At 57.6% G+C, this 56,651-nt stretch carries 51 protein-coding genes (2 of these 51 cut by a window edge); 36 read left to right on the top strand and 15 right to left on the bottom strand.

The genetic code is table 11. The features are described 5' to 3' along the window. Both GFN93_RS01885 and hchA read left to right on the top strand, forming a co-directional pair. A protein-coding gene (locus GFN93_RS01885) for a hypothetical protein (protein ID WP_153498738.1) crosses the window boundary here: on the top strand, positions 1–1,401 show its 3' portion. It extends 3 nt beyond the left edge of the window; the window shows 1,401 of its 1,404 coding nt (coding positions 4–1,404); its start codon lies off the left edge, out of view; the stop codon is at positions 1,399–1,401. A gap of 126 nt (positions 1,402–1,527) precedes the next feature. Continuing rightward, the gene (gene hchA / locus GFN93_RS01880; RefSeq protein WP_153498737.1) at positions 1,528–2,409 is read left to right on the top strand and encodes a glyoxalase III HchA; all 882 of its coding nucleotides are present in this window, start codon (positions 1,528–1,530) and stop codon (positions 2,407–2,409) included. A gap of 58 nt (positions 2,410–2,467) precedes the next feature. Here the strand turns inward: hchA and GFN93_RS01875 are convergent, their stop codons facing one another. After that, positions 2,468–2,914, bottom strand: a complete 447-nt coding sequence (locus GFN93_RS01875) for an MAPEG family protein (protein WP_235901620.1) — start codon at positions 2,912–2,914, stop codon at positions 2,468–2,470. Positions 2,915–2,969: 55 nt separating this feature from the next. Here GFN93_RS01875 and GFN93_RS01870 point away from each other — a divergent pair, with 55 nt between their 5' ends. Together GFN93_RS01870 and GFN93_RS01865 are read left to right on the top strand one after the other, a co-directional pair. Continuing rightward, positions 2,970–3,392: a tetratricopeptide repeat protein gene (locus GFN93_RS01870; protein ID WP_153498736.1), complete on the top strand. Its 423-nt coding sequence runs from the start codon at positions 2,970–2,972 to the stop codon at positions 3,390–3,392. Positions 3,393–3,437: 45 nt separating this feature from the next. Further along, positions 3,438–4,031 (top strand): RNA polymerase sigma factor sigma-70 region 4 domain-containing protein, encoded by a 594-nt coding sequence (locus tag GFN93_RS01865; RefSeq protein ID WP_153498735.1) that lies wholly within the window; start codon positions 3,438–3,440, stop codon positions 4,029–4,031. Positions 4,032–4,183: 152 nt separating this feature from the next. On the opposite strand, the gene GFN93_RS01860 is transcribed toward GFN93_RS01865, so the two are convergent. Both GFN93_RS01860 and polA read right to left on the bottom strand, forming a co-directional pair. After that, positions 4,184–7,288, bottom strand: a complete 3,105-nt coding sequence (locus GFN93_RS01860) for an SIR2 family NAD-dependent protein deacylase (protein WP_153498734.1) — start codon at positions 7,286–7,288, stop codon at positions 4,184–4,186. 32 nt (positions 7,289–7,320) lie between these two features. Next, positions 7,321–10,074: a DNA polymerase I gene (gene polA, locus GFN93_RS01855; RefSeq protein WP_153498733.1), complete on the bottom strand. Its 2,754-nt coding sequence runs from the start codon at positions 10,072–10,074 to the stop codon at positions 7,321–7,323. Positions 10,075–10,577: 503 nt separating this feature from the next. Here polA and GFN93_RS01850 point away from each other — a divergent pair. From GFN93_RS01850 to GFN93_RS01825, 6 genes are all read left to right on the top strand, one after another. Next, entirely contained in the window at positions 10,578–13,376 is a 2,799-nt protein-coding gene (locus tag GFN93_RS01850) for a monovalent cation/H+ antiporter subunit A (RefSeq protein ID WP_153498732.1), read from the top strand. After that, the gene (locus tag GFN93_RS01845) at positions 13,376–13,720 is read left to right on the top strand and encodes a Na+/H+ antiporter subunit C (protein ID WP_153498731.1); all 345 of its coding nucleotides are present in this window, start codon (positions 13,376–13,378) and stop codon (positions 13,718–13,720) included. The genes GFN93_RS01850 and GFN93_RS01845 overlap by 1 nt, the downstream gene beginning before the upstream one ends. Then, complete coding sequence (locus tag GFN93_RS01840; RefSeq protein ID WP_153498730.1) at positions 13,717–15,198, top strand: monovalent cation/H+ antiporter subunit D; 1,482 nt, start codon at positions 13,717–13,719, stop codon at positions 15,196–15,198. Before GFN93_RS01845 ends, GFN93_RS01840 begins: the two co-directional genes overlap by 4 nt. Then, complete coding sequence (locus GFN93_RS01835) at positions 15,195–15,692, top strand: Na+/H+ antiporter subunit E (protein ID WP_153498729.1); 498 nt, start codon at positions 15,195–15,197, stop codon at positions 15,690–15,692. Before GFN93_RS01840 ends, GFN93_RS01835 begins: the two co-directional genes overlap by 4 nt. After that, on the top strand, positions 15,686–15,955 hold the full coding sequence (locus GFN93_RS01830; RefSeq protein WP_153498728.1) for a K+/H+ antiporter subunit F: 270 nt from the start codon (positions 15,686–15,688) through the stop codon (positions 15,953–15,955). Before GFN93_RS01835 ends, GFN93_RS01830 begins: the two co-directional genes overlap by 7 nt. Positions 15,956–16,030: 75 nt before the next feature. After that, positions 16,031–16,363, top strand: coding sequence for a Na+/H+ antiporter subunit G (locus tag GFN93_RS01825; protein WP_153498727.1), 333 nt, complete (start codon positions 16,031–16,033; stop codon positions 16,361–16,363). Between the two features lie 1,626 nt (positions 16,364–17,989). Here the strand turns inward: GFN93_RS01825 and yihA are convergent. Next, entirely contained in the window at positions 17,990–18,649 is a 660-nt protein-coding gene (gene yihA / locus GFN93_RS01820; protein WP_153498726.1) for a ribosome biogenesis GTP-binding protein YihA/YsxC, read from the bottom strand. Between the two features lie 173 nt (positions 18,650–18,822). Here yihA and GFN93_RS01815 point away from each other — a divergent pair, with 173 nt between their 5' ends. From GFN93_RS01815 to GFN93_RS01790, 6 genes are all read left to right on the top strand, one after another. Further along, on the top strand, positions 18,823–19,119 hold the full coding sequence (locus GFN93_RS01815; protein ID WP_153498725.1) for a c-type cytochrome: 297 nt from the start codon (positions 18,823–18,825) through the stop codon (positions 19,117–19,119). A 24-nt stretch (positions 19,120–19,143) separates the two neighbouring features. Further along, positions 19,144–19,794 (top strand): c-type cytochrome, encoded by a 651-nt coding sequence (locus tag GFN93_RS01810; protein WP_153498724.1) that lies wholly within the window; start codon positions 19,144–19,146, stop codon positions 19,792–19,794. Between the two features lie 144 nt (positions 19,795–19,938). After that, on the top strand, positions 19,939–20,574 hold the full coding sequence (locus tag GFN93_RS01805; protein WP_153498723.1) for a thiol:disulfide interchange protein DsbA/DsbL: 636 nt from the start codon (positions 19,939–19,941) through the stop codon (positions 20,572–20,574). A 3-nt stretch (positions 20,575–20,577) separates the two neighbouring features. After that, positions 20,578–21,480, top strand: coding sequence for an endonuclease/exonuclease/phosphatase family protein (locus GFN93_RS01800; protein ID WP_153498722.1), 903 nt, complete (start codon positions 20,578–20,580; stop codon positions 21,478–21,480). Between the two features lie 138 nt (positions 21,481–21,618). Further along, positions 21,619–21,963 (top strand): gamma-glutamylcyclotransferase family protein, encoded by a 345-nt coding sequence (locus GFN93_RS01795; protein WP_153498721.1) that lies wholly within the window; start codon positions 21,619–21,621, stop codon positions 21,961–21,963. 176 nt (positions 21,964–22,139) lie between these two features. Then, complete coding sequence (locus tag GFN93_RS01790; RefSeq protein WP_194285728.1) at positions 22,140–22,700, top strand: NUDIX hydrolase; 561 nt, start codon at positions 22,140–22,142, stop codon at positions 22,698–22,700. Here GFN93_RS01790 and GFN93_RS01785 read toward each other — a convergent pair. Then, the gene (locus GFN93_RS01785) at positions 22,639–23,826 is read right to left on the bottom strand and encodes a helix-turn-helix transcriptional regulator (protein ID WP_153498719.1); all 1,188 of its coding nucleotides are present in this window, start codon (positions 23,824–23,826) and stop codon (positions 22,639–22,641) included. The two genes, GFN93_RS01790 and GFN93_RS01785, sit on opposite strands and share 62 nt — an antisense overlap. Before the next feature lie 118 nt (positions 23,827–23,944). On the opposite strand from GFN93_RS01785, the gene GFN93_RS01780 reads away from it, so the two are divergent. From GFN93_RS01780 to GFN93_RS01770, 3 genes are all read left to right on the top strand, one after another. Then, complete coding sequence (locus GFN93_RS01780; protein WP_328594123.1) at positions 23,945–24,706, top strand: alpha/beta fold hydrolase; 762 nt, start codon at positions 23,945–23,947, stop codon at positions 24,704–24,706. A gap of 251 nt (positions 24,707–24,957) precedes the next feature. Beyond that, positions 24,958–27,150 (top strand): InlB B-repeat-containing protein, encoded by a 2,193-nt coding sequence (locus tag GFN93_RS01775; RefSeq protein ID WP_153498718.1) that lies wholly within the window; start codon positions 24,958–24,960, stop codon positions 27,148–27,150. 40 nt (positions 27,151–27,190) lie between these two features. Further along, positions 27,191–27,850: a hypothetical protein gene (locus tag GFN93_RS01770; protein ID WP_153498717.1), complete on the top strand. Its 660-nt coding sequence runs from the start codon at positions 27,191–27,193 to the stop codon at positions 27,848–27,850. Positions 27,851–27,882: 32 nt separating this feature from the next. On the opposite strand, the gene GFN93_RS01765 is transcribed toward GFN93_RS01770, so the two are convergent. Further along, the gene (locus GFN93_RS01765) at positions 27,883–29,235 is read right to left on the bottom strand and encodes a deoxyguanosinetriphosphate triphosphohydrolase (RefSeq protein ID WP_153501770.1); all 1,353 of its coding nucleotides are present in this window, start codon (positions 29,233–29,235) and stop codon (positions 27,883–27,885) included. A 127-nt stretch (positions 29,236–29,362) separates the two neighbouring features. Between GFN93_RS01765 and GFN93_RS01760 the strand changes: the two genes are divergently transcribed. Together GFN93_RS01760 and GFN93_RS01755 are read left to right on the top strand one after the other, a co-directional pair. Then, positions 29,363–30,040 (top strand): type 1 glutamine amidotransferase domain-containing protein, encoded by a 678-nt coding sequence (locus GFN93_RS01760; RefSeq protein ID WP_153498716.1) that lies wholly within the window; start codon positions 29,363–29,365, stop codon positions 30,038–30,040. Between the two features lie 36 nt (positions 30,041–30,076). Further along, the gene (locus GFN93_RS01755) at positions 30,077–30,559 is read left to right on the top strand and encodes a glutathione peroxidase (RefSeq protein ID WP_153498715.1); all 483 of its coding nucleotides are present in this window, start codon (positions 30,077–30,079) and stop codon (positions 30,557–30,559) included. A 327-nt stretch (positions 30,560–30,886) separates the two neighbouring features. Here GFN93_RS01755 and GFN93_RS01750 read toward each other — a convergent pair whose 3' ends face one another. The 4 genes from GFN93_RS01750 to trhA all read right to left on the bottom strand — a co-directional run bounded on the left by GFN93_RS01750 (position 30,887) and on the right by trhA (position 33,145). Next, positions 30,887–31,312, bottom strand: coding sequence for a YeeE/YedE family protein (locus tag GFN93_RS01750; protein WP_153498714.1), 426 nt, complete (start codon positions 31,310–31,312; stop codon positions 30,887–30,889). After that, complete coding sequence (locus GFN93_RS01745; protein ID WP_153498713.1) at positions 31,312–31,749, bottom strand: YeeE/YedE family protein; 438 nt, start codon at positions 31,747–31,749, stop codon at positions 31,312–31,314. The genes GFN93_RS01750 and GFN93_RS01745 overlap by 1 nt, the downstream gene beginning before the upstream one ends. After that, positions 31,746–32,084, bottom strand: coding sequence for an ArsR/SmtB family transcription factor (locus tag GFN93_RS01740; RefSeq protein WP_153498712.1), 339 nt, complete (start codon positions 32,082–32,084; stop codon positions 31,746–31,748). The genes GFN93_RS01745 and GFN93_RS01740 overlap by 4 nt, the downstream gene beginning before the upstream one ends. 389 nt (positions 32,085–32,473) lie before the next feature. After that, a complete protein-coding gene (gene trhA, locus GFN93_RS01735; protein ID WP_153498711.1) occupies positions 32,474–33,145 on the bottom strand; it encodes a PAQR family membrane homeostasis protein TrhA in 672 nt (223 codons plus the stop codon). A 642-nt stretch (positions 33,146–33,787) separates the two neighbouring features. On the opposite strand from trhA, the gene GFN93_RS01730 reads away from it, so the two are divergent. The 5 genes from GFN93_RS01730 (at position 33,788) to GFN93_RS01710 (ending at position 41,010) form a co-directional block, all read left to right on the top strand. Then, entirely contained in the window at positions 33,788–34,855 is a 1,068-nt protein-coding gene (locus GFN93_RS01730; RefSeq protein WP_153498710.1) for an efflux RND transporter periplasmic adaptor subunit, read from the top strand. Then, a complete protein-coding gene (locus GFN93_RS01725; RefSeq protein ID WP_153498709.1) occupies positions 34,852–37,920 on the top strand; it encodes an efflux RND transporter permease subunit in 3,069 nt (1,022 codons plus the stop codon). The genes GFN93_RS01730 and GFN93_RS01725 overlap by 4 nt, the downstream gene beginning before the upstream one ends. Before the next feature lie 251 nt (positions 37,921–38,171). Continuing rightward, positions 38,172–39,149, top strand: coding sequence for a calcium/sodium antiporter (locus GFN93_RS01720; RefSeq protein ID WP_153498708.1), 978 nt, complete (start codon positions 38,172–38,174; stop codon positions 39,147–39,149). 14 nt (positions 39,150–39,163) lie between these two features. Next, positions 39,164–40,276, top strand: a complete 1,113-nt coding sequence (locus GFN93_RS01715; protein WP_153498707.1) for an AI-2E family transporter — start codon at positions 39,164–39,166, stop codon at positions 40,274–40,276. Continuing rightward, the gene (locus GFN93_RS01710; RefSeq protein WP_153498706.1) at positions 40,273–41,010 is read left to right on the top strand and encodes a DUF4397 domain-containing protein; all 738 of its coding nucleotides are present in this window, start codon (positions 40,273–40,275) and stop codon (positions 41,008–41,010) included. Before GFN93_RS01715 ends, GFN93_RS01710 begins: the two co-directional genes overlap by 4 nt. 30 nt (positions 41,011–41,040) lie before the next feature. Here GFN93_RS01710 and GFN93_RS01705 read toward each other — a convergent pair whose 3' ends face one another. Further along, positions 41,041–41,955, bottom strand: coding sequence for a LysR family transcriptional regulator (locus tag GFN93_RS01705; RefSeq protein WP_153498705.1), 915 nt, complete (start codon positions 41,953–41,955; stop codon positions 41,041–41,043). 100 nt (positions 41,956–42,055) lie between these two features. On the opposite strand from GFN93_RS01705, the gene GFN93_RS01700 reads away from it, so the two are divergent. From GFN93_RS01700 to GFN93_RS01690, 3 genes are all read left to right on the top strand, one after another. Beyond that, on the top strand, positions 42,056–42,679 hold the full coding sequence (locus GFN93_RS01700; protein WP_153498704.1) for a class I SAM-dependent methyltransferase: 624 nt from the start codon (positions 42,056–42,058) through the stop codon (positions 42,677–42,679). 57 nt (positions 42,680–42,736) lie between these two features. After that, positions 42,737–43,492 carry a hypothetical protein gene (locus tag GFN93_RS01695; RefSeq protein WP_153498703.1) on the top strand — a complete coding sequence of 252 codons (756 nt, stop codon included), beginning with the start codon at positions 42,737–42,739 and terminating at the stop codon, positions 43,490–43,492. Positions 43,493–43,611: 119 nt separating this feature from the next. Then, positions 43,612–44,352, top strand: a complete 741-nt coding sequence (locus GFN93_RS01690; protein WP_153498702.1) for a DUF4397 domain-containing protein — start codon at positions 43,612–43,614, stop codon at positions 44,350–44,352. Here the strand turns inward: GFN93_RS01690 and GFN93_RS01685 are convergent. Further along, the gene (locus GFN93_RS01685; RefSeq protein ID WP_153498701.1) at positions 44,349–45,299 is read right to left on the bottom strand and encodes a pirin family protein; all 951 of its coding nucleotides are present in this window, start codon (positions 45,297–45,299) and stop codon (positions 44,349–44,351) included. The two genes, GFN93_RS01690 and GFN93_RS01685, sit on opposite strands and share 4 nt — an antisense overlap. Positions 45,300–45,468: 169 nt before the next feature. Next, positions 45,469–48,246 carry an ankyrin repeat domain-containing protein gene (locus tag GFN93_RS01680; RefSeq protein WP_153498700.1) on the bottom strand — a complete coding sequence of 926 codons (2,778 nt, stop codon included), beginning with the start codon at positions 48,244–48,246 and terminating at the stop codon, positions 45,469–45,471. 213 nt (positions 48,247–48,459) lie between these two features. Between GFN93_RS01680 and ppnP the strand changes: the two genes are divergently transcribed. The 5 genes from ppnP (at position 48,460) to GFN93_RS01655 (ending at position 53,001) form a co-directional block, all read left to right on the top strand. Next, on the top strand, positions 48,460–48,741 hold the full coding sequence (gene ppnP, locus GFN93_RS01675) for a pyrimidine/purine nucleoside phosphorylase (protein WP_153498699.1): 282 nt from the start codon (positions 48,460–48,462) through the stop codon (positions 48,739–48,741). 106 nt (positions 48,742–48,847) lie between these two features. Then, positions 48,848–49,675 (top strand): alpha/beta fold hydrolase, encoded by an 828-nt coding sequence (locus GFN93_RS01670; protein ID WP_235901889.1) that lies wholly within the window; start codon positions 48,848–48,850, stop codon positions 49,673–49,675. A gap of 148 nt (positions 49,676–49,823) precedes the next feature. Continuing rightward, entirely contained in the window at positions 49,824–50,912 is a 1,089-nt protein-coding gene (locus GFN93_RS01665) for a patatin-like phospholipase family protein (protein ID WP_328594120.1), read from the top strand. Between the two features lie 266 nt (positions 50,913–51,178). After that, complete coding sequence (locus tag GFN93_RS01660) at positions 51,179–52,468, top strand: MATE family efflux transporter (protein ID WP_153501769.1); 1,290 nt, start codon at positions 51,179–51,181, stop codon at positions 52,466–52,468. A gap of 287 nt (positions 52,469–52,755) precedes the next feature. Continuing rightward, entirely contained in the window at positions 52,756–53,001 is a 246-nt protein-coding gene (locus GFN93_RS01655; protein ID WP_153498696.1) for a hypothetical protein, read from the top strand. Between the two features lie 101 nt (positions 53,002–53,102). Here GFN93_RS01655 and GFN93_RS01650 read toward each other — a convergent pair whose 3' ends face one another. Next, a complete protein-coding gene (locus GFN93_RS01650) occupies positions 53,103–54,068 on the bottom strand; it encodes a sterol desaturase family protein (protein ID WP_153498695.1) in 966 nt (321 codons plus the stop codon). A 119-nt stretch (positions 54,069–54,187) separates the two neighbouring features. On the opposite strand from GFN93_RS01650, the gene GFN93_RS01645 reads away from it, so the two are divergent. Next, a complete protein-coding gene (locus GFN93_RS01645) occupies positions 54,188–55,213 on the top strand; it encodes a helix-turn-helix domain-containing protein (RefSeq protein ID WP_153498694.1) in 1,026 nt (341 codons plus the stop codon). A gap of 172 nt (positions 55,214–55,385) precedes the next feature. Further along, complete coding sequence (locus tag GFN93_RS01640) at positions 55,386–56,366, top strand: NAD(P)H-dependent flavin oxidoreductase (protein ID WP_153498693.1); 981 nt, start codon at positions 55,386–55,388, stop codon at positions 56,364–56,366. Between the two features lie 272 nt (positions 56,367–56,638). Here GFN93_RS01640 and GFN93_RS01635 read toward each other — a convergent pair whose 3' ends face one another. Further along, positions 56,639–56,651: the end of a hypothetical protein gene (locus tag GFN93_RS01635; protein ID WP_153498692.1), read on the bottom strand. 512 nt of this gene lie beyond the right edge of the window; only the last 13 of its 525 coding nucleotides appear in the window; the start codon falls outside the window, past its right edge; the stop codon is at positions 56,639–56,641.

The following is a 56,651-nucleotide window of genomic DNA, read 5'->3' as shown; positions in this document are numbered from 1 at the left end:
CTTAAATCATTGTTCGTTCAATCAGGCTGCCTGCTGGTAACAGCATCGGCTTTCCTGTTGAGCGGCTGCGGTGGCAGCAGTTCGTCGCCAGTGCCGTCGACAGCAGCAAAGTCTGCTGACGTGGCGCCAGCGTCCATCGAGTATTTCAATCGGGACACCGGTGAGCTCACAGGCAAGGTGGTGTACGACTACAGCACCGCAGACTTGCTGCGCTCCCGCTATTACGCCCCCGGTGAAGACGGCCTCTGGGGCACCGCTGACGATACCGATTCCCTGTTCCTTGAATGCGAGTATGTGGCCCATGAGGCAGGCGACAATGTTTTGCCGCGTCAGCGGTTTCTACCTGTTCATGCCATAGCCCGCTCACCCACCGGTGCCGCAGCGTTGGCCGCATCAGATCAGCCCGATGGCGAAGCCATGTATTGCCCTCCGCTGGAAGGTCATCGAGTCGCCCGTGAGGAATATTGCACTGGGCCGCATTGTCCCGACGGGAATGGAGGGTATCGGATGGTGCTCTCTCGGGAGAGAGAAGGGAGTGTCGTGACTGATTCGCAAACCCTTACCGCGTATCAGGATGGTGTTGAGGATGGCCTGTTAGGACAGTCCCAACAGGCCATGATCACCCTTGATGAAGAAGGCAGGCCTGAAGCCATAGAGATCGAAGTTCTGGAAACGGACTTTGCGTCAGGGGTGCTCGCTGATGCCTGTGAGACCGGCTCCAATGCCGCTCTTGAGGCGTTGCAGTATCGCAGCTGCAAACTGCTGGACGAAACCATGCGCTACACCTACAGCGACAATGCCATTGAGCGGGAAGTGGATTACTACCACGGCTATGTCTTCAACCACACCGAGCACGGCACGCGCACCCTGGATCGTGATCTCAACACCTATACCGTTGAGATCGACAAGAACTTTGTCTCCGGCGCACCGGACCCGCTGCGGGTGACCTACCAGCTCAACGAGCGCGATCAGGTAACCGGCTCCACCCGCCGGGAAGCCGGTGAAGATGGTGAGCTGGATACAGCCGATGATGTGCTTACCCAGGGCCCGGATTACCACTACCATTCCAATGGCAACCCCATGAGCACCTGGCAGGAGCCGGGGGATAAGGGTGTCCTCTACCAATACGATGCAAATGGGCGGTTGCGCTCGCAAACCGTCTACCCGGATACCTCTGGCGTGCCGTCCGTCAAAAATGATTTTGACTATGTTGATGGCAGGCTGAAGAAAGAGGAGGTGTTTCTTCCTCTTTCACCCGAAGACCAGACCCTGGTCCTGGCGCGACGTATTACCTATCGCGCGGCGGTGGATGGCTTTCCTGCCGGTTTCAATCCCGATGGGCCGCAGTACTTTTCCAATCTCACTCTCTCCGGGTTGCAGCGGCGGTTTGACCTGCCCTAGCTGCTAGCCATGTTCTCACAGCGGACCGGGAAGGGATTGACCACTTTCTGATAAGGTAGGGACACCGCCTCGTCGCGGCCCAGTGTTGCGGGGTGCGGGCAAGGAACCCGGTGATCAGGAGGATTTATGGCTAGCGGCATCAAGGCAATGTTTGGCATGGCCCCCAAAGACGATGGCGAGGGTGGCTTCACGCCTTCCCCTGTGGCGCTGAAGCTGGCCACCAAAAGCAAGACCGATTACGACCACACCGAGTATCCGGATGCCCTTCAGGGCGGCACGGCCAAGGTGCTGATGGTCTGCACCGAAGAGCGCTACATGACCATGGCGAACGGCGTGAAGTTTTCCACCGGCAATCACCCGGTAGAAATGATGGTGCCGCTACTGCACCTGGAAAAAGCCGGCTTCCAGATTGAGGTCTGCACGCCTACCGGCGCACCGGTAAAAATAGAAAGGTGGGCGGTGCCAGAGAAAGACGACGTGGTCACGGATGCCCTGCAACGCTACCAGCCGCAATTCGAACAGCCTCAATCCCTAAAGGCCCTGGTCGCCGCAGGCCTGGAAGATCACGCCGACTACCTGGCGGTGTTCATCCCCGGTGGTCACGGCGCCATGTTGGGCCTGCCGGAGAGTGAAGACCTGCAAACCCTGATCCGCTGGGTCAACGCCAACGACAAACACATGCTCACCATCTGCCACGGCCCTGCGGCCTTGCTGGCAGAAAACCGTGGCGGCGATCCCAGGGACTTCGCCTATCACGGTTACAAGATGGCGGTGTTCCCGGACAGCCTCGACAAGCTCACCCCCAAGTTTGGCTACCTGCCCGGCCCCATGCCCTGGTACTTCGGCGACCGGCTCCGTGAGCAGGGCGTGGAAATCATCAACAAGAAAGCCAATGGCAGCTGCTGCGAAGACCGTAAGCTGATCACCGGGGACAGCCCGGATGCGGCCAATGAATTTGGCAAGCTGGCAGCAAGGGCGTTGCTGGCGGAGGTGAATGGGGCGGGGTAAGCGTTAAGGCGGGAATCGACTCCGATTCCCGCCCGGTTTTATGCTCTTGCTTCGGGAATCAGATCAGCGCAAACGCCAAATACAGCATCAGTGCCACCTGCGTCAGGAATAAGCTGGCGCGGATGAAGACCAGCGGGAAGCTGGTGCCGATTAGATGCACCAGGCTTTGGCCGATGCGCGCGGCCACAATAATCCCGGCGACGGCATTCACGGTAACGATCTGGTCGGTGGCTGCACCGATCAGCACCAGGGCGGCGAACAGCGGCAGGTTTTCCAGGCAGTTCAGGTGGGCCGCCTTGGCGCGAACCAGAAACTCGGGATCATCAACGGGCTTGCCCCGCTCCCAGTGATTGGCGGCCTTCTTGCCGGTGAGTACCAGCGGCAGCCGGTAAGTGGCGTAGCTGAGCGCCAGAATCAGCGTCCAGACGATATAAATCAGTAGTGCAGTCATGCCGGTCATGGGGTGGCCCTTTTTCGCGTAAACTGTCAGCGTGGTCAGGGGCATGTCAAGATCACGTGAAGTGGGTGAGAGTCCCCTGTTTACTTTTGATGGATAGATAATGATTAACACCAAGATATACAAGGCCGTTTACAGCCTGGCTGAGAAGCTGATGGAGGCGGACAGAAAAGGTAACAAGGCGGAATTTGATTCGCTGTATGGCCAGCTCGAGACTATCTGCACGGATAACGAAAACACCGATAAAGACCATCCCGAGCAATGGGAAACGCTTGGCGACTTTACGGAAGATTTCGATGCTGCGCTGGCGCTGTACGAAAAGGCCATGGGAAAGGCGAAGGCGATCAATGCCAAAGATCATCTTGCCTCCATCGGATTGTCCATGGCCCGGCTGCAGGCAGAGCTGGGACAAACCCAGGCGGCGATCAGCAGTCTTGAAGCGGCTAAAGTAAACGCGAACAAGCTGGAAGATAAAGAGCTGAAAGCCGAAATTGATGCGTTGCTTGAGCAGTTATTGGAAGGGTAGAAGTAGGGTTAAGGGTAGAAAGGTGTAAAAAGGGCTGGCTGGGAAATGGGAGGCCTGACCCCGGTTCCTGGTTGCGGGCATGTCTTTCAGGGTCGATACAGCTCGGTACTGGTTGAGAAGCAGGCTTATCTGCTGGAGCTGGCCAGGTATATCGTCCTCAATCCGGTTCGGGCGCGCATGGTCCATACGGCGGAAGAATGGCCATGGAGTAGCTACCGGGGAGCCATCGGCCTTCAGGCCTTACCGGAAGGGGTGAGCACAGACTGGATCCTCGCCAGTTTCGGTGAGAGCAGAGGCGAAGCTATTCAGGCTTACAAGCAGTTTGTCCAGGAGGGTAAGGATCAGCCAAGTCCGTGGGAGGATCTGAAGAACCAGGTCTACCTTGGCAGTGATGCCTTTGTTGAGCAGATGGTTTCAAAACTGGACGAACAGGAAAGGCTATCTGAGGTGCCTGTGATACAGAGGCGCCGAGTGGCGCAGTCCCTGTCGGAGTTGGCTGAAATGGCCCCGGATCGAAATAGTGCAATCATAGCGGCCCATGGTAGCGGTGCGTACAGTATGAAAGAGATAGGGGATTACTTTGGGTTGCACTACTCTCGGGTAAGCAGAATAGTGCGAGGGGCACGGGGCAAGACCTGACCCCGGTTCCGGGGAAATGGGAGACCTGGCCCCGGTGCCTCCTCGGGGCAAGATCTGACTCCGGTCTCCCGCGCTAGGTAGCCTCAAAGAGGCTACCTAGCGGGCACGGGACAAGACCTGAGCCCGGTTCGGGCTTTAAATTTGGGGCAACTTCATCGCGTGAAGGTGATATTTTTTACAGCTGGCCCTTTGAAATTAAAGCCTACCTCGCATTTAACCTTCTCTCCCTTTGCAATTTTGCTTTTGTCACAATTTTTAATGATTGAATGATGGCAGAAAATTAAGTCGTTCAAATTGTCAATTTGTACAAATAAGAATGAGTCATGAGTGCTGTGTATTGAACCGGGAAAAAATGTTGTTCTTCCGGATTCCTTAATTGGTGCAACGATTTCATATTTTTTCTCGGGCGAAACTCGTGCCACAGAAAGATAGTCGAAAATTGATTTTGCTTCTTCCTTTTTTTCTAGTAAGTATAGCTGTCTAGCATGCCAGAATCTTGCAAGGTATCGCTCGTCTCCCTCTGAGTAAGAGCGTTTAAAGTGGGTCTCGGAAAGCTTTATTTTTTCTTCTTCGTCGAACTTTGAGTAGAAATGACCGAGCTCAAAGTTAATAAGCTTGTTCATGGGGTAGTGAGATAAAGATTGTTTTAAGAAGTTCTCAATCTTATCAGTTTGATCCGGTGCAGCTTTTTTCAAGAGCTTGGTGTATCTCATCGTGACGGAGGGCTCGTGGCCACTCTTGGAAACGGCTCTTTCCATAATATCGATGGCTTTTTTGTCCTTGCCTAGTGCTTTATTTAAATTGGCTTCGGCCTCATCGATGTGTTGGTCACTAGGGAAGCGTTGTGATCCAGACTCAATTAAATCTTGAACAATTTTTATTAATTCTTGGATTAGAGATTCAGAGGAATTTTCTTTGGAGAGCTCGTCACTGATCTCGTCGGTATAGATATTTGACAAAAGAGATATAGAGGGAGATCCGAAGCGGCTGTTAATAATCCCTTTCAAAATTGTTTTGGCCTCATTTCTGAACTTGTCCTTCTCGGGGGGCAGTTGAGAAGCGTTGGCTCTTCGCCTGAATATGTTTGCTTTTGTGTGGAGAATCGCGGAGCTTACTCTTCCTTCTTCTGCGTTATCTTCAGATGTGCAGATGTAGCTGTATGCTGCTGATAGATCACAGCCCGCGTGGCGAAGTTCAAATACTGCCATTTGGTGGTAAATATATGACTTTTCTATTAGGGGATTTTCTAGTGCTGCATCATATATGTTTTTAACAAAGTGTTTGTTTCTAAAAGATTGGGACAGTGTTTTTCCTCGTATTAACTGCGATATTGCTTCTTCATCAGATTGGAAGGCGGGGTTTAGTGACTTTATAACTCTAACGATTTGTGAAGATTTTTTTTCTTCCTCATTGAAGACCTGCATAAATAAATTTTCGGCAATTATTGGGTGCCTGGTCTCATAGATGTGATCTCTATGTTTTGAGCTGAATTCAACTTTAACAACTTTTTCAAGGGGAAGGATTAGCTTTTGGCTAAATTCTGTGAAATTTATATTGTTGATCCTGGAGATTAGCCCTGCTCTAACAGGCACTCTAAACTGGTTTAGAGTGGCAATGTCACGATAGATCATCTTTGCTTCTTCTGAAGATATTTTTTCGTACTCATCTAGTACAATATCGGAGAGGCTTCCATTGTCTATAGCCTCATAAAGACCAACAAGAAGTAAGTTGTGGGCAAATTTTGTAAAGAGTTCTTTAACCCTTTCTTCAGTCAAAAGATTTTGTTCAAGTTGCTTCTTTTCTTTTAACTTTGATATGAGGGTTTCGATCTCATGATGTGTTAAGTGGCCTACTTCATACTCAGCTTTTATTGGTGAGCTCAGGTTTTCTCCAAATATATTCCACTCATTTGATCTTGCAGATGTAAGGACTTGAATGTTTGTTTTCTTTGCTTCTGCTAAGCGAATAAGTTCGTTTATTTCTTCAATGTTTTGATATAGTTCGTCGACCACTACGATTGGGTCTTCGATCGCCTCGCAAGCATTTATTAAGAGGAGTGGGTTTACGAAACTTCCAGGTCTGATGTATAAAATTTTCCTTTGGTAGTCATGTGCTGAAGACCAAGAGAATCTTTTTAAAATCACCGTTTTCCCGGAGCCAGCGTAACCTTTCAGCAAGTATAGTTCTGGCTTGTCAGGTTTTTCATCAAGTGCGATGTCGATTAATAGTTGGTCTGTGATGTTTCTATGCGAATCTAAATCTTCGCTAAACGCACCCCATGAGTCATCAAGGCCTCGATAAAATTTTTCAGGAGGTACTTTGTTGCATGGCAATGCCTTGTAAATGTAATCGACATTTTCGTTTATATAGTCTTGAGTGTCTTTGTCTAGTTTGTCGAGACCATTGTTTAGCGATATGCCTCCGCTATTTCTCGCCATGGATAGCTTTCTTTTTTCTGCATCAATATTTTGATCTAAATATTCAATGAGTTTTTCAAATGAATCGTTGAAAACGATGAAGCGCCTAGATTTCCAATAGCTTATCTCAGCAGAGTGAAGCCCTGGCCGTGCGACTACATAAGATGGCCTGCTTATGCTGTTGTCACCTAGATCAAAAAGAATTTGTTGTATGTTGGGGTCTTCAATGTCATAGCCACAAAATATAATGGAGTAATCTCTTCCCCACTCAGAAAGCAACGAAAATAATTGATCACGATTGTTTCTATGTTTGGCATATTCCTCTGAGGCCAAAATGAATGGTATTTCATCATCATTGTCATGATTTATGCAGCCATGAAGCTTGATGATTGGTACTACGCCCCCTGCAGACAATTTCTTTTCGAGGTTGGAGGTGTTTTTTGCTAATACAAGAGGCTTCTGAAGGCTCGATTTTTGTTGTTCGTATGATTTTTCTATGATTGTGTCATAGTTGGTTGTGAATATTGCTTGCCACTTAAACGTTGGAATTTTTATGTGAAATGGTGCTGGAGCCAGGTGAGAAAATAGACTGGTTATTTTTTGTTGGACGCGTTTTAGGCCGACCCCATTCTTGGCCAATTCAGCCACTCGAGAAAGGCTTTTGTCTTTCAACTCCCCGCCAAGATATTCATCGCAAAGTATATCTCGTAGTTGATTTCCGTTAACAGGATCTTGGCCCGTTGTTGAGCTGGCGCCTATTGTTGCTCCTGCTCCCAAGAACAAAATGGTGTTGCCGTTTTTGATGTCTGAAAGTAACCAGTCCGGGATGGTGTTTTCCATTTTGTTTTCCTTAGTTCCCTGTATGATTAAAGTCAATGCGCCTCATCCCAATTCTCCCCAATTCCCGCATCCACAATCAACGGCACCTTCAACTTCGCCGCAGACTCCATGCGCCCCTTCACTTCCTTCACCAGACCTTCCACCTGATCTTCCGCCACTTCAAACACCAATTCATCGTGCACCTGCATGATCATCTTGGCATCAAAGTCGGTGGTCTCCAGCCAGTCGTGGACCTTGATCATGGCCATCTTGATGATGTCCGCGGCGGTGCCTTGCATGGGGGCGTTGATGGCGGTGCGTTCGGCGGCCTGGCGGCGTTGGCCGTTGCTGCTGCGGATTTCCGGCAGGTAGAGGCGGCGGCCGAACAGGGTTTCCACGTAGCCTTGCTCGGAGGCCTGGGCGCGGGTGTCTTCCATGTAGCGTTTTACGCCCGGGTAGCGTTCGAAGTAGAGGTCGATGTAGTCCTGGGCTTCCTTGCGCGGCAGGCCCAGTTGTTTGGCCAGGCCGAAGGCGCTCATGCCGTAGATCAGGCCGAAGTTGATGGCCTTGGCGTTGCGGCGGTCGTTGTCGCTCACGTCGTCCAGGGTTTTGCCCCACACTTCGGCGGCGGTGGCGCGGTGAATATCCAGGCCTTTTTCAAAGGCATCGGTGAGGCCCTTGTCGCCACTCAGGTGCGCCATGATACGCAGTTCGATCTGGGAGTAATCGCAGGCGACGATCTTTTTCCCTTTGGGGGCGAGGAAGGCCTGGCGAATCTTGCGGCCTTCTTCACTGCGCACCGGAATGTTCTGCAGGTTCGGATCGCTGGAGGACAGGCGCCCGGTGGCGGCCACTGCCTGGTGGTAGGAGGTGTGCACACGGCCGGTGCGCTGGTTGATCAGCTCCGGCAGCTTGTCGGTGTAGGTGTTCTTCAGTTTGGCCACGCCACGGTAATCCATGATCACCTGGGGCAGGGGGTATTCCAGGGCCAGTTCCTGCAGTACCGGTTCGGCGGTGGAGGGCGCGCCTTTCGGTGTCTTTTTGATGACCGGAATTTCCAGCTTTTCGTAGAGGATTTCGCCCAGCTGCTTGGGGCTGGCCAGGTTGAATTCCTGCCCTGCGATTTCGAAAGCCTTTTCCTGCAGTTCTGCCATGCGCTTGGCCAGGAACTGGCTCTGGTGCTTGAGCAGGGTGGCGTCCACGTAGGTGCCGTTGCGCTCGATGCGGCTGAGCACCGTGACCAGCGGCAGTTCGATGTCGCGGAATACCTGCGGCAGGCGGCCTTCCTTTTCCAGTTTGGGCCACAGGGTCTGGTGCAGGCGCAGGGTCACGTCCGCGTCTTCAGCGGCGTAGCGGCTGGCTTCGTGCAGGCCCACCTGGTTGAAGGTGAGCTGCTTGGCGCCCTTGCCGGCGATCTCTTCAAAGCTGATGGTCTTGTGGCCCAGGTACTTGAGCGCCAGGGAATCCATGTCGTGGCGGGTGGCCACGGAATCCAGCACGTAGGATTCCAGCATGGTGTCGTAGGCGACGCCGCGCAGGGTGATGCCCACATCTTCGGCGAGCACGCTCATGTCGTATTTCAGGTTCTGGCCGATCTTCTTGATGCTGTCGTCTTCCAGCAGCGGCCGGAAGGCGTCCATGACCAGTTGCTTGTCGAGCTGGTCCGGGGCGCCGGGGTAGTTGTGGCCGAAGGGGATGTAGGCGGCCTTGTCATCCACTGCCACGCAGAAGCCTACCAGTTCGGCGTTCATGTAGTTGAGGCTGGTGGTTTCGGTGTCGAAGGAAAATTCCCCGGCGCTTTTCAGTTTGTCGATCCACTTGTCCAGCTGCGCCTGGGTGTAGACGATGTCGTAGGCGTCGCGGCTGATGCCGGCGCTGGGGGCGTTGTCCTGCACCGTTTCGCTGATGGTTTCCTTGAGCTCGCTGTCGCCGCCCACCAGTTCTTTCAGCCAGCCTTTGAATTCCAGGGTCTGGTAGTAGCCCGCCAGGGTTTCGTTGTCCGGCGCGCCCAGTTTCAGGTCGTCCAGGTCTTCGCTCAGTTCGCAGTCCAGCTTGATGGTGGCCAGCTGGTAGGAGAGGAAGGCCATGTCCTTGTGTTCTTCCAGCTTCTTGCCGAGGGTCTTGGCGCCGCGGAAGCTGAGTTCGGCCACCTTGTCCAGGTTCTCGTAGATGGTCTCCAGGGAGCCCAGGCCCTGCAGCAGGCCGAGGGCGGTTTTCTCGCCCACCCCGGGGACGCCGGGAATGTTGTCCACCTTGTCGCCCATGAGGGCGAGGAAATCGATGATCAGCTCCGGGCCCACGCCAAACTTCTTGATGACGCCGTCGATGTCGTAGAGGGCATCGTTCATGGTGTTGATCAGGGTGACCTTGTCGTTGACCAGCTGGGCCATGTCCTTGTCGCCGGTGGAGATCAGCACCGGTTTGCCCTGCTCGCCGAAGATGCGCGCGAAGGTGCCGATCACGTCGTCCGCTTCCACGCCTTCTTCGATGATCAGCGGCAGGCCCATGGCGCGGATCAGATCGTGCAGGGGCTCTACCTGGGCACGCAGGTCATCGGGCATGGGCGGGCGCTGGGATTTGTAGTGCTCGAACATTTCATCGCGGAAGGTCTTGCCCTTGGCATCGAACACCACGGCCATGTATTCCGGGTCGTAGTCCTTGATCAGCTTGCGCAGCATGGCGGCCACGCCACGCACTGCCCCGGTGGGTTGGCCGCTGGAGGTGGTGAGCGGCGGCAGGGCATGAAAGGCGCGGTACAGGTAGGAGGAGCCATCGACGAGGATGATGGGTTTTTCGGCTGCGGACATGGTGTTCGGCTTCTGCTGGTGGCTGAGTGGAGAGAGTGTAGCGGAAATGGCGGGATTCGGCAGGGGAGAGGAGGAGCGAGTGACGAGTTTCGAGTTGCGAAAAGCAGAGAGAATATGCCCTCAGGAGTTGATACCTGATGGCGATGTTCTTCGGTCGCCAGAATCGCTATGCAAGCATTAGCTCCTACAAAGGGCTCGCTTGCGCGGGATGCCTGGGTTTTCGCAACTCGAAACTCGTGCCTCGCTTCTGGCCCGTCATGGCCCGCCCATGGCATACTCGGTGCTCCTTTCTACCAATACGGATGTCATGACCGCCTTTCTGGTCCAGCCCTGCCGCATCATCCTGTCCCAGTGTCCGCGCCGGGGGCGGCGTCCGTATTTCCCTGATCCGCCGTTGTCATTGTTTTTCTAGTCTTCTGCAATCAAGCTATCGGGCGGGTTGCCGCCTGTAAAAACGAAGAATCCGCTTGCGGGAAGCGGTATTCATGACAACGGATTGATCTATGAACCTTGCCTTTGTGGTGATGCTCCCGTTTCTGGGGGCGTGCCTGCCACCGTTGGTAGAGAGGGTGTCGGCCAACCGCACCCTGATGGCGTTTGCGGCGGCGTTGATGCCGGCCACGGCGCTGGCGCTGCTGTTCAGCCCTGCCATGCAGGTGTTTGCCGGGGAAACCCTGCACAGCACCCTGCGCTGGATTCCTTCACTGGATCTGGCGCTGGCCTTCCGCCTGGATGGTCTGGCCTTGCTGTTTGCCCTGCTGGTGTTGGGCATCGGCCTGCTGGTGATTCTCTACGCCCGCTATTACCTCTCCGCCAAGGAGAAGGCCGGGCGTTTCTACGCGTATTTGTTGCTGTTCATGGGCGCCATGCTGGGCGTGGTGACCAGTGACAACCTGCTGTTGCTGGTGGTGTTCTGGGAGCTGACCAGCCTCAGCTCCTTCTTGCTGATTGGTTTCTGGAGCCACCAGACCGGCGCGCGCAAGGGCGCGCGCATGGCCATGACCGTCACCGGTATGGGCGGCCTGGCGCTGCTGGCCGGGGTGCTGTTGATCGGCCAGGTGGTGGGCACCTTCGATTTGCAGACGGTGCTGGAAAACGGCGATGTGATCCGTGGCAGCGCCTGGTACCCGGTGATCCTGTGCCTGGTGCTGCTGGGGGTATTCACCAAGAGCGCCCAGTTCCCGTTCCATTTCTGGCTGCCCCATGCCATGGCGGCGCCCACGCCGGTGAGTGCCTATCTGCACTCGGCCACCATGGTGAAGGCGGGTGTGTTCCTGCTGGCGCGGCTGTACCCTGCACTGGCGGGCACCGACCTGTGGTTCATGCTGGTGTCGCTGGCGGGCATGCTGACGCTGCTGTGGGCGGCGTTTGTGGCGTTGTTCCAGCACGATCTGAAGGGGCTGCTGGCCTATTCGACCATCAGTCATCTGGGCCTGATCACCCTGCTGTTTGGTTTGAACAGCGAAATGGCGGCGGTGGCGGCGGTGTTCCATATCATCAACCACGCCACCTTCAAGGCCAGCCTGTTCATGGCTGCCGGCATCATCGATCACGAGACCGGCACCCGCGACATGCGCCGCATCAACGGCCTGTGGAAGTACATGCCCTATACCGCCGTGCTGGCCATGGTGGCGTCGGCGGCCATGGCCGGGGTGCCCTTGCTGAACGGCTTCCTGTCCAAGGAAATGTTCTTCGCCGAGACGCTGGGTTCCCATCAGCTGGGCGCCCTGAGCTGGATTCTGCCGGTGGGGGCGACGCTGGGCGGGATGTTCTCGGTGGCCTATTCGGCGCGCTTTATCCACGACGTGTTCTTCAACGGTGAGCCGGTGAACCTGCCCAAGTACCCGCCCCATGAGCCGCCACGCTACATGAAGGTGCCGGTGGAGATTCTTGTGGCCCTGTGTGTGGCGGTGGGGGTGTTCCCGGCAATTACCGTGGCAGGTTTGCTGGCGGTGGCGGCAACCGCGACCCTGGGAGGCACTCTGCCGGAGTATCACCTGGCGGTATGGCACGGCTTCAATCTGCCGCTGCTGATGAGTTTTGTGGCCACGGCGGGTGGCGTGTTCGTCTACACCCAGCGTCGTCGCCTGTTTGATCTGTGGGGACAGGTGCCACAGCTGGATGCCAAGCTGGTCTTCGAAGGCCGGGTGCAACAGCTTAACCGCTGGGCGGCTGCGCTCACCGAGCGTTTCCAGAACGGCTCCCTGCAAAGCTATGTGGCCTGGTTGATCACACTGGTGGCGGTGGTGATGTTGACCCAGCTGGGGCGTCTCTCCGCTATCGACCTCGGCGCCTCCAAGTTACCCATGGACGGTGTGGCCATCCTCTGTACCGCCATGTTGATGGCGGCGGCGCTGCTGACCACGCTGCTGCATCGCCACCGGATGACCTCGATCATGTCCCTGAGCGTGGTGGGGCTGATGGTGTCGCTGCTGTTCGTGCGCTTCTCGGCGCCGGATCTGGCCCTGACCCAGCTGTCGGTGGAGGTGGTGACCATTCTGCTGCTGATGCTGGCCATGTATTTCCTGCCGGTTCGTACCAGGGCGGAGTCGTCTTCTATCCGCGTGATCCGCGACATTCTGTTGGCTGTGACCTGTGGTGCCGGGGTGGCGACCCTGGCGTTCCTGGTGATGACGGGCGAAACCAGCACCATCAGCCAGTTCTTCATGGATAACAGCAAGCCCGGTGGCGGTGGCACTAACGTGGTCAACGTGATTCTGGTGGACTTCCGTGGCTTCGATACTTTTGGTGAGATCACGGTGCTGGGTGTGGCAGCCATGGGCATCTATGCCCTGCTCAAGGATCTGGAACTGCGCTCCGCCCGATACGATTCGCTGGGGCGGCCCTGGGCGAAGGACGCTCACCCGTTGATTCTGGTCACCATCTCCCGGCCCTTGTTGCCACTGGCGCTGCTGATTGCGGTGTATATCTTCCTGCGCGGCCACAACTTGCCGGGCGGGGGCTTCGTGGCTGGCCTGATTACCTCGGTGGCGCTGGTGCTGCAGTACGTGGCTTCCGGGGTGGCCTGGGTGCACAGCCGCATGCCGGGGGATTATCACCCGGTGGTGGCCTTCGGTGTGCTGCTGGCGGGGCTGACCGGGGTGGGCAGCTGGGCGTTTGATTACCCCTTCCTGACCAGCAGCTTTACCTACATTTACTGGCCGGTGGTGGGCAAGTTCGAGCTGGCCACGGCCATGCTGTTCGATACCGGGGTGTTCCTCACCGTAGTGGGGGCGACGCTGTTGATGCTGGCCAATCTGGGCAAGCTGTCGCTGCTGGATGACAAGAGGGAGAACGCCTGATGGAACTGCTGGTTGCACTCATTATTGGCGTGCTGGTCTCCACCGGGATCTACCTGTGCCTGCGCGCGCGGACCTTCCCGGTGGTCATGGGCCTGACCCTGTTGAGTTACGGGGTAAACGTGTTTTTGTTCGCCATGGGCGGACTGAAGATCAATGAAGTGGCGGTGGTGGGAATGAGCGACAACCCCACGGACCCGCTGCCCCAGGCGCTGGTGTTGACCGCCATCGTGATCGGCTTTGCCATGACTGCCTTTCTGGTGGTGCTGGCCCTGCGTAGCCAGGGTGAGCATTACAACGATCATGTGGATGGCCGTGACGAGCAGGATCAGGGAGGCAATCCATGAGTCACTGGATTATTGCCCCTATCCTGATTCCGGCCCTGGCTGGGCTGTTCCTGTTGATGGAGGTGCGCGAGCGTCATCGCCTGCGCCGCTGGACCGGTCTGGCGGCCTGTGTGGCGTCACTGGTGGTGGCTGTGTTGCTGGTGCAGCAGGCCTGGGATGGCACCATTACGGTCTACAAGCTGGGCAATTGGGAAGCGCCGTTCGGCATCGTGCTGGTGTTGGACCGGCTCAGTGCCTTGATGGTGCTGCTCACCGCCGTGCTGGCCTTTCCGGCGTTGATTTACGCCAGCTGCGGTGATGATCGCAAGGGCGCCAACTTCCATGGCCTGTTCCAGTTTCAGCTGATGGGTATCAACGGGGCCTTCCTTACCGGGGACCTGTTTAACCTGTTCGTGTTCTTCGAGGTGCTGCTGATTGCCTCCTACGGGCTGGCCCTCCATGGGCGCGGGCCGGAGCGGGTGAAGGCGGGCCTGCATTATGTGGTGCTCAACCTGGTGGGGTCGGGGCTGTTCCTGCTCGCGCTGGGACTGATCTATGGCACCACCGGCACCCTGAACATGGCGGACTTTGCGGTGAAAGCCCAGGCGCTGACCGGTTCTGATGCCACCCTGTTGCGGGTGGCGGTACTGTTGCTGTGGATCGTGTTTGGTCTCAAGGCGGCGCTGTTCCCATTGTACTTCTGGCTGCCAGCGGCCTATGCCGGTGCCACTGCGGGGGTGGCGGCCCTGTTCGCGATCATGACCAAGGTGGGGATCTACGCCATCCTGCGCGTGGCAACGCTGGCCTTCGCGGCGGGTCCGTTTGCCGGTCTCGGTCAGGAGGCGCTGTGGTGGTTGGCGCTGGTGACATTGGCGATGGCCTGTGCCGGTGTGCTGGGCGCGAAACGGCTGGCCACGGCGGTGGCGTACCTGGTGGTCATGTCCGTGGGGACGCTGGTGGCCACCCTGGCGGCCGGTGAGGCTGCGGCGCTGGGCCCGGCCCTGTATTACCTGATCCACTCCACGCTGATCTGTGCGGCCCTGTTCCTGCTGGCGGATCTGGTAGCCCGTGGCCGCGGAGACGTGGGCGACCAGCTGGTGGCCGGGCCGGCCATTCTGGGCGGCGGGCGTCTGTCGCTGCTGTTCTTTATTGCTGCCATCGCCGTGGTGGGGCTGCCGCCATTGTCCGGCTTCATCGGCAAGGTGGGGCTGTTGCGCACCGTTGCGGACCCGCTGTTCTGGGCGCTGCTGTTGATCGCCGGCCTGTGCGGTTTGATTGCCATGAGTCGTGCCGGCTCGACCCTGTTCTGGCGCACCACCGGTGAAAGCGCCGGGCTGCGTCCGTCCCGCCGGCGGTTGTTGGCGGTACTGATGTTGCTGGGCCTGAGCCCGGTGATGTCCATTTGGGCAGAGCCCCTGCTGCAGTGCGCCGGCGCTGTGGCGGAGCAGCTGCTGACGCCGCAGCTGTATATTCAGGCGGTACTGGGAGGTGCAGCATGAAGACCTTCATGGAGCGCGTTCTGCCGTTCCCTAGCCTCAGTCTGATCCTCTGGCTGGCCTGGCTGTTGCTCAGCGGGTTCACTGCCGGTCATGCGCTGTTGGGTGCGGTGCTGGCGGTGCTGCTGCCGATCACCACCAAGCCGTTCTGGCCCAACGTACCTCGGATTCGCAATCTGCCGCGCATGTTCGGTTTTGTGGTGGTGGTGCTTTACGACATCATCGCCGCCAATATTTCTGTGGCCATCAAGGTGCTGGGGCCGCTCAAGGCCCTGCGACCGGGGTTTGTGGAGTTCCCACTGGAACTGGATGACGACTTCGCCATCGCCTTGCTGGCCAGCACCATTTCCCTGACCCCGGGCACGGTGTCGGCGGATGTAAGCCAGGATCGCAAGACCCTGCTGATTCATGCCCTGGATGTGGATGATCCGGCGGCGCTGGTGGCCGAGATCAAACAGCGTTACGAGCGCCCGCTGAAGGAGATCTTCGAATGTTGAGCACTGCCTTGTCGATCGCCATGGGCCTGTTCGTGCTGGCCTGGGTATTGAACCTGGGCCGGCTGATCTTCGGCCCGAGCCTGCCCGACCGGGTGCTGGCGCTGGATACCATGTACATCAACAGCATCGCCTTGATCGTGCTGTATGGCATCCAGCAAAGCAGCAAACTGTATTTCGAGGCGGCCATGCTGATCGCCCTGATTGGTTTCGTCAGCACCGTGGCCGTGGCGAAGTACGTCACCCGCGGGGATATTATTGAATAAGCCGGACGCTGGCCGCCCGAAGCGGGACGCTAATCCGTCTGGCGTTGGGCGTCAGGCGTCAGGCACGGAGTGATTATGGATTCTCTAATCGAATGGGCGGTGTCCATTTTTGTGATTATCGGTGGGGTGTTTGCGCTGGTGGGGTCCGTTGGCCTGACCCGGCTGCCGGATTTCTATACCCGCCTGCATGGCCCCACCAAGGCCACCACCCTGGGCGTGGGCGGTACCATCCTGGGGTCGCTGATCTATTTCTCCTGGCAGGAGCATGCGCTGCAATTGCATGAGGTGCTGATCACCCTGTTCCTGTTCATCACTGCCCCGGTATCCGCGCACATGCTGGCCAAGGCGGCCATGCACCGGGACCTCAAGCGGATGAAGGGAACCCGCGGGGAGCCCTGGAAGCAGTAAAAAAGACGCTGCACGCAACACACGGGTGGGTGCTGTGGTGTGGGAGCGGTCGTTCGACCGCGATTGCTACCGTAAAGGCCCGGCATTTCGCGGTGGAACCACCGCTCCCACGGTCTTTCTGCAGGGCTGCTGTAGGAGCCTGCCTGCAGGCGATCCGAGCCTACGCGAGGTAAGGATTCCAGAAACGAGTTTCGAATACCGAGTTTCGAAGATCAAAAAACCTGGGTGAGGCACGAGATTTGGTGTTCTGCCTTTCGAAACTCGCTTCTCGTGACTCGACACTCTGGTGTTCGGTCAACAAATTGGCTTATTCGCTTCGCTCACCCCTTCGGACTGCGCTGCGTGCCTTACTCCGCTGCACTACATTCCTGCAAAGACTCCGCCCAGGATCAAGCCGCTGTGGGAGCTTGCCTGCAAGCGATGGATCATTGATCGAGGCGCAATCGCCAGCAGGCTGGCTCCTACGGCAGTGTGCAACAGGGGGGGTACTCAGTGAACTCCGTGATCTCTGTGGTAAAGCAGTCTTTTGATTACGGGAATTGCGACGTGAAGGGTGAGGTTGGGGCGCGTTGCGAAGAAAATTGTAAAATGTGCGGCGGGCTGGAACTTCTGGAAAATCGGGGTGGTCATAATGAATAGCTACGGATTGGCACCCCCCCGATCCCCCAGTACCCTCAGCCGGTTCGTAGCTTATTTGGACTCCCTGATCTCTTCCCCCGAGATTAGGGCGGCAAGCCTCCCTGGCAGCACAGTCGTTCCCTTCCCCCAAGATTGCTGCCAGGGATTTTTTTTGCCCGCGGACAGGGTCAGCGAACAAAAGGCTAGTGTTGGTGCAGATCGACATCGTCACCTGAATAGTTTTTAAGCAAACCTTGTGCCACTTCTTCCTGCCCGAACTAACCGCTTTCTAATCAACAAGCTAGGTCACACAGCTAGGAAATACGCGTTTGGACCCTGTTCAAGCAGGGGGCATGAGTGCCATTTCGCGCCAGTTATGTGACGTGGATCGGCAGGTTGGCAAAAAAACGTAAAAAAATACTTTGGGGGGGATGGAACTTTCCTCGAAAGAGGGCATCTTAACTACAGCGACGGGCCGGAACCCCCGATCCCCCAGTACCCTCACCGGTCCGTCGTTATAGCCCCGGTCCTCTTCCCCCAAAGAGCCGGGGCGGCAAGCCTCCCTGGCAGCACAGTCGTTCCCTTCCCCCAAGGTTGCTGCCAGGGATTTTTTTTGCCTGGATTTTACGCCGGACGCTCGATGCCGGATGCCTGACGCTTAAACCCCATACCCAAACATACGACCTGGCTAGAGCCTGCTGTAGGAGCTTGCCTGCAAGCGATCCGAGCGACAGCGAGGTCATTAGTTTCGAGTTACGAGAAGCGAGTTTCGAAAGGCAAAAGCTCAAGCCTCGAGCGACACCAATCTCGAGCCACAACAATTTTGGGGATTTTCGAAACTCGCTTCTGGAATCCTTGCCTCGCTGAGGCTCGGATCGCCATGCAAGCATGGGCTCCTACCAGGAGAGGCCTGCTCGACTGGTTTGAATCGGGAGTGAAGCGAGGTGCTGGGTTGCCCATGCAAAAAGGCCCGCCCGGGTTTACGGGCGGGCCTTTTTGCGTCAGGCGTCAGGCGTCAGGCGCTGCGGGTGCTGCGGGCGCATTCGCCCCAAACCCGTCCACTTCAAACCACTCTCCAAGCTTGTTCCAGGCTTCTTCACAGCCGGTACCGTTGGTGGCCGAGAACAGTTGCAGGCTGAGTGGCGCGGGGTGGTTCTTGAGCTGGCCCTTGACCTTGAGCAGGGTGCTTTTGGCTGCGCCGAACTTCAGCTTGTCTGCCTTGGTCATGAGGATGTGCATGGGCATGTTGGCCTGGGCAGACCATTCCAGCATGAGCAGATCGAAGTCCTTGAGGGGGTGGCGGATGTCCATCATCAGTACCAGCCCTACCAGTGCCTGACGTTCGGCCAGGTAGTGGTCCAGATGTTGCTGCCACTCATTACGCTTGGTTTTGGCGACTTTGGCGTAGCCATAGCCGGGCAGGTCGACCAGGCGCCGCTGCTCATCCAGTTCGAAGAAGTTGATCAGCTGAGTGCGGCCGGGCGTCTTGGAGGTGCGAGCCAGGGTGCGCTGGCTGGTAAGGCGGTTGATTGCGCTGGATTTGCCCGCATTGGAGCGACCGGCAAAGGCAACTTCGCGGCCCTCGTCCGGGGGGCACTGGTCCAGCCGCTGGGCGCTTTGCAGAAAGCTGGCCTGATGCAGCAGGGTTTCCACGGGGTGCTGAGCCATGTCGGGAGCCTCTGTAACCTTACTATTCACATGGAATATGACGGCGCGTGTTAGTCTGGTATATAATCGCCGCCGCGAGTCCCACTGGGGGACCGCGGACGTTCTACAAGGGTTTGCCGCTAAAGGCAAACGACTTCGCCAGCGGTAACGCCAGCTTAGCAGAGGTAGCGCTTATGAAGGGTAAGGTTGCAAGTATTGCATTGGCTTTGGTGATGGGCACTGCCGCCCACGCAGCAACGGTTGAGGAACGTTACAACACAAGTTGTACTTTCTGTCATTCCTCCGGAGCCGCCGGTGCGCCAAAATCCCACGATGAAGCTGCCTGGAAGCCCCGCCTTGATAAAGGCATGGACACCATGGTGAAGCATGTTAAGGAAGGATTTAATGCCATGCCGCCCAAGGGCATGTGCAACGACTGTAGCGATGATGAATACCGTGCTCTGATCGAGTACATGTCCAAAAGCAAATAAGACGCTGTACGTAAAGGATAGGCCATGAAGTTTGTAAAACTGTTCGTGCTGATGGCGGCGGCTGCCGTCACCACCCCTGCTCTGGCTGCTGGTGATGCTGATGCTGGCGAAGCCAAGGCTGCCCCTTGCGCTGCCTGTCACGGCCAGGGTGGTAATGCTTCCATTCCGACCTACCCGAAACTGGCGGGCCAGGGTGAAGAGTATCTGGTCAAGCAGCTGCAGGACTTCAAGTCCGGCGCGCGCAACAATGCCATCATGGCTGGCCAGGTCGCCAACATGAGCGAGCAGGACATGCAGGACATCGCGGCCTACTACGCCAAGCAGACCGCTGAAGCCGGCCAGGCCAACCCGGATCTGGTTGCCCAAGGCGAGCGTCTGTACCGTGGTGGTGACATGACCAACAACGTACCGGCCTGTTCCGGTTGTCACGGTCCTGCCGGTCAGGGCATTGATGCGGCCAAATATCCGCATCTGGCTGGTCAGAATGCCCAGTACGTGGAAGATCAGTTGAAGGCTTTCCGTGCTGCGGGCCGTAACGACCTGGGTGACAACATCATCAAGCGTACCAATGATGGTTCCGCTGATGAGCCGGGTATGATGCAGACCATCGCTGCAGAAATGAGCGATATCCAGATCAAGGCTGTGGCCAGCTTCATTTCCGGGCTGTCCAAATAAGTCTGTTCGGTTACGGTTTGTAGAAAAGGCAGCCTTCAGGCTGCCTTTTTTATTACTATCATGAAAAGATAGTATCCCCTCAGGGAGAAAAACGACTGGCTGGTGGTCATACCACCAGACACTAACAAGAAAGGAGAGGATTCCATGCTTCGCATTGTGACGGCCTTGCTGCTGACTCTGGGGCTGGCCACGTCGGTCAGCGCCGAACAAGAACATTCCCGCTTCGCGCTGGATACCCACTACAAGATTCTGGACGTGCAAGGGTCTGTGGATGATCCGAGCAAGGTGGAAGTTCGGGAGTTCTTCTCCTATGGCTGCCCGCATTGTTTTTCGCTGGAGCCTGCAGTGGACAACTGGCTGAAAGAAAAGCCGGAGTTCATTGATTATGTGCGTACCCCGGTACTGTTCCTGCGTAATGCCGAGCCGCTGGCCCGTGCCTATTATGTGGAAGAAGCCCTGGGCAAGGTAGACGAGATCCACGCGCCGCTGTTTGATGCCATCCACAAGCACCGCGAGCCGCTGTTCAGCGAGCCGGCGCTGGCCAACTTCTTCCGCAAGTACGGCGTTGAGCCCGAGCAGTTCAGCAAGCTGTACAGCTCCTTTGGCGTGTCCACCAAGGTGCGCCAGGCAGATGCCCTGAGCCGTGATTACAAGATCCCGGGTGTGCCGAATTTTGTGGTGAACGGCAAGTATCTGGTCCTGCGTCAGAACCTGAAGAGCAACGAAGAGTTGTTCGAAGTGATCGAGTATCTGGCCAACAAGGAAAAGAACGACGACTAACCCATGCTGCTGGACAAGGCCCGTACTGCGTATCGTGACTGGAAAGCCCGCCCTGCGGGCTTTTCCTTCGCCCGGGAAGGGGTAAGAAAAACCCGCCAGACCCGCGAAGTGGTGCTGCCGGAAAATACCCTCAAGCTACTCAGCTTCAATATTCAGGCCGGTATCGGCTCGCAGAAATTTGGCGACTACATCACCGGTAGCTGGAAGCATCTGGTGGCCCACCCGCGCAGTGTCGAGAACATTGAGCAGATTGCTGAAGTGATCAGCCACTTTGATGTGGTTGGCCTGCAGGAAGTGGATGGCGGCAGCTTGCGCTCGCGCAACATGAACCAGCTGGTACGGCTGGCGTCCCTCGGTGATTTCGCGTTCTGGCATCAGCAGCTTAACCGCAACCTTGGCCGCCTGGGTCAGTTCAGCAACGGCTTTCTGAGTCGCTTGCATCCCTACGAAGTGACCGATCATCGCCTGCCGGGACTGCCCGGCCGTGGCGCCATCGTGATCAAATACGGACACCCCATCCAGCCCCTGGTGGTGGTGGTGGCCCATCTCGCCCTGGGCGAAAAGATTCGCAATACCCAGCTTGCCTACCTGTATCGTTTGCTGCGTGAGTATAAATACGTGGTGATGATGGGGGATTTCAATTGCCGCCTGGAGCACCTGGATGCCTCGCCGTTGTCCGAGCTGGGGCTGGACACGGTGATGGCAGACAACCTGAATACCTATCCCAGCTGGGCGCCGGACCGGCACATTGACCACATCCTGCTGTCACCGGGGCTAGCCAGTCAGCACACTCGCGTGCTGCATGATTGCCGGCTCTCCGATCACCTCCCCCTGGCCACGGAAATCATTGTTCCCGACGATGTGATCTCCGCGACTCTCGAACACCGGCTGCCGCTGATTAGTTAACAGTGAATAGTTAACGGTGAACAGCGAAGACAATGCTGTTTTCAGGGGCTGACACTCTTACAAACGCCGGGGCCGCAGCGTTGGCATCGGGAAAACCCCATGCGTTCTCTATTCATTGTTAACTGTTCACTGAACTAAATGCTTGTCTTCGTCTACGGCACCCTGAAACGGGGCGACAGTAACCACCATTATTTGCGCCGCGCGCGGTTTGTCGGGGAGTCGCTGTCGCCACCGCATTTTCAGTTGTTTGATCTGGGTGCCTATCCCGGGGCCTGGATGCCGGGTGAAGAGTGTCTTCAGGGGGAGGTGTATGAGGTGGGCGCGCTGACCCTGGCATCGCTGGATCATCTGGAGGAGGTGCCCAGGGTGTATCGCCGCGAGACGTTGCAGACAGAGTACGGCGAAGCGTTTGTCTATGTGTTGCAGCGTATGCCCCGCGGCGCGCGCCGATGCCGGTCAGGCTGTTGGAAGGGCAGTGAATAGTGAACCGCTGCGCGGTCGCGCGTTTGGGGTTTCTCGAAGATTCGGGGCCGCGCACCTAATGTTTTGCGAGTGCCAAAGTTTGAAAAACCGGGTGTGGTTTTCGTTGTTCACTATTCACTGTTAACTGTTCACTTATGCGCTCCGGCAAGGCGCCCGAAAAATGCCATGACAGCGTCATGCTGACGGGGCACGCTACTGTTATGACCTCCAACCGTTCCATCATTGCTGCGTTACTTCTGCTGCCCTGCCTGTCGGCCATAGCGGACTGTCCACGGGTGGCCGGTGAAGAAGACGACCGTCGTGCCAATGCGGGCTGCCTGATCATTCAGGATGACAGAGTGCTGCTGCTGACCCACCGCTGGGGCGGCAAGCTGGGGGTGCCTGGTGGCACCCTGGAGGAGGGTGAGTTGGCCCAGTGCACGGCCTGGCGGGAAACCGCAGAGGAGGTAGGCCTGGCAGTGACGGTGGGCAAGCGCCTTGCCGTGATGAGCAATGGCTTTCATCTCTACCGTTGTTATCCCCGGCAGCCGCTGCGAAGCCATGCGCCACTGCCGGTGCCGGGCTCTGCGCTAACAGAAGTGACGGCCATTGGCTGGTATCCATTATCTTCGCTTCGCAAGGAGAGCTGGCGCTTCCATTACCAGTTCGACCAATTTATTGCGGTGGCTGACGAGGCTATGCGGAGCGAGAAAGACGCAGCTCAGGCCGGCGCCAATGGCGGATTGCAGGCGAAGTAAGCACTTCCTTGGCCAGTTCACTTTGCCGGGTGGTGCCGGTCTTGATGAACACACTCTTGAGCTGGGTGCGCACTGTGTGCACTGAGAGCTGGTAGGTATCCGCTATTTGCTGGGGGCCCAATCCGCGACTGATGCCGGCAGCCACCCGCGATTCGGCTTCCGAAAGACCGTAAAGCTGCATCAGGCAGTCCAGGTCGATATAGACCTCGGTGCGAGGATCCTGAAAGTAGAGGATCGCCAGGGGGTGTTGATGGTCACTGTATTGCTGCGACAGTGAATTGCCATGCAGCGGGCTCACCAGGCAGCGAATGCCCTGGCTGGCTGAGAGTGGCAGGGTGATGACGCCCCCCGCGCCGTGATGCCGTGCAGTGACATCATCCAGCAAGCGCATCAGCTGTGACTGCAGGCGCGGGTCCTGGAGGCTCAGGCGGCTGCTGCTGATCATGGTCTGTGGCAGCTCTTCCAGCAGGCTGGCGGCCTCACTGGAGATATGGATGATCTTGCCGCTGCGGTCCACCAACGCAAATGGCTGGGCCTGTACTTCCAGGGTGTATTCCAGTGCTTTGCGGGTGTGTTCCAGTGCGCTCACCTGACTCTGCAAGCGAAGCGCGCGTCTTACATGCATGACCAGATCGTTGATGCGATCGGTTTCTTCCCGCTGGTAATGTCCCTGACCTCGGGTCCGCTGGATCAGCAGCTGAACTGTCTGGTGCTCGTCCTGCCAGACCGTGCCGCAAACGCCATGATGGATGTCCTGACGAGAGGCCCAGTCATTGAAGAACTCGGTCTGATAGAACTCATTCTGGCGACAGGAAAAATCCAGATAGGACGAATACAGTTGGCCGGGGGCTTTTTCCTTGAGCTCGGGCCGCCAGGGGCAGGTGTTGACGAAGTGGGAAACGTAGGCCTGATGGTCGGCATCGTCGATATTGCGTTTGATACTGGACTGAACCGTTTCGGCTGCCCGGTCCATGACCAGCATGCGGGCCGAACGGGAGCCGGTCGCCTCGATCAGTTGATCAAGAAACCTTTGCCAGGCATCCGGATTGCACGGCGCTTCGTACAGCGTATCCAGCAAGGATTCGTGCGCCTTCCCCTGCAATCCCTTTAGCGCAGAAGATGTCATGATGATCTTGTCGTTCCCCTCAGTGCCTTTTAAGGTAACCCGTCGCAGTATGAATTTGAAGCAGATCACACAATGCCTCTGGCTGTGTGAAAATTACGCATAGAAGGATGGGGAGTAAATGGCTGAATTAATGTGGGCGCTGGCGGATGGTCAGACGCTGCCGGTGAGCGTGGCTGGGGAGGGCGAACAGCCCGTAGTGTTGATTCACGGTTGGACTTGCCAACGCAGCCACTGGCAGGACTTGCTGGCTAACCCGCCGGAAGGCACAACGCTATTGGCCGTCGATCTGCCCGGGCACGGTGACGCGCGAGAGGTCAGTGTGTCTGCCTGGTCGGTAACGGCGCTGGCAGATGCCTTGTTCGATGCCCTTGGCGATGTGGAAAACCCGGTGCTGGTGGGGCACTCCATGGGGGGCGCCGTGGCCATGGAACTGGCGCGCCGCAAAGCGGTGAAGGGAGTGGTGCTGGTGGATACCTTTGTCATTCCCTACGGCGACCTGGGTGAGGAAGGGGCCAAGGACATCGAGAGTGGTTTCTATGCCGATTTCCCTGCTGCTATCGACGGTCTGGTGGCCAATAATGTTGGTCCGGATCTGCCTGCGGACCAGAAAGCGGCGCTGGCCAGGGGCATGGCCTCGTCGCCCGCTGATCGCATGTTGCCGCTGTGGTCTGACCTGCTGCGCTGGTCGCCGGAAGGCGCGTTCAATGACATTGCCTGTCCCATTCATGCCATTAACGGCGATTTGATTGGCGATGCGGCCAAGGCCCGCTGTGCCGGGCGTGTCACCGAGTGGCATCAGCAAGGCACCTGGCACTTTCCTCAAATGGAGCAGCCGGCCATCTTTGCCGAACTGCTCGGCAAGGTCCTCAGGCAGCTGTGATCGTCAGGAGTCGTGCGGCTGCTCGACTCCTGCCTGCTCAGCTCCGTCCCTTGGTCTTCGTATGCTGCCTTCTGTCGTGTTGGCCGGTTTTGCTTGTGTGTCAAAAGCGCAAGCACATAGTCCTGAATCGGGTTCGGTAACAGAAAATCACCATTAATCGGCTTGCCATACCCCATATGGGTGATGAGCACTGCTAGCCGATCCCGTAGTTTTGGGCATGAGTCCAAACTGGGTGATCGGAGAAGTCACAAATGAAGGATACATTCAGAGTCGCCAGTCTGGCGGTGGCGATTGCCATTGCCGGTTGTGGCGGTGGTGGTGGCAGCAGTGGCGGGGGCGGTGCTGAGGCCCCCAAGCCGGCAGCCAAGAGTTCAGTCAGTGGTGCGGTAACCAAGGGCCCTGTTGCAGGGGCGCAGCTGTACCTCTACCAAATGGATGCAGCGGGCATCAAGACGGGAGACCCGGTCGCCGGGCCAATTCAGACGGCAGCGGATGGCTCATGGTCCGTGCAAATTCCCGACAGCATTCCTCGTCCTCTGCTGATTGAGTCCAGCGGTGGTACCTACACCGATGAGGCTACAGGCACGACCGTGAACGCAGGCAGTCTCAACTCGTTCCTGCCGGCGGGCGCCGAAACCGCCGCCGTGACGCCGCTGAGTGAGCTGCTGGTTCGCACCGCCCGTGAGCACCTGGCAACGAATGAAGGTGCGTCTATCGAAGAGGGTATCGATGCCGGTGGGGCGGTGCTGGATGATGTGCTGGGGGTATCATTTGATCCATTGACTACCGTACCCAGCACCACGGGCGAAGACCCGGCGGCAAAACAATACGCGGCAGTGCTGGGTGGGCTATCGACCCAGGCAAATAACATCAGCGCCGGAACGGATCCTTTCGATACTGTCATCGCATTGATTCAGGATGCATCCGATGGTGTTGTGGACGGCAAAAAAGATGGCGAGGCTGTCACTATTGGCACCGAAGAAGGCCCTCTGCCTGCGACCAGTGGCGATGACCTGGTACAGGCCATTGGTGACTACGTCGCTTCCAATCAGGACTTGAGCGAGATCAGCAGCTTCCTGGTAACGGCTGAGGCCGGGGCAAATGGTGCCGTATCGCCTCTTTCTGTTTCCCTGCTGGGTGGTGCCAGTGCCAGCTTCGACATTGTGCCGGATACGGGGTACAGCATTGACCAGGTCAATGGTTGTGCTGGCCAGCTGGATGGGTTGACCTTCAACACAGACGCCCTGCAGACAACGTGTACGTTATCCGTCTCGTTCGTGATTAACCAGTATGAGGTTACTGCGGCACCGGCAACCGGTGGTGAAGTGTTGCCGGCGTCTGCCCTTGTTGATCATGGGCTTACCGCGGACTTCGAAGTGGTACCGGATGAAGGTTATGACCTGGTGTCGGTAACCGGGTGTGGCGGTGAGTTGAACAACACGGTCTACAGCACCGGGCCGATTACCCAAGCCTGTACCATTACGCCGACCTTCGCGCTCAAGCAGTATGGCGTGACTACCGGAGTCATCACTGGTGACGGCAGCTTTGATCCAGACTTCCTGCTGGTGGACCACGGCCAAAATGGCACCCTGAGTGTTGTGCCCGGTCTGGGATCCCAGGTGGATTCCGTCAGCGGGGACACCTGTGAAGTGGCAGCAACTGCAACACCGAATCAGTACACGGTAGGGCCCATCACCGCGGCCTGTAACGTTTCAGCCAGCTTCAGCCTGATGAGCTACACCGTGGATACCGCTGTCACCGGTTCGGGCATTGTTTCCCCGACCAGTGTGGTGGCGGAGCACGGCAGCATCCAGGCCTTCTCTCTGACTGCGAATGAGGGTAACCAGATTGCCTCAGCCACCGGGTGTGGCGGAAGCCTGGATGGCTCCACGTTCACTACGGCGGCCATTACAGGTTCCTGTACCGTGTCGGTGGGGTTCGAACCGATTCAATATCAGGTCACCACCATCGCTGATAACGGCAGCTTTGACCCTGCGAATCCTCTGGTGAATCACGGCGACACTCAGCAGTTCACTGTGACAGCGGATGAAGGTTATGAGCTGACAGGCGTGACCGGTTGTGGCGGTACCTTGGATGGCACCATCTTCACGACGGGAACGATTACCGCTGAATGCTCAGTGACGGCGACCTTTGCCATCAAGTCCTACACGGTGACGGCCGCCGTCGACGGCGCCAACGGCATGATCGGTCCGAATGAGGCAACCGTGGCCCATGGCGGCACCACGGATTTCCTGGTCACGCCGGATGCAGGCTTCGTCGTCAACACCATCACTGGTTGTGGTGGATCGCTTGTCGGTGACACCTATACCACCGGACCGGTAACCGCAGACTGCAATATCAGCGTCAGCTTCGTTGAAGAAGTGGTCGGCCCTGCAGCGGCAGTCTGGAACAACTTTAACTGGGATCAAGCCAACTGGCAGTGAGGCCATTGGTTAAGCACAAAACCTATAGAGGGTAAGAGACATGAAAAAAGTAATTCTGACAGGCCTCACCGCAGTAATGATGAGCTCTGCTGCCATGGCTTCTGAAGTGGTTGAGGGTACTGATACCACCGTTTTTACTGCGGACTCGCCGGCGCTGGCCAGTGAAGTAAACGGCAATTTCGCTGCCCTGATTGCCGCCATCAATGATAACTCCCAGCGCCTGGATGCGCTGGAGGCGGTCGTGGGTGACGGTACCATCGCCGGGACCTATTCCTTCATCGAGATGGCGGTGGAGCTGGCTGCGAACAGCGGTACGACTCAGCCCGACGGCTATTCCGAGATCTCCACCTATAAATCTACCGGGTCGTTCACCCTGGATGCGCAGGGTGGGTTCTCTGGCACCATCAATGAAAATCGCTCATCTCTGGTGGATGCGCTCCAGGGTGTTTGTGACGATGGAGTATTCGGCTGCCGTTTCGCCTTCGACCCGGACTTCAACAACCAGGCAGCTCCTGATGCTCTGAGCGGTACCTGGACTGACAATGGTGCCACCGTGACCCTGAACCTCGGCCCGGGTGACGAAGTGGTGCTGTTCAAGGCCGGTCCGAAACTGCTGGTGTTCAATGGTCGAGACACGGTTCTGGGCGAGGGCGAACCGGTGTATGACTTCACCAATCTTGTTTTCCTGATCAAGCAGTAAGCAAGAAAAAAGGCCGGCTTAGCCGGCCTTTTTTAATAGCGCGTCTCAGCCATTCCCGAGAACTGTTTTGCCAGATAAGTGGCATAGTTGTCGGTCATGCCGGCAAGAAAATCCAGGGCGCGCATGATGCATTGGTAGATGCGTTCCTGCTCGGGAAGTTGCTGCAGATTTTCCGGAAAACTGTGGCGCCCAATCAGATCGATGATGCGTTCGTGGCGATAGTTGCTGGCACTGTTACAGGCATAGGAAACCGCCGCTTCAATCAGCCCGTCCAGCAATGCCCCCATCACTTCAAACGCGCCGATTTCCAACTCGATTTTTCTGGGGTGCTCGAATACTTTTGAGCGTGCCAGTTGTTTGGCGTTTTCCACCACATTACGGACTGCGGGCTCACAGTGGCTGATCAGGTCGCCATCCATGCGCCCTTGCAGCAGGCGTTCATGATTGGCCACGAAGGCTTCCACGCCGGCCTCGATGAATCGCTCGATAATCTTGCCGCGCAACAGCGCCGCCTTTCTGCCGTCGCGAAGATCGGAATGAATCAGATCGCTGACTTCCTTGGTGTCGGGCAGCGCGGGTTGCAGTAGCGCATACACCTCATCCCAGTGCAGCAAATCCATTTCGAGGCCGTCTTCCAGATCGATGATGGCGTAGCAGAAGTCATCGGCAGCCTCCATCAGGTACGCCAGCGGGTGACGGCAGAAGCGCCCGGGCGATTGCTCTATCAGGCCGCTTGCCATGGCAACCTCCCGGAAGGCGGTGGCCTCTGAAACAAAGGCGCTGTATTTGCCCGGTTTGCTGCTGGCGGATCCTGCATCCGCAGAGAGCCACGGGTATTTCAGGAAAGTGGCGAGGGTGGCATAGGTAAGGCGCATGCCGTCGTCGTACTGGTGATATTCGCTCTTGGTAAGAATGCGAAAGCCCTGGGCGTTACCTTCGAAGAAGGTCAGATCGCTTTGTTGTGCCGGAGACAGCATGTCGAGAAAGTGCTGGCCGCGCTCCTGAAACCAGGCACGGATGGCGCGTTCACCGGTATGGCCAAACGGTGGGTTGCCAATGTCATGGGCGAGGCAGGCAGATTGAACAATGTCACCGAAGTCCGTGGGATTGACGGTGTCGGGCAGCCAGTGCTTTGACTGTAATCGTTCTCCTGCACGAATTCCCAGGGTGCGACCGACGCAGGACACTTCCAGAGAGTGCGTCAGACGATTGTGGACATGATCGTTGGTGGCCAACGGATGTACCTGGGTCTTGCGCGCCAGGCGGCGAAAGGCACCGGAGAAGATGATCTTGTCATGATCGCGGAGGAAGGCAGTGCGGCCACTTTCGTCCTTGGCATCACGCCCGCCCAGGCGGGTCTTGTTCAATAGCTGTTGCCAGTCCATGAAATCCGGTCCAGGGTTGATATTGTCGCTGAGGAAACCCACGTTGTTTCACAGCATGTTGCCACGGCTGTTGCTTCGATGCACAGCAGGCAGTCACGCTGTTTGATTGAAGTTTCGGGAGGAGACAATGAATCTGAACAAACCGTTGCTGATGCTGGTGACCAGTGCTTCGCAGATGGGTCAGGGTCAGCAGACCGGTCTTTGGCTGGAAGAATTTGCTGTGCCCTATCTGCTGTTCCGTGAGCAGGGCATTGCGCTGGTGGTGGCCAGCCCCCGTGGCGGCAAGATTCCGGTGGATCCCAACTCGATCCCGGATGATGCCCAGAAAGATGCCTGGGCGGAGCCTATTGCGGCATTACAGGACACGCTTGCGCTGGAATCCGTGTGGGAGGACGCTTTTGCCGGTGTCTTTGTCCCGGGTGGCCATGGTGCCATGTTCGACATGCCGGATAATCCTCTGGTGGCTGCGGTGATGGAGCGAACCTGGAATCGAGGCGGCTTGCTGGCGGCGGTATGTCATGGGCCTGCCGCGCTGGTGGGTCTGCGCAACGAAGATGGCTCGCCGCTGGTGCAAAACCGCACCGTGGCGTGCTTTACCAATGAAGAGGAGCGGGAAGTGGGGCTCGATGACGTGATGCCCTTCCTGCTGGCGTCGCGACTGGAAGAGCTGGGTGCGAATCTGGATCTGGCCGACAAGTTTGTCTCGCACTCGATCACGGACGGCAAGCTGGTCACCGGTCAGAATCCGCAGTCTAGTGAAGCGGTAGCGCAGGCGGTGATTGCCGCGCTGTCGGAACAGGAATAATCATGGCCGAAGGGCCACTACAGACATGGAGTGACAATGGGTATCTACGATTTTTCTGCCACCACCCTCAGCGGTGACGAAAAGAGCCTGGCAGAGTTCAAGGGCAAGGTGATGCTGATTGTTAACACCGCCAGCAAATGTGGCTTTACGCCGCAGTTCGAAGGTCTGGAAGGACTTTACGATGACCTGAAAGAGCGTGGTCTGGAAATCCTTGGTTTCCCCTGTAACCAGTTTGGCAAACAGGAACCGGGTGGGGCGGAGGAGATCGGCGCCTTCTGCATGAAGAACTATGGCGTCAGCTTCACCATGTTCGACAAGATCGATGTAAACGGCGATAACGCCCATCCGCTGTATAACTTTCTGAAGAAGGAAGCGCCAGGGGTGCTGGGTAGCAAGGGAATCAAGTGGAACTTCACCAAGTTCCTGGTGAACAAGGACGGCAAGGTGATCAAACGCTACGCGCCCACCGACAAGCCGGAAGCAATCCGCAAGGACATTGAGAAATTGCTGAACGCTTGATGCCGGATGCCTGACGCCGGGGCGGCGTCTCCCGCAGACCTCTGCCCTGTGATCAGGCCGTAGGAGCCTGCCTGCAGGCGATCCGAGTCAAAGCGAGGTCAGGGTTCCAGAAGCGAGTGACGAGTACCGGGTTTCGAAAACCTAAAACCTTGAGCCTGCCCAAGGCTTGCTGTTTTGCCGTTCGAGACTCGTTACTCGCAACTCGAAACTGATTTCCTCGATCGCTTGCAGGCATACCCTGACGAGCACAGAGAACTCCTACGGGAGGCTCTACCCTCCGCCAGGTTTTGATCTTCGAAACTCGCTCCTCGAAACGCGTCCCTGCTTTTACGTGCTCTTGCGCTTTTCCATTACTTCAAAGATCAGCATCCCGCTGAGCATGGCGGCGACAAACACGACCGCTTTCAGGCTTCCGGTACCCAGGGCAACCAGCGCCGGGCCCGGGCAGAAGCCGGCCAGACCCCAGCCCACGCCAAAGCCCAGTGCACCTAGCACCAGACGCTTGTCGAGCTGGCGGTTGCTGGGCACCTGAAAGCTGCTCCCACACAATGGCGTCGCACGATAGCGAACCAGATAAAAGCCGATGGCAGACACTGGAATGGCGCCACCCATGACCAGCGCGAGAGAGGGGTCCCAGTTGCCGGCAAGATCCAGAAAGGCGAGCACCTTGGCCGGGTTGGCCATGCCCGCCAGGATCAGGCCGACGCCGAAGATCAGACCGGCCACAAAGGCCGTGATATGGCTGCGCTGCATTACACACCTCCCAACAGATGACGAACCACGAAGACCGTGATGAAGCCGCTACCCATGAAGGCCATGGTGGCCACCAGTGAGCGTGGTGACAGGCGGGACATACCGCAGACGCCGTGGCCGCTGGTGCAGCCTGAGCCATAGCGCGTGCTGATGCCGACTACCAGACCCGCCACGATCAATAGCGGGAAATCTGCATCAATGATCATGGGAGGCAGGGTCCCCACCAGCGCCCAGGCCGTGGGGGCGATGAGCATGCCGAGGATGAAGGCGATGCGCCAACCGCGATCCAGCGGCGCCGGGCGCAACAGTCCACCCACGATGCCACTGATGCCGGCGATGCGACCATTGGTATGCAGCAGCCACAGAGCCGCCAGGCCAATCAAGGCTCCTCCGGCCAGTGAGGCCCAGGGGGTAAAGGCGTTCCAGTCGATGGTCATTTATTTGCTCCGCAGAATTGCTCGTAGAGGGTTTGCAGAATGGCCAACGCTCGGGGGTCGGCCACTCGATAGAACATGTGCTTTCCGTCGCGCCGTCCTTCAATCAGACCTTCCCGGCGCAGCACGCCAATCTGCTGGGACAGGGAGGGCTGATGCAGGTCGGTCAGGTCTTCCAGTTCACTGACACTGCGTTCGGCACCATCAGCCAGCTGGCATAGCAACATCAGGCGGTCCGGGTGGGATAGCGCCTTGAGCATCTGGCTGGCGTCACTGGCGTTGGCGCGCAGGCTGTCAGCATCAGGTAGCTGGGGTTGGGCTGTGATTACATTATTCATAATTTAATAATGTATATTGTTGTGGCGGTTCTGGCAAGAGGGGGAGTTCGCAGACGGCAGAGCGGGTGTTCCAGAGCTGCTGTAGGAACCGGAGTGCAACGGAGGTAACAGCCGAAGGCTGGCCCGCAGGGTGAGCGTAGCGAATAACTTGCCTGCTCGCGATCCGAGCCTAAGCGAGGTAATAAAGTTTCGAGTTACGAGAAGCGAGTTTCGAAAGGCAAAACCTGAAAGGCAAAACCTCAAACCTCGTGCTTGATTGTTGTCTTTTGGTTTTTGAAACTCGCTTCTGGAATCCTTGCCTCGCTTAGGCTCGGATCGCGGTCGAACGACCGCTCCTACAGCGGGGAATAGCGAGTTTTTCCGATGCAAAAAGGCGTCAGGCGCTAAATTCAAGCCACCGGTGCCGTAAACGGCAGGACCCCGTAGTACATGGCATAGAAATGACAGACGCTGCCGCCGACCACGAACAGGTGCCAGATGGCATGATTGAACGGGATGAATCGGTCAGCCAGATAGAAGATGACGCCCACGGTATAGGTAATTCCGCCAGCCAGAACCAGCCAGAAGCCGGTGTCGTTGAGCTTGGTGGTGAGTTCTCCTGAAGCGAACAGGATCAGCCAGCCCATGGCCAGATAGATACCCACCCGCAGCAGCTTGAAGCGGTGGCCATAAAGGGCTTTTAACGCGATGCCGGTCAGGGCCAGGGCCCAGATGACGGCAAACATGATCCAGCCAGTCTGGCCGCGCAGGTTAACCAGCAGAAAGGGGGTGTAGGTGCCCGCTATCAGGCCGTAGATGGCGCAGTGGTCGAGCATCTTGAAGGCGGCGCGCAGTTTCGGGCTGCGGCTGCTGTGGTACAGGGTGCTGGCACTGTAGAGCAGGATCAGGCTGGTGCCGAAGATGCTGAAGCCGACTATTTTCCAAGGGTCGCCCTGCAGGCTGGCCGCCACAATGAGGACAATCGTGCCGACGATGCTGAGGGCCGCGCCAATGCCGTGAGTCAGGCCATTCAGCCATTCCTCGTGGTGGGAATACGATTCCTCGTGGGTATCGCTGGCCATGGTGTTCCTCTTGATTTGCCGGGCGCCACAAACCGTGGCGGAATGTTTCTGCATCATGCCGAGGGGGTGGAGAGACTGTAAAGCGCCAAATCGGACAACTTTGCCCTGTGGCGACTGGTCCTGCCCGGCGGTAGGGAAATAGGCAACGTCAATGGAAAGGATAGGGCAATTAAGTTTCGATTAGAGATAGGGCGCGACTATTATTTTGGTGTTGCCGACAAGCAACGTCGTGTGCAACCCAAACCCATCGCTTTCCCCGGTGATGGGTAAGTAAAACTTCCCCTTGGCCGACACCCCCGTCGGCCTTTTTTTATGTCGGCGGCCTGCACTGATCCGGCTGGACAATTCACCCTGCCAAAAGAAGGCCGGTGCCGGTCTTTCGCTCAGGCCGGCTGAGTCTCCTGCAAAGGTCACCCAGCCTGAGAGGTCCGTTCCAGGGTAACGGTGGTGTTATCACGGTAACGACACGTCACCATTTGTGCCAATGACGACCTTTCCGGTGTTTGTTTGGACGAGTGTCCCGAGTAAACAAAGACACGGGCTTTCTTGCAGGAGACAATAATGACTTTATGAAGCGGTTTCACAAGCGATTTGCGAGTGGCGTTTCGATGTCTGGTTGCGTATTCAGTTTGGGAGAGCGAGATGCAACGTTTTTGGGCAGTGCTTGGCCTGTCGTTGGCATTATGGGGCTGTGGTGATGAGCCGCAGGAAGAGGCGCCCATGGCGCAGCCGGTGAAGCTGTTCACTGTGGACAGTATGACGAAAGGCCGGCTGCGACATTACCCCGGCAAGGTGGTGGCCACCGAAGGGTCCGAGCTGGCGTTTCGGGTATCCGGCCAGCTGGAAAAGTTTGCCGTGCGCGCCGGTGAAGAGGTGAAGAAGGGGCAGTTGCTGGCAGCGCTTGATCCGGCCGATTTCCGCAATCAGCTGGCAGACCGGCAAGCACAGTATGATCTGGCCAACAGCCAGTACCAGCGCAGCATCAGTCTGCACGAGCGCGGCGTCATTTCAGAATCCCAGTTTGATGAGCTCAAGGCCAGGCGCCTCCAGGCCCAGGCCGCGCTAAGTCTGGCCCGCGATAACGTCAATTACACCCGCCTCAAAGCGCCCTATGCCGGTACCGTGGCACGGACTTATGTGGAGAACTTCCAGTTCGTGCAGGCCAAGGAGCCGATCCTGTATCTGCAGGGCAACAAGGACATCGATATCGAGTTTGCGGTCTCGGAGCGCTTCTTCACCAACCTGCGTGAGGGCGGTGAGGACTACCAGCCGGATGTCCGTTTCGAGGGGGCGCCGGACAAGGTCTTCAAGGCCAGCTACAAGGAACATGAAGCCAGTGCCGATGACCGTACCCAGACCTACATCATCACCCTGACCATGGCCAACCCGGAAGGCATCGTGGTGCTGCCGGGCATGAGTGTGGACGTGGCCATTGATCTGACCCAGATCATGCGCAAGGCGAGCGCCTGGCCGCAGGTGCCGGTAGAGGCAGTGTTCAACAAGGATGGAGAAGACGGCGCCTACGTGTGGCGTTTTGATCCGCAAGCCAACGTGGTCAATGCGGTGGAGGTGACGTTGGGGCAGGTGGTGGGTGACGGGGTGGAAATCACGGCGGGGCTGGACGCGGGTGACCGGATTGTCAGCGCTGGCGTTCATCACCTCAAGGAAGGGCAGGCCGTTCGCGAACTGGTGAAGGAACGCGGACTATGAATATTGCCGAGTACAGCATTCGCCACAAGGTGGTGAGCTGGCTGTTTACCCTGGTGCTGCTGGTGGGAGGAGCGGTCAGCTTCACCCGGCTTGGGCAGCTGGAAGATCCGGAATTCACCCTCAAGATTGCCATGGTCATCGCCCAGTACCCGGGTGCCTCACCGCGTCAGGTTGAGGAAGAAGTGACCCTGCCGATGGAGGAGGCCATTCAGAGCCTGCCCTACGTCAAGGCAGTCACGTCCATTTCAAGCAGTGGTCTGTCGCAGGTGCAGGTGGAAATGAAGCCCGAATACCGGGCCAGTCAGCTCAAGCAGATCTGGGACGAGCTGCGCCACAAGATGACCGACCTGCAAGGGCAGTTGCCGCCGGGGGCCGGCACCGTTCAGGTGTATGACGACTTCGGCGATGTGTACGGCATTCTGATGGCGATCACCGGAGACGGTTACAGCTACGAAGATATGCAGGACTACGCGGACTTCCTGCGCCGTGAGCTGGTGCTGGTGAAAGGCGTAGGCAAAGTGGTGGTGGGGGGGCAGCGTCAGGAGCAGGTGCTGGTGGAAATTTCCCGCACCCGGCTGGCGTCCCTGGGCATCAGCCCGGAGCGCATCTTCGGTCTGCTGCAAACCCAGAATGCGGTGAACCCGGCCGGCAAGGTACGGGTGGGCGACGAGTACATTCGCATCTATCCCACCGGCGAGTTTCCCACGGTGCAGGCCATGGGCAGCCTGCTGATTTCAGATCCCGGGGCCGACGAGCTGGTCTACTTGCGCGATGTGGCCACCATCGAGCGTGGCTATGCGGAAGTGCCGGATCATCTCTACCGCTTCAATGGCGGCCCGGCCCTGACCCTGGGTGTGTCGTTCACCTCGGGTGTGAATGTGGTGGATGTGGGGGGGCACGTGCAGAACCGTCTGGCGGAGCTGGAGTACCAGCGTCCGGTGGGCATGTCCCTGGCCACGATTTATAACCAGCCCATCGAAGTGGATAACTCGGTGAGTGCATTCATGCTCAACCTGGGTGAGGCGGTGGCCATCGTCATTGCTGTGCTGCTGGTGTTCATGGGGGTGCGTTCCGGTGTGCTGATGGGGGGTGTTCTGTTGCTCACGATTCTTGGCACTTTCATCATGATGAAGGTCATGGCCATTGATCTGCAGCGGATTTCGCTGGGGGCGCTGATCATCGCTCTCGGCATGCTGGTAGATAACGCCATCGTGGTCACTGAAGGCATTCTGGTGGGCATGAAACGTGGCCTGTCCAAACTGGAAGCGGCGGCGGAGATTGTGCGTCAGACCATCTGGCCGCTGCTGGGGGCCACGGTGATTGCCATCATGGCCTTCGCCCCCATTGGGCTGTCTGATGATGCCACCGGTGAATACACCAACAGCCTGTTCTGGGTGCTGTTGATTTCACTGATGCTGAGCTGGATTACAGCCATCACGCTGGTGCCGTTTTTTGCCGAGCTGTTCTTCGACGACAAGGATGTGGGTAGCCAGGACGGTGAGGGTGAAGATCCCTACAAGGGACGCATCTTCGTGCTCTATCGTCGCATGCTGGATCGGGCCATCCATCACCGGGTACTGACCCTGTCCGGGATGGGGCTGTTAATGGTGTTGGCGCTGGTGGGGTTTGGTTTCGTCAAGCAGGCGTTCTTCCCGCCCTCCAATACGCCCATGTATCTGGTGGACTACTGGCTGCCTCAGGGCAGTGACATTCGTGCTACCCAGGAGTCGGTGGCTCGGCTGGAAGCGTCACTGCTGGAGATGGAGAGTGTGACCCAGGTGACCAGCACTATCGGTCGAGGGGCCGAGCGATTCATGCTGCCCTATGCGCCGGAAAAGAGTTACCCCAGCTATGCCCAGCTGATTGTGCAGGTGGCAGACCGGGAACAGATTGAGGCAGCCCTGTCCGATACCCGTGACCTGATACGGGAACAGCATCTGCAGGCCTTCGCCAAGGTGAAGCGGCTGATGATTGGCCCCAGCCCGGCGGCTTCCATCGAGGCCCGTTTCAGCGGTCCGGATCCGGCCACGTTGCGTGAGCTTGGCCTCAAGGCCAAGGAGATCATGGCGGCGGATGGTGCCCTGGAAAGTATTCGCCATGACTGGCGTCAGCAGGAAAAGGTCATCCGTCCGCAGTTTCAGGAAGCCCAGGCTCGTCGCGCCGGGATCAGCCGGGAAGACCTGGATAACACCCTGGCACTGAATTTCAGTGGCCGCACGGTGGGGCTGTATCGGGACGGCAGCAAGCTGTTGCCCATCGTGGCGCGGCCACCGGATGAGGAGCGCCTCAGTGCCAACAATCTGAATGACGTGCAGGTGTGGTCGCCGGTGTACGCCACCTATATCCCCATCAGCCAGGTGGTGTCGGACTTTTCCACGGAATGGGAAAACGCCCTGATCATGCGGCGTGACCGCAAGCGTACCCTCACTGTGCAGGCGGAGCCGGATGTGCTGGGCGATGAAACGGCGGATCACGTGCTGCGCCGCATTCGACCGCAGATCGAGGCGCTGGAGCTGCCTCCCGGGTACGCCCTGACCTGGGGAGGCGAGTACGAGGCATCGCGGGATGCCCAGGCGGCGGTGTTTGGCAGTCTGCCGCTGGGTTATCTGTTCATGTTCATCATCACCATGTTGCTGTTCGACTCCCTGCGCCAGCCGTTGGTGATCTGGGCCACGGTGCCTTTGGCGATCATTGGCGTAACCCTGGGGCTGCTGTTGCTCAATGCGCCGTTCGGCTTCATGGCGTTGCTGGGTTTCCTCAGTCTGTCAGGCATGCTGGTGAAGAACGGCATCGTGCTGGTGGAGCAGATCAAGCTGGAGATGACGGAGCGGGAACCCTTGGATGCGGTGGTGCATGCTTCCGTGTCGCGGGTGAGACCGGTCTGCATGGCGGCAATTACCACCGTGCTGGGCATGGTGCCGTTGCTGTTTGATGCCTTCTTCGAGTCCATGGCCGTGGTGATCATGTTTGGTCTGGGCTTTGCCACCATCCTCACCCTGGTGGTGGTGCCGGTGCTGTACACCCTGGTGTACGGCATCAAGGCGCGTAAGGGCGTGCCGGTTTAGGCGCTTCTTCCTGTGGGAGCTTGCCTGCAAGCTCTCACAGCCTTGATCGTGCGGCCAAACCGGTTTTGCTTTTCGCAACTCGCTTCTCGCAACTCGGTAGTACCCGTTTGCGCTCTTTCGTGGGCATAGCACCTGAATTCCCGTTAAGTCTTCCGCTCGCCTTGTAGCTTGTAGCTGATGCTTATGCCTCCCCTCTCTGCCACAATGTGCCCGCCTGATCCTGAATTGCTAGAGATTGCCAAGGAGTACTGATGTTGCTGGCCATTGCCGCCTTGATTGGCGGGTTGATTCTGCTGGTGTGGAGCGCCGACAAGTTTGTGGATGGTGCCGCCGGTACGGCCGCCCATGCGGGGATGCCGCCGCTGCTGATCGGCATGGTGATTGTTGGTTTTGGCACCTCGGCTCCGGAGATGGTGGTGTCGGCCCTGGCGGCGCTGGAAGGTAACCCTTCGCTGGCGCTGGGGAACGCCTACGGCTCCAACATTTCCAACATCGCACTGATTCTCGGTGTGGTGGCGGTGATCAGCCCGATTGCCATCAACTCGGCAGTACTCCGCAAGGAGCTTCCTGTGCTGACGGTGATTACCCTGTTGGCGGGTTACCAGCTGATGGATGGCCAGATCTCGTGGCTGGATGCCTGGATTCTGATCGGCCTGCTGGCGGCGCTCATGGGTTGGTCAATCTACTCGGCCATGACTGGCAAGGGCGATGTGCTCGGCGGCGAGGTAGAGACCGAACTGGCCGAACATCCCCTGCCCTTGAAGATGGCGCTGTTCTGGCTGGTGGTAGGCCTCATCTTGCTGGTAGTCAGCTCCCGTGCGCTGGTCTGGGGGGCGGTGTTCATTGCCCAATCCCTCGGCGTCAGTGACCTGATCATCGGACTGACCATCGTGGCCATTGGTACGTCGCTGCCAGAGCTGGCGTCGAGCATCGCGGCGGTGCGCAAGAACGAGCACGATATCGCCTTTGGCAACGTGCTAGGCTCGAACCTGTTCAATACGCTGGGTGTCGTCGGTATTGCCGGTGCCATCAGCCCCATGGCGGTGGAGCAGGATGTGCTGATCCGTGACTGGTCGCTGATGATGGGCCTGACGCTGATATTGTTTGTGATGGGCTACGGTCTGTGGGGTCGCAAGGGCCATGTGACACGGAGTAACGGCATTGGGTTGCTGATTGTCTACGTGGCGTACATGGCGTATCTGGCCAGCACCGTGTTGAAGGCGGTTTAAGGGAGAGGACGGCAATGCATACAGGGAAGTCGGAAACGCTGGAGCAACGAGCCTTTCTGCTCACGTTGGTGGGCGTCAGCCTGGTGTTTGCCATGCTGCTGCAGCCCTTCTGGGCGCCGGTGTTCTGGGCTTGTGCGATCAGCGTGATCTTTTATCCGTTCCAGAAGCGGTTGCTGACTCGCTGGCCAAACCGGCGCAACCTGGTGGCGCTGCTGACCCTGATTCTCTGCATTGTGCTGGTGATTATTCCGGTGCTGTTTGTGGCCACGTCCTTCGTCAGTGAAGGGGTGGGGCTGTTCCAGAAAGTCCAGAGTGGTGAGATCAATCTGGCCGAGTACGTGGACAAGATCAAACATGCCTTCCCGGGTCTCCAGTCGTTGGCCGAGCGCTTCGATATTGATCTGGATCGGGTCAAGCAGCAGGCCGTGCAGGCGTTCACGGGGGCCGGCCAGTTTCTTGCCAAACGTGCGTTGGCAGTGGGACAGAACACCTTCCAGTTTTTCCTCAATCTGGGGTTGATGCTGTATCTGGCGTTCTTCCTGATTCGCGATGGCGACAACATGATTGCCATGTTGATTCGTGCCCTGCCCCTCGGGGATGAGCGCGAAAAACTGCTGTTCGCCAAGTTTGCTGAGGTGACCCGTGCGACCATCAAGGGCAACCTGGTCGTGGCCATTACCCAGGGGGCACTGGGTGGCCTGATCTTCTGGATTCTTGGTATCCCCGGTGCCATGTTGTGGGGGGTGGTGATGGCGGTGCTGTCGCTGATCCCGGCGGTGGGTGCTGGCCTGATCTGGCTACCGGTGGCCGTTTACCTGTATGCCGTAGGTGATATGGTGGAGGCAACGGTGCTGTTGCTTTACGGCGTATTCATTATCGGTCTGGTAGATAATATTCTTCGTCCTATTCTGGTGGGACGAGACACCAAGCTACCGGATTATGTGGTGCTGTTTTCTACCCTGGGCGGTCTGGCCATGTTCGGCATCACCGGCTTTGCGCTGGGGCCATTACTGGCTGCACTGTTTGTGGCCTTCTGGGGCATTTTTATCCGTGAATTTAACGAGAGCGAACCTGCCGCGCTGCCAGAGCAGCCACAAGCGGTCAGCTCCGGGAGTGAGTCACCATGATTCTTTTACGCATGGTAATGGCAGCATCCATTGTCGGCTTGTCCGCTTTTGGCTGTGATGAAGACGAGGAGCTGTTTTCAGATAGTGCACGTATTTACTTCCATAATCAGATGACTCAGACCTCCGGTGGCAGCAGCAACGATGTGAGCGTGGACCTGTTCGTGGACGACATGAATACGGCGTTAACCCGTGATCGTGGCTATACGGAAACCGGCAGCGTCAGCAGTAACAGTATTGAACTGGATGACGATAGTGAAAGCATCGCGTTTGATGCGCGTGGCGCCAGTTCCGGCAGTACCCTGATCAATGGCCCGATCAATCGTACCCTTGTGGCGGGCAGCCACTACACTGTGGTGCTGATGGGTGACACTACCCTGGGTAACCAGCAACTGGGCACTTTCCGTTACCAGGATGTGGACGTTGGCACGGGCCAGATCCGGGTGCGCTTCATCAACACTCTGTCACGGCTCTCTGGCGATGAACTTTCGGTGTCGTTGCCCGGCGGCGGCCAGCAACTGGTATCCGGTCTCGAGTTTGGTGAAGGCAGCAACTATGTCTCTTTATCTTCTGGAAGCAGCCTGCAGGTGGATGTGAATAACTCGACCCAGGGCGTGCTGATTGACACTGTTAGCTGTAGCGTCAGTAGCGGCCGCAGCTATGATGCCATCATTGCCTACACCCGCTTTGATAGCGCCGACGACCAGATCTCAATTTATTGCCAGCCTTACAGCTGAGTTAGTCCGCCGATTGCGGCGGATCCGTGATCACCAAAAGGAACGGGCCTTGTCAAAATGACATGCCAGTGCGTTGGCCAGAAAGTCATATACAATACGCACCCGCAGGTTCGTTCGCAGTTCCCGGTGAGAAGCGAGCCACACATCCCCCCGAAATAGCGTCTCAGGCAGAACTCGCTTCACTTTTGGCTCCGCATGCCCCAGTTCTACAGGCATCACGCCAATTCCGATGCCGCGCTTCACCATCTCCCACTGAACCACATGACTGTCCGACCTGGCAGCAAAGTTGCTGTCCTGTAGAGGGATATCATGGGCGTTGAGTGCCTGGATGAAGGCCTCATTACCAGAAGAAAACCCGATGAAGCTGGCATGCGCCAGCTCCAGGGGAGTCAGGGGGTTGCCGAGACTTTTTAGATAGCCGGGTGTCGCATAAAGCGTAGCCGCGAACTCACCGAGCTTACGTGCGATAAGATTGGGTTCGGTCGGGCGGAAATTGCGGATCGCAATATCGGCTTCACGACGGCGCAGGTCGCTGGCGCTGTTGGATGCGACCATACTGACCTGAATGCCGGGATACTGTTGCTGCAAACTTTCCAGAATCGAGGGAAGAATGTAGGCGGCAGTGACCTCGGATGCTGAGATAATAATTTCCCCTTCAATGGAAGTGGCACGACCTGTTGCTGCCAGTGACAGGCTGCTAGCGGCTTCCCCCATGGCCTTCACGTAGGCCAATAATTCCAGGCCAGTTGGAGTCATCGTCAGGCCCCGTCCGACACGTTCAAACAGAATGGCTCCGAGTTCTTCCTCCAGAGCGGTGACCTGTCGGCTGAGCGTGGGTTGAGACATGTCGAGCGCTTTCGCGGCAGCAGAGAGAGAGCCTTCCTCTGCTGTTGCCAAGAACGCCCTTGCCCGGTTCCAGTCAAATTTCAGAGTCTGCCAATCCATACAGAAATGAATATCCAAGATGCATTTATGGGTATTTTAGCAACAAAAATGCATGCATAGAATGGGGTATCTGAATTGGTCACTTCATGCTGAGGAGCAGATGAATTCATCTTTGAGGTTCTGGAATCGCACTGCAAAACGCTATGCGTTGCGCCCCGTGGCGGACCCGGGTGCTTACCAGAAAAAACTGGAGGTCACCCAGAGTTACCTCAGGCCGGACATGAATGTGTTGGAGTTTGGTTGCGGTACCGGGACCACCGCATTTCATCATGCGCCGTCGGTACAGCGTTACCTGGGTACCGATGCTTCGCCAAACATGATTGAAATTGCGCGAAACAAGCTGGCGAAAAAGCCTGTCCCGCAACTGGACTTTGAAGTCGCAACCCTGAGCCGGCTCAGCGGGAAAGAACATTTTTTCGATGCAGTTCTGGGTCTGAATATTCTGCACTTGATGTCTGATCCGGAAGAGACGGTGAGGCAAGTTTTCGACCTTCTCAAGCCTGGCGGAATTTTTGTCAGTAACACTGCCTGTATGCAGGATACACGCCCTTTTCTGCGGCCTGTCGCGGTGTCGGCCCGACTTCTTGGTCTCGCGCCGTATGTCAACTTCCTGTCTCGCGAAAGTGTGGACCTGAGCCTTGAGATGGCGGGCTTCGAGTTGGCATATGGATGGGTTCCAGAAACTAGTCCTGATGTGTATTTCTCGGTAGCAATAAAAAAGTAACGCGCCTTTCTGGCGAGCAACGACACCCAGTCAGAATGACTTATCCAGGGAGATGAAATGAAACATGTCATCATTATCGCTTCAGCGGTGGCTCTCGCCGCTTGTGGGGGCGGCGGGTCAAGCAAGAGCAAGGCGTTGCCGGATATCAATGAAGCGCGTGGGGTATATCAGGGGGCAACAGATACTGGCAGAGCGCTGTTGGCGGTGGTCCGGGATAGTGGTGAGAGCTATGTTTTTCTTGGTGAAAAAGGAGGAGGTTACGATGCCGTTGAAGGGCTGGTTCATGGGATGGCCAGTGTGTCAGGAGACCGTTTTTTAGCAACCTCTGCACGTCGGTTTTATCTGGATGGCGATGGCGCGCCGGTTGTCGATGTGACTGTCGAGGCAGTTTACTCCCCAGGGCAGTACCTAACCGGAGAAGTGGTTAATGATGAGGGCGATTCGATGAGTTTTACTTCGTCGTACCATGGTGATGCGGTTGCGGATTTGAGTGCACTGACAGGAGTATACGTTGGCAGCGTTGATACGGTGTCAGATTCACAGTTTACTACCATCCTGATCGATCCGGATGGCACGTTGACGGGAAAGGTTTCAGCAGATGAGGCGTGCCCTTTTTCCGGTCATGTGGTGCCTCACAAGCAGGGGACGTCATTCAATGTTTCTGTCAGCTTTGCGAACCCGTACTGCCTGTATGACGGTCAGACGCTGAAGGGCATCCTCTATCATGAGCACGCCGAGAACGCGATTTACATGGCTGTGCTCAAAAAAGATCGAACGGCAGGCGTCTTTTTCTATGGTGGGCAGCCGAATTAAGCGGGCCTACGAAACCGTAGGGTTGGCGCTTTTATGTTGAGTCAGCCTGAGGTCTAATGCCAAAAGAAAGTAGCCGGGCAGGGTAGGCATGTACTGGCTCATTATATTCGGGAGGTGTTATGCAGAGGTGGGTTGTGTTGGCTGTGCTCGGCAGTCTGGCGCTTGCGGCGTGCGGTGGGGATGACGATGAACTTGAGCAGCTCCTTCGTGAGCGCACTGGTGTTTTTTTTCACAATCAGTTGATTGATGACAGCGGCAGCGGGACGGAACAGGCAGATACCACTGTCGATCTGATCCGGGGCAATAATCTCTCAGCGCCCATGATTGAGGGCCACCCGTACTCGACGACAGAGCAGGATGGTGTTGGCTTCAAGCTGGATGCCGACTCAGAGAAAGTGCTGTTCGACGTGAATACCTCCACCGCCACGCTGGTGGATGATGCGAGTTTCACACTGGCTGCCGGCGCCAATTACACCTTTCTGCTGAGCGGCAAGTTGGCTGGCGCAGGTGAGCAGGCGCCTAGACTGAAAGCCTTTCGACAAACGCCGGCATCCGTCGCTCCATCACAGGTGCGCGTCCGCTTTATTCATGCGCTGGCTAATGATAGCAGCGAGACAGTTTCCGTCTCCGTAGAAGGCGATACGCTCGTGAGCGCGCTGGGCTATACCGGCGCAACAGCCTATTTCTCCGGTACTCCGTCTTTGTCCGGCCAACTCTCGGCGATGGTAAAGGTGGGCAACGATGCGTCAGTATTGCGGACTTGCAGCATTACTACCGGCAATAGCTATGACGTGATCATTGCGCACCCGGCACCTGACAGCACAGGCATTGCTGTGTTCTGCCAGAAGCTTGCCAGTTAGGCCTTCAACCGCACCTGCGGATCGAGGGCGGGCGCCTTGAGTGGCTTGCCCTGGTAGGCGGCCACGTCGCCAAACCGTTCGTTGGGCCAGGCGTTCCAGTCGGCCAGTGCTGACTCCAGTCGTGCCTGGTCGCGACCGACGAAATTCCACCACAGCAATACCGGTTGATGCAGCGGCTCGCCGCCCAGCAGCATCACCCGGCTGCCGGGTTCCAGGGTCAAGGTCAGTTGTTCTCGGCCCTGCCCCAGATAGTAGAGCTCACCCACTTCCAGCATGCGTCCTTCCAGGTTGGCGCTGCCTTCGTTGATGCACAGGCCCAGTTCAAAGTCTGACGGTACCGGCAAGGTAAGGCTGCCCCCGTTGGGGGCCTCAATGTCGGCGCCCACCAGTGGTGAAAATACTTTTGCAGGTGACTGCTTCCCGTCCAGTTCTCCAACGACCAGGGTGATATGAATCCCGGCCTGCTCCCAGCGGGGCAGGTCGGTGTGGTGAGCAAAGGCTGGGGCGGTATCCTCATGCTCTGCTGGCAAGGCGATCCAGAACTGTAGCCCGTGCATGGGGCCACTGAACCCCGGTGGGTTTTCCTCGGAATGACAGATACCGTGGCCTGCCGTCATCAGGTTGAGCTGGCCGGGCTCGATAACCTGTTCATAGCCCAGGCTGTCTTTGTGCAGCAGGGCACCTTCAAATAGCCAGGTGACGGTCTGCAATCCAGTATGGGGATGGGTGCCCACGTCTACGGCGTTCTCTACGCTCAACGACGTAGGGCCGATGTGATCGAGGAAACACCACGGGCCAATTAAGCGCTGTTCGCGGCTGGGGAGATGACGAATGATCGGCAGACCACTGCCAAGAATGCTCTTGCGGGAGGAAACTTGTTTCAGACAGGGCGCGCCCGCCTGATTTGGGCATTCCACCAGTTCACCGTTCTCGTTGAGATTGCTCATCACCTGCTCCGTGGCATTGGGCTGCTTTACCGAGTATGCGATGGCAGGTTGCTGCTGAGAAGAGCGGAATTGGGTGGTGGCGTGCCGCGTGAAGCATGTTGCGTGTCACAGCCGCATAGCGGCCAATAAAACGGGCCCGAAGGCCCGTTTTATTTTGAAGCGGTGACCGTTACTGCACCGAGTAGGTGAAGCTGGTGATTCGGCCTTTTTTCAGCAGGGTTTTGGCATCTTCAGGTGCGAAGCACTCGGTCTTCTGCTTGCCATTGAAACCACAGATAAATTCGTCCCAGTTCGGGCTGCCGGCGGTGCCGGAGAAACTCTCCCGGCCGGCCTTGGGTACCACCGGATCCACCTTCACGTAGCCATGGGCGCCGCCATTCTGGATCTTCAGCCAGATGGCGAAGGAGGAGTCCAGACAGTCTTCCGGTGTGCCTGATGCGGCGCGCCATGTGTAATCGCCCCGCACTACCGGTTCGCCAAAGAACACGCCCACGTCATAGGCCACTTTGATGGAAGACAGGGTGCATTCACCGATGGTGACGTTGCGTTGAGTCAGGGTGCCTTTGCAGCTGGGGCAATTGAGCTTGTCGCTGGACTGCATGGTGCCGTGCTGGATGCTGGCCTGCCGGGCGCTGGGCTTGCGGCGCGAGGTGGCTGCTGCTGGTTCGCTGCGGTAAGCCACTTGTACGGCAGCTTGCTGCTGGGCTGCACGGGCAGCTTGCTGTCGTTCGCGCTCCTGCTGCTGTTGTTGCCGCAATTGTTGCTGGCGGGCCAGCTGTTCCGCGCGCGCTTGTTGCTGGCGAACCAGTAACTGCTGGCGACGATGCTGTTCGGCGTTGGCGGCTTTCTGGCGGGCTTCCATTTCGCGGCGCTGCTGCTGTTGGTACTGACGCTGTGCTGCCTGTTCACGGGCCAGCTGTTGCTTCAGGCGGGCGGTTTCCTTTTCGGCATCCAGAGAGGCGCTGAACACTTCCTTGACCAGAGGGTCGCGTATTTCGAAGTTGCCTCTGGCGTACTGCTGCTGCATTTGGGCCAGATTGTTGCCTTGGCCGTTTTCGATCCAGATGTCCTTCACTGTTGCACTCATGATGTCGGCGGTTGCATAGGAGGGAAGATCAGCGGAGCTGGCCAACCCGGCAATGGCGGCAGTGGCAAATACCTTGCCGAAGGTGTCGCCACTGCTTTGCTTGGGGGCGGTGTAGTTATTGATCTTTCCGCCGTAGCTGCCAAGTACCCTGGGGGTTTCGCTGTAGCCTTTGCGCATGGCGAGATCCATGGGGGTATCGCCGTCGGTGTCACGGGCATTGGCATTGGCGCCGTACTTGAGCAGGTTCTCCAGAACCTTGTAGTTACCCTCCTGGGCTGCCTTGTGGACCGGAGTCCAGCGGTAGCGACCAGCACCCTGTTCCGGGTTGGCGCCAGCGGCCATCAGCATGGTGACCAGGTCGGGATGGTTACTCCCGGCGGCATAGTAAAGCGCTGTGTACCCATCGGTGGTGGTCACGTTCACATCCGCCCCGGCGGTGATCAGCTGAAGCAAAATATCTTTATGCCCATTATCTGCGGCGCTCATGACTGGGGTGTAGGGGCCATCGCCATTTTTGCTGTTGGGATCGCCGCCTGCTGCGATCAGACGCTGGAGCGCCTCGCCTTTGCCGTGATAGGCCGCCTGGTAAAGGCTGGTGTAGCCTTTGTTGCTCATTTGATCTACCTCTGCCCCTGCGGTGAGCAGCATATCTATCATGGCCACATTGTCGTTTTCTGCTGCGTACATGAGTGGCGGGTTGAACTGTTCCGAAGCGAGGGGGGATGGGCTGGCACCCGCTGCCAGCAAAAGACCCAGTGCGGCAAGGTGATTGGCTTTCGCGGCGGCAGCGACGTTGGGATGCTCCAGCGCACCATCCGGGTTAACGCCGGTAGCCAGCAGGGCAGCGGTCACGGCCACATCAATTCCGGTGCTACTGACGGCAGTGTGAAGGGCGCTGTCGGTGACGGTAGCCCCCTGCTCAAGGAGTAATATGACAGTGTCGCGCTTGTTCTGGGCAACCGCCCATTCCAGCAATGACTGATTTGAGTGGGCGAGGGTGGTGGCATTGGCGTCGGCCCCGGCTTGCAGAAGGCGGGCAGCCAGAGGACGGTTGTTTGCCAGTGCGTAATAAAGAGCCGGCACGCCGATACTGTTGGTGGTGGCGGCATTGGCTCCTTTGGCCAGCAGGTGTTCAGCCAGCTCGGTCTGGTTCAGCATGGTGGCTCTCAACAGAGGCGTGCCCTCTGAATACACCAGCTCCAGATTGGCGCCGTGACTAACCAGCAGATCGACCATGTCCAGATTCTGTTTCTCGGTGGCTACATGAATTGGCGGACGGCCTGTTTCATCCACAACACGGTCAGGGTCGGCTCCTGCCTCCAGAAGCAGGGTGGCCAGAGCCAGGTTGTCACTGTTCAGGCTGGTTAGCAGAGGCGTGAAGGTGCTTTGACCGGCATGATCCGGGTTCGCCCCCTGATTGAGAAGCATGGCTGCGAGTTCGCCCCGATTTGCGTCGATGGACAGGCTAAGCGGAGTATTGTCCTTCCGGTCGCCCTGATTGACGTCAGCGCCGCGTTCCATCAGCAGCTTGACCATGTCGGCATTATCCGTGTCGACCGCCGACATCAGCGCAGTGCGTTTGGAAAAGCCATTACTGGCGTTAATATCGGCACCGTTATCCAGCAGGAAGGTGACGATTTCGGTTTGATCTGCTTCCACGGCCCGGTACAGGGCGGTGGTCATTTTCAGGTCCTTGCCGTGGATGTTTTTTCCTTCTCCATGGAGCAACTGCAGAGTGGCCAGATCCCCCTGGCTGGCGGCGCTGACGGCTTTCATGCTGCTACAGCCGGTGGTGCCTAAGGCAAGAGAGAGTGTGCCCACCAGCAGTAACTGGCGGAGTGGTTGTGGTTGTCTTGTCATGGTGGCGTTCCCGATTATTCCCAGTGGTGGCAATGTTGCGTTGAAAGACAACTTCTTGCGTCCCCCAAATAGGGTATACGGGCGAAGAAAGGTGCTCTGACCGGACAGAATTTGAGCGATCGGGGGCGGTATGGCTGATGCACAAAAAAAGAGCGCCTGAGCTCGGCTTTTGGCATACTCGCGCCTCTCAACTGTTCCTGCGGAGACCCGACCATGTTCAAGGTCAATGAATACTTCGATGCCAAGGTGGCATCCATCGCGTTTCAAACCGAAACCAAGCCGGCCACCGTGGGTGTCATGGCGCCAGGCGACTATGAGTTTGGCACCAGTGAGCACGAGACCATGACTGTGGTCAGCGGCGCCCTGACCATCAAGCTGCCGGGTGCGGCCGACTGGCAGACGTTTGCCGCCGGTGAGTCTTTCGAAGTGGAAGCCAACTGCAAGTTTCAGGTTAAGGTAGAAGTCGATACGGCTTACCTGTGTCTGTACGGCTGATCACCGCAGACAACGGACATAACAAGGGGGTAGGATGCCGTTTTTTCCGGCCAGGGATGGCCAGTCATTACATGTCAGAACAGTCGGGCGCGGACAACCCGTGCTGATGCTCCACGGGCTTGGCATGCAGGGCCGTGACTGGCTCCCCTTTGTGTTGCCTTTCGCGCGACGATTCCAGTTTTTTCTTCCGGATCTGCGTGGTGCCGGCAATTCCGGCAAGGTGCGCTTCAATCAGGACGATGTATTCCATAACCACATGGAAGATATGGAAGACCTGGTGCGCTACTTCGGCATTGAACAATGCTATCTGGTGGGCTATTCCCTTGGCGCCACCACCAGCCTGCACTGGCAGGCCTTCGGTGACTTTTCTCCTGTTACCCGTTACCTGCATGTGGACCAGGCGCCCTGTATTGCCAATGGCGATGACTGGGCCCATGGTCTGTTTGGCAAACAGCAGTCGCATTTTTTCAGCCAGCTGCACGACCTGCTGGCGTTGCTGGAAACCGCGCCCGAGCAGGGCGAGGTCGCCGATCTGGCGGTGGGCTTGCGTGAGCGTGTCTTGCACGGGGTGGTCTCTATCCTGGCTCAACTTTCCGGCAGCAACCGGTTGAAGTCCGCCTTCGATGCCAGCACTCGCTGGGCCGGGCTATGGGCACGACTGCTGCCGGTCTCCAATGTGGCCGACCTGCGCGCCTATCTGAAAGCCTACCTGCACATCGCCCATGATTATCGTCCTACTGCCCGTGATTTTCCGGTACCGGCCACAGTGCTGACGGGTGCCCAGTCGCCGCTCTACCCTGCGGAAGGGCAGGCCGAGTTTGCCCGGCTGGCCGGGGCTGATCATGTGGTATTCCCGCGCTCCGGGCATGTGCCGCTGGTGAGCCAGCCGGTGGAGTTTACTCGTGCATTGGGGCGCTTTCTGAACGCGGAGTAACGCAGGAAGGCCAGATGCTGGCGCTGCACAGGGCTGCCATTCAGTCGTGAAGCGCCAAGAATAAGACGCCTCTGCCGTTTGTCTTGCTGCCCCCAATGGTTACCATGCCTACCCTGACTTGGATATGTTGAAGTGTAGGGAGAGCAGGGTGGTTGCCATTCATACGTCATCGCCGGCACTGGCCATTCGCGCCGGCCGTGAGGCCATCGCCCATCTGCGCGAGCATGGGCTGCAACCCGAACACGTAGATATCATTCCCGGGGCGGCCGGTGGCCCGAAGGCGTTGGGCATCATTGGCCTGGACCGTGCTGTCTTTGGTGACTTCCTGCCCCGCGCGCCTCGCCCTCGCACGTTGATTGGCGCCTCGATTGGCAGCTGGCGTTTTGCGGCGATCACCATGTCGGAAGACCCGGTTGCCGGATTGCGGCGGCTGGCCGAGATCTATACCCGCCAGCGCTTTGACGGCAGCGACAGCCCGGCCCAGGTGTCCAGGCAGTGTGAACTGATGCTGGCAGAGCTGATTGGTGATCGAGATGCCAGGATTCTTGAGCACCCCCATTACCGACTGGCCATCGTAGTGATTCGTAGCCGAGGCTTGATGGCCCGTGAAGACAGCCTGGGGCTGGGTGCCGGGCTGGCGGCGTTGATTGGCAGCAACCTGATCAGCCGCAAGGCTTCGGGTCTGTTCATGGAGCGAGGGCTGGTGTATCCCGTCGGTAATGACCTGCCACTGCATGCACTCGATGATTTCACCACCCACCATATCCCGCTGAGTGGGGAGAACCTGCGCTCTGCCCTGCTGGCCAGTGCGGCTATCCCCATGGTGCTGGGCGGCGTGACCGATCTGGCCGGCGCCCCGCAGGGCGTGTACCGGGATGGCGGCATGCTCGATTACCATCTGGATCTGCCTTATCGAAGCGAAGGTATTGTGCTTTATCCCCACTTCACTGACCGGGTGATCCCTGGCTGGTTTGACAAGCCACTGCGCTGGCGCAACGGGGATCCGCAAAAACTGAGCCGTACCCTGCTGGTGTCGCCTTCCGCCGAGTACCTGCAGGCTCTGCCTAACGGCAAGCTTCCTGATCGCCGTGACTTCAAACAATTCCTCAACGATGATGCCGGCCGCGAAGCAAGCTGGCGCCAGGCCATGGCGGAAAGTGAAAGGCTGGGGGACGAGTTCCTGGAGCTGGTGGAAACCGGCAAATGGGAAGAACGGTTGAAGCCAGTGAACAGTTAACAGTGAATAGTGAACAGCGCGCGAGATTGGCTTGTCGTGGTTTCACCCTTTGAGGCCGCGCTTCACGGTTGGGCGCGGGCTGCCAGTCTCGAATTCGGCGCCAGCGCTGATCGCGCAAATGTTCACTATTCACTGTTAACTGTTCACTGAACGCCTGCTAGTCTCCCCAAACCCTATGCCGACCTGAAGGTTGCTCCGTGCAGCAGACTGACACTCGTCCCTCCAATCTGACCCTTGCCTTCCAGCTCTGGCAGCAGACCTGGCCCATGGCGCTGGGGGTGATGGCGTTGCTGGGGTTTTACCTGGTCGACAGTGTGTTCGTGGCACGGTTGGGGACGCTGCCGCTGGCGGCCCAGTCGTTCACCTTTCCACTGGCTTTTCTGGTGATCGGTGTGCAGGTAGGGGTGGGCATTGCCATCGCGGCACTGATCTCCCGGGCCATTGGTGCGGAGCAGCATGATGATGCCAATCGCCTTGGTGCCCTGGTGCTGGCGGGGGGCGGTGCGCTTCTGGCGCTGCTGGTGATATTGCTGTGGCTGATTCAGGGGCCGGTGTTTGCCTTGCTGGGTGCCTCAGAGGAAGTCCAGGCGATGATCCGCCCTTACTGGGCACTTCAATTGCCGGCCATGTGGATTGGCGGGGTGGTGTATTTCGGCTACAGCCTGTTTCGTGCCCATGGTGACACCCGCTTTCCGGGCATGATGATGGTGCTCACCAGTCTGCTCAATCTGGTGCTGGACCCGCTTTTGATCTTCGGCGTGGGCGACTGGCAGGGTATGGGGCTGGAGGGGGCGGCGCTGGCTACCTTGCTGTCCTTCTGTATTGGCGGGTTGCTGCTGATCTGGGCCCTGCGGGGGCGTGGCTGGGTGCAACGCCGGGGCATGTTAGAGCAGGTCAGGAAGTCCGCGTTGCCCTTTCTGCATATTGCCGGCCCCGCCATGGTCAGCCAGCTGATGCCGCCGCTGGCGGCCATGCTGGCGACTGCACTGGTGGCCCGAAGTGGTGAGCAGGCGGTGGCCGCCTGGGGTATGGCCAGCCGGTTGGAGAGTTTCAGTATCGTGCTGGTGCTGGGAATGACCATGGCGTTGCCGCCCTGGCTGGGGCGATGCTACGGGCGCCGGGACTGGGACACTGTGCAGCAGTTGATGAAGGTAGGCGCCATCATGGTGATTGGCTGGCAAACCCTGCTGGGGCTGGTACTGGCGGTGCTGGCGGTGCCACTGGCCAACGTGCTGGTGGATACGGCATCGGTGCAGGGGTATCTGGCCGTGCTGATCCGTTGCATGCCGCCCAGCTTTGGTCTGCTCGGTGTCTGCATGCTGGTGGTGTCGGCCAGCAATGCCCTCGGCTGGCCCATGCGTGCCATGCTGCTTTCTTTCTTGCGATTGTTTCTCTGCTATCTGCCGTTGTTATGGCTTGGCTTTGAGCTGGGTGGTTTTGGAGGGCTGGCGCTGGGAGCTGGATTCGGCAATCTGATGGCAGGGGTGATGGCGTGGATGGGATATCAGCAGGCGCTTGCGACAGTGGACGTCCCCCTAAAGCCCCAAAATCCGTAAAGCTGGTCACATTTTGATCTGTGTGACAGGGGTCTCAAAATTAGTTCTCTTTAAATACAACAAGTTAGAGGATGTTATTAAAGTTAATTCTAAAGTATTAGATCAGTCTAATACTATATGCTGTTTTTTCGCCTTATGCGCGTTTTTTTCTAGACTTCGCCCTCTCTCTGCCTAGACTTCACAAACAGGCACTGCGCAGAACTGCGCAACCAATAATAAAGTCAATGATTTCCGGATTGATGGTCTGGAAACGCAGATGAAGAATCGGTAGAGAATTGGGGCGGCATATGAAAAGCGCAAAATGGATTTTGGCAATCATGTTCTGGGCAGTGGCTACTATCGCGACTGCGGACAATCAGACTGCTGAGCAGCAAACCGACACTCAGCTGCGGGGCTACCAGTCTGAGCTGGAGGCAACCTGGAAAGATGCTGAGTCCTCCACCGACGCCACCCTGAACACCCTGATGGACGGCATTGACCGCCTCACCAGCAACATCAGCCTGGATGATATGGTTGCCCAGGTGCAGCGTTAAGAACGACGCATCACGCGGCACGCAACAGGCAACACGCAAAAAGACAAAAAAGAAGGGAGCCAGATGGCTCCCTTCTTGCGTTTGGGCGGCCTCTCGGCTCTTTAGTCCGGGGCCTGCTCGCGTTGTGGCGTGTTGCTTGAAGCGTGCTGCGTCTCTCTTTCCCACTCCGGCGGTTTCCACAGGTGCTTGAGCCGTTGCAGCAGTGGTCCCCGCTTTGCCATGTCCCGAAACAGATCCACGTATTCATGGCACCAGTTCACCAGCAGGCTGTTGCTGTATACCGGGCGGGTGATGCCATATTCCACCGGCAGGTCGTCTTTCTCTTCCACAAAGGTGCCGAACAAGCGGTCCCAGATCATGAACACGCCAGCATAGTTCTGGTCGATGTATTCCGGGTTGCGGCCGTGGTGAACGCGGTGATGGCTGGGAGTGTTGAAGATGTACTCGATAACCGGGTGCATCTTGCCCACCAGGGTGGTGTGGATAAAGAACTGGTACACCAGAGAGAAGGCATAAGCCACGCCGATCCACACCGGGTTGAAGCCGAGTAGCGCCAGGGAGGCATAGAACAGCCAACCACCATTGAAGATGTTGGTGGCGTTCTGGCGCATGGCGGTGGAGAAATTCATTCGCTCGGAAGAGTGATGGGTCACATGGGCGGCCCACAGCCAACGCACCCGGTGCGAGCAGCGGTGGAACCAGTAATAAGCGAAGTCCAGCATCACCCACAGCAGTAACGCGGTGAACCAGGTCAGTTCGATATCCATCAGGCGGTGATGGTAGAAAAAGGCGTAGACAGGGAATGCCAGGATGCCCGCGAACAGTAGCTCGGTAGTTTGATAGCCGGCGCCCAGCATGAAGTTGAGTACTGATTCGCGGCCATCCACCAGGGTGGGGTCGTGGCGAATCTTGCGGTATTCCCACAGAAACAGGCCAATGAAAATCGGGGTGGCGACCACAAAAATCATTTGTCGCTCGTCCAGCGCCAGCCAGGGGGCGACGATATCCCACAGGGGTGCCAGGCCGCTGTTTGCCCAGACATCTTCAAACCAGCTCATTACAGACATGGATCAGGCCTCACTTTTACGCAATAGGATCATTGTGCTCGGTGGGGCGTGGCATGTATTGACTATCCATGTCTTAAATTTGACTATCTATGCCATCTGAAACGGTAAAAGGAATCTGAATGGCAACCCCCATGCGCGTTACTGGCGCCTGGATCCAGCTGCTGACCGACTGGCTGGACCAGGAAAACCTGCCGGCACCGGATCTGCGAACGGTGCTGGACAGCCGTAGTCCCGGTGATGTGGTGCCGTTGTCCCTGTGGAATGAGTTGCTGGACCGTGCGGTGGCGCTGCGACCGGATGCAGTGGTGCCGGCTCTGGGCATCGGCGCCATGGTCAAGCCGCGTCATGTGGGCGTGCTGGGCTACCTGATCCTGACCTGCCGGACGCTGGGTGAGGCCATGCTCGCGTATCAGCGCTATGAATCCCTTTTCTATGGAAGTGCCCGGGTAAAGGTGGAGGTGGAGGGAGACAGCATGGTGGTCTGGTGGGCACAAGAAGACGCTGTCGGTGTACAGGCTGACACGGTGTCCATTGCGGCCTTGATCAGCTTTCTTCGTCGTCTGGTCGAGTCTCATTATTCGCCCACACGCATCGATTTTGTTTTCCCTCAGCCGGATCACAGAGCGCGTCAGGCCTATGAGGATTTCTTCGACTGCCCCGTGGGCTTTGGCACAGACCAGACCCGGGTTATTTTTCCGCTCAAGTTGCTGGCGGTGCCGCTTCCCCACAGTGCACCGCACATGCGTACCCTGATGGACCGACAGGCGCGAGCGCTGCTATTGGCCCTGCCGGAGTCGGATAGCTTCGATCGGGCGTTGCAACAGGCCATGGTGCGGCTGATGCCTGATGCCGTGGTGACCTTGCCAAGGCTGGCGAAAGAACTGCACATGTCGGTCCGCACTTTGCAGCGGCGCCTGGGCGAGCGGAACATGACCTGGCGAGAGCTGTTGGATCGCACCCGCGAGCAGCTGGCTCGTGATTATCTCTCCGATCCGTCCCTGACATTGGGGGATATTGCCCTGTTGCTGGGCTTTTCCGAGCATAGTGCCTTCAGCCGGGCTTGGCGTAACTGGACAGGCAGCACACCGGCCAGTGCCAGAAAACAGTTACAGGCGGCACGAAAGGGGCCGGACGCCATTTTGTGACTTTTTGCGTATTTCATTGAAAATCAAATAATTGCGCTGAATGATAAGGCGCTTCTATCAAAACTGTGCGGGCGGCTGAACAATCCTGTCATTGCTGACTGACCGTCCACTTGTTTACTTTGCTGCCACCACGCCCTGTGAGGGCAGTTCCAATTCAGCAGGGGAAAGACCCATGAAAACCCGTATCACCGAAATGCTGGGCATCCAGTATCCGATCGTCCAGGGCGGCATGCAGAACGTAGGTTATGCCGAACTGGCCGCTGCCGTTTCAAATGCCGGAGGCCTTGGCATCATCACCGGTCTGACCCAGCCGACGCCGGAAGACCTGGATAAGGAAATCAAGCGTTGCAAGGAAATGACGGACAAGCCGTTCGGTGTGAACCTGACCATCCTGCCGACCATCAAGCCGGTGCCTTACGAGGAATACGCGCGGGTGATCTGTGAGAACGGCATCAAGGTAGTGGAAACCGCTGGCCGCAACCCCGAGCCATTCATGCCCCTGTTCGAAGGTGCTGGCGTCAAGGTCATCCACAAGTGCACTTCCGTACGGCACGCCCTGAAAGCCGAGAAGGTAGGTGTGGCTGCCGTGTCGGTGGACGGTTTCGAGTGTGCCGGTCACCCGGGTGAAGACGATATCCCGAATCTGGTGCTGCTGCCTGCTGCAGCTCGCGTTCTGAAGATTCCGATGCTGGCCTCCGGTGGCATTGGCACCGGTGCGCAGATGGCGGCTTGTCTGGCGTTGGGGGCTGACGGCATCAACATGGGTACCCGCTTCCTTGCGTCTGCTGAAGCGCCGGTACACGAGAACATGAAGAAGGCCATCGCTGAAGCCTCCGAATTGGATACGGCCCTGATCTTCCGTCCGCTGAAGAATACCGCCCGTGTGTTCAAGAACGCGGTTGCTACCAAGGTGAACGAGATCGAGCGTGAGAAAGGCCAGGACATGAAGTTTGAATACATTGTTGACCTGGTTGCCGGTGTAAAGGGTAAGGCCGCGCTGACCTCCGGTGAAATCGACGGTGGCATCTGGACTTCCGGTATCGTGCAGGGGCTGATCGACAGCTATCCGAGCTGTGCCGAGATCATCGACGACATCATGACCGAGTGTACGGCCACTATTAATGATCGTCTGGCCGGTTTCATGAAAGGCTAGGTCATAACGGTTTCAAACTCGCTCTCCCGAGTCCGGCCAGGGATTTTTCCCTGGCTTTTTTTGCCCGCTTTGCGGGTCCAACATGGTTCACGCAACATGCGAAAGAAAAAACCGGAAAGGCCTTCATCAGGCGATCCGAGACTGAGCGGGGTAAGGGTTCCAGCAGCGAGTTGCGAGTAACGAAAATCAAAAAGCATGACTGCCGGAAAAGTGCTTTTGGTTTTGCCTTTCGAAACCCGGCACTCTAATCTCGCTCATTTCCTCCGGTATTCCTAAAAGCCGGGC

Source organism: Alcanivorax sediminis (assembly GCF_009601165.1).
GTDB lineage: Bacteria > Pseudomonadota > Gammaproteobacteria > Pseudomonadales > Alcanivoracaceae > Alcanivorax > Alcanivorax sediminis.
This window is presented reverse-complemented; position numbering and strand designations above follow the sequence as displayed.

Bases quoted from the DNA above. Each gene is read 5' to 3' on its own strand.
- yihA (WP_153498726.1), bottom strand. From the start codon at position 18,649: ATGGCTCAGCACCCCGTGGAAACCCTGCTGCATCAGGCCAGCTTTCTG.
- GFN93_RS01840 (WP_153498730.1), top strand. From the start codon at position 13,717: ATGAGTCACTGGATTATTGCCCCTATCCTGATTCCGGCCCTGGCTGGG.
- GFN93_RS01875 (WP_235901620.1), bottom strand. From the start codon at position 2,914: ATGCCCCTGACCACGCTGACAGTTTACGCGAAAAAGGGCCACCCCATG.
- GFN93_RS01730 (WP_153498710.1), top strand. From the start codon at position 33,788: ATGCAACGTTTTTGGGCAGTGCTTGGCCTGTCGTTGGCATTATGGGGC.
- GFN93_RS01805 (WP_153498723.1), top strand. From the start codon at position 19,939: ATGCTTCGCATTGTGACGGCCTTGCTGCTGACTCTGGGGCTGGCCACG.
- GFN93_RS01685 (WP_153498701.1), bottom strand. From the start codon at position 45,299: ATGAGCAATCTCAACGAGAACGGTGAACTGGTGGAATGCCCAAATCAG.
- GFN93_RS01775 (WP_153498718.1), top strand. From the start codon at position 24,958: ATGAAGGATACATTCAGAGTCGCCAGTCTGGCGGTGGCGATTGCCATT.
- GFN93_RS01845 (WP_153498731.1), top strand. From the start codon at position 13,376: ATGGAACTGCTGGTTGCACTCATTATTGGCGTGCTGGTCTCCACCGGG.
- ppnP (WP_153498699.1), top strand. From the start codon at position 48,460: ATGTTCAAGGTCAATGAATACTTCGATGCCAAGGTGGCATCCATCGCG.
- GFN93_RS01830 (WP_153498728.1), top strand. From the start codon at position 15,686: ATGTTGAGCACTGCCTTGTCGATCGCCATGGGCCTGTTCGTGCTGGCC.
- trhA (WP_153498711.1), bottom strand. From the start codon at position 33,145: ATGGCCAGCGATACCCACGAGGAATCGTATTCCCACCACGAGGAATGG.
- GFN93_RS01770 (WP_153498717.1), top strand. From the start codon at position 27,191: ATGAAAAAAGTAATTCTGACAGGCCTCACCGCAGTAATGATGAGCTCT.
- GFN93_RS01700 (WP_153498704.1), top strand. From the start codon at position 42,056: ATGAATTCATCTTTGAGGTTCTGGAATCGCACTGCAAAACGCTATGCG.
- GFN93_RS01810 (WP_153498724.1), top strand. From the start codon at position 19,144: ATGAAGTTTGTAAAACTGTTCGTGCTGATGGCGGCGGCTGCCGTCACC.
- GFN93_RS01850 (WP_153498732.1), top strand. From the start codon at position 10,578: ATGAACCTTGCCTTTGTGGTGATGCTCCCGTTTCTGGGGGCGTGCCTG.
- GFN93_RS01670 (WP_235901889.1), top strand. From the start codon at position 48,848: ATGCTCCACGGGCTTGGCATGCAGGGCCGTGACTGGCTCCCCTTTGTG.
- GFN93_RS01825 (WP_153498727.1), top strand. From the start codon at position 16,031: ATGGATTCTCTAATCGAATGGGCGGTGTCCATTTTTGTGATTATCGGT.
- GFN93_RS01790 (WP_194285728.1), top strand. From the start codon at position 22,140: ATGCTGACGGGGCACGCTACTGTTATGACCTCCAACCGTTCCATCATT.
- GFN93_RS01870 (WP_153498736.1), top strand. From the start codon at position 2,970: ATGATTAACACCAAGATATACAAGGCCGTTTACAGCCTGGCTGAGAAG.
- GFN93_RS01660 (WP_153501769.1), top strand. From the start codon at position 51,179: ATGGCGCTGGGGGTGATGGCGTTGCTGGGGTTTTACCTGGTCGACAGT.
- GFN93_RS01750 (WP_153498714.1), bottom strand. From the start codon at position 31,312: ATGCAGCGCAGCCATATCACGGCCTTTGTGGCCGGTCTGATCTTCGGC.
- GFN93_RS01795 (WP_153498721.1), top strand. From the start codon at position 21,619: ATGCTTGTCTTCGTCTACGGCACCCTGAAACGGGGCGACAGTAACCAC.
- GFN93_RS01680 (WP_153498700.1), bottom strand. From the start codon at position 48,246: ATGACAAGACAACCACAACCACTCCGCCAGTTACTGCTGGTGGGCACA.
- GFN93_RS01655 (WP_153498696.1), top strand. From the start codon at position 52,756: ATGAAAAGCGCAAAATGGATTTTGGCAATCATGTTCTGGGCAGTGGCT.
- GFN93_RS01760 (WP_153498716.1), top strand. From the start codon at position 29,363: ATGAATCTGAACAAACCGTTGCTGATGCTGGTGACCAGTGCTTCGCAG.
- GFN93_RS01815 (WP_153498725.1), top strand. From the start codon at position 18,823: ATGAAGGGTAAGGTTGCAAGTATTGCATTGGCTTTGGTGATGGGCACT.
- GFN93_RS01785 (WP_153498719.1), bottom strand. From the start codon at position 23,826: ATGACATCTTCTGCGCTAAAGGGATTGCAGGGGAAGGCGCACGAATCC.
- hchA (WP_153498737.1), top strand. From the start codon at position 1,528: ATGGCTAGCGGCATCAAGGCAATGTTTGGCATGGCCCCCAAAGACGAT.
- GFN93_RS01710 (WP_153498706.1), top strand. From the start codon at position 40,273: ATGATTCTTTTACGCATGGTAATGGCAGCATCCATTGTCGGCTTGTCC.
- GFN93_RS01645 (WP_153498694.1), top strand. From the start codon at position 54,188: ATGGCAACCCCCATGCGCGTTACTGGCGCCTGGATCCAGCTGCTGACC.
- GFN93_RS01740 (WP_153498712.1), bottom strand. From the start codon at position 32,084: ATGAATAATGTAATCACAGCCCAACCCCAGCTACCTGATGCTGACAGC.
- GFN93_RS01765 (WP_153501770.1), bottom strand. From the start codon at position 29,235: ATGGACTGGCAACAGCTATTGAACAAGACCCGCCTGGGCGGGCGTGAT.
- GFN93_RS01690 (WP_153498702.1), top strand. From the start codon at position 43,612: ATGCAGAGGTGGGTTGTGTTGGCTGTGCTCGGCAGTCTGGCGCTTGCG.
- GFN93_RS01695 (WP_153498703.1), top strand. From the start codon at position 42,737: ATGAAACATGTCATCATTATCGCTTCAGCGGTGGCTCTCGCCGCTTGT.
- GFN93_RS01725 (WP_153498709.1), top strand. From the start codon at position 34,852: ATGAATATTGCCGAGTACAGCATTCGCCACAAGGTGGTGAGCTGGCTG.
- polA (WP_153498733.1), bottom strand. From the start codon at position 10,074: ATGTCCGCAGCCGAAAAACCCATCATCCTCGTCGATGGCTCCTCCTAC.
- GFN93_RS01705 (WP_153498705.1), bottom strand. From the start codon at position 41,955: ATGGATTGGCAGACTCTGAAATTTGACTGGAACCGGGCAAGGGCGTTC.
- GFN93_RS01715 (WP_153498707.1), top strand. From the start codon at position 39,164: ATGCATACAGGGAAGTCGGAAACGCTGGAGCAACGAGCCTTTCTGCTC.
- GFN93_RS01865 (WP_153498735.1), top strand. From the start codon at position 3,438: ATGGGAGGCCTGACCCCGGTTCCTGGTTGCGGGCATGTCTTTCAGGGT.
- GFN93_RS01780 (WP_328594123.1), top strand. From the start codon at position 23,945: ATGGCTGAATTAATGTGGGCGCTGGCGGATGGTCAGACGCTGCCGGTG.
- GFN93_RS01720 (WP_153498708.1), top strand. From the start codon at position 38,172: ATGTTGCTGGCCATTGCCGCCTTGATTGGCGGGTTGATTCTGCTGGTG.
- GFN93_RS01745 (WP_153498713.1), bottom strand. From the start codon at position 31,749: ATGACCATCGACTGGAACGCCTTTACCCCCTGGGCCTCACTGGCCGGA.
- GFN93_RS01640 (WP_153498693.1), top strand. From the start codon at position 55,386: ATGAAAACCCGTATCACCGAAATGCTGGGCATCCAGTATCCGATCGTC.
- GFN93_RS01860 (WP_153498734.1), bottom strand. From the start codon at position 7,288: ATGGAAAACACCATCCCGGACTGGTTACTTTCAGACATCAAAAACGGC.
- GFN93_RS01650 (WP_153498695.1), bottom strand. From the start codon at position 54,068: ATGTCTGTAATGAGCTGGTTTGAAGATGTCTGGGCAAACAGCGGCCTG.
- GFN93_RS01755 (WP_153498715.1), top strand. From the start codon at position 30,077: ATGGGTATCTACGATTTTTCTGCCACCACCCTCAGCGGTGACGAAAAG.
- GFN93_RS01835 (WP_153498729.1), top strand. From the start codon at position 15,195: ATGAAGACCTTCATGGAGCGCGTTCTGCCGTTCCCTAGCCTCAGTCTG.
- GFN93_RS01800 (WP_153498722.1), top strand. From the start codon at position 20,578: ATGCTGCTGGACAAGGCCCGTACTGCGTATCGTGACTGGAAAGCCCGC.